Source organism: Pseudomonas sp. fls2-241-R2A-110 (assembly GCF_030209165.1).
In the GTDB taxonomy this organism is placed as follows: domain Bacteria; phylum Pseudomonadota; class Gammaproteobacteria; order Pseudomonadales; family Pseudomonadaceae; genus Aquipseudomonas.
This window is the reverse complement of sequence record NZ_JARVSN010000018.1, coordinates 228,950-284,297: the sequence shown is the minus strand read 5'-3', so window position 1 is coordinate 284,297 and position 55,348 is coordinate 228,950. Positions and strand designations below refer to the sequence as shown.

Genomic DNA, 55,348 nt, shown 5'->3' with positions numbered 1-55,348 from the left:
AGTGCCACCTCGTGGTGACAACTCAATCATAGATAGTAATGGAGGCTTATCAAGGAGATATTAGGTAAGAGGCTTCTAGTAATTGTGTCGGATCGATCCTACAGAACAATGAATTTTGTAAGTTCTATCCGGCAAAGCAAGAAACACAGCGAAACTTCCTGCAGCCCAGTAAGGCTGCCAGGGTAGGACGCTAGAGAATTTAATAGCAGATAACAGAAGGGGAGCCGATTGGCTCCCCCCTTCAAAACCGGCTTGATCAGCTGTTTGGCAGCAGACGGCAGGTAATGCTTTTGATGTAGCGGGTTTCGGCGATGGCCGGGTGAACCGGATGATCCGGGCCCTGACCGCCACGCTCCAGCATCTGGATGTTGCGATCCAGGTGACGGGCACTGGTCAGCAGGATGTTCTGCAGGTCATCTTCGGGCAGGTGCATCGAGCACGAAGCGCTGACCAGGATGCCGTCCTTGCTGAGCAGGCGCATGGCTTGCTCGTTCAGGCGACGATAAGCGCCTTCACCGTTCTTCATGTCTTTCTTGCGTTTGATGAACGCCGGAGGATCGGCGACGATCACGTCGAAACGTTCTTCGCTGGCTTTCAGCTCTTTCAGGGCTTCGAACACGTCGCCTTCGATGCAGGTCATTTTCTCGGCGAAACCGTTCAGCGCGGCGTTGCGCTCGACGCCGTCGAGGGCGAAGGCGGAGGCGTCGACGCAGAACACTTCACTGGCGCCGAAAGCCGCCGCTTGCACGCCCCAGCCGCCGATGTAGCTATACAGGTCCAGTACGCGTTTGCCTTTGGCGTAAGGGGCCAGGCGCGCGCGGTTCATGCGGTGATCGTAGAACCAGCCGGTTTTCTGGCCCTGGATGACCGGCGCTTCGAATTTCACGCCGTTTTCTTCCAGTGCTACCCACTCCGGCACCAGGCCGAACACGGTTTCGACGTAACGGTTGAGGCCTTCGGCGTCACGGGCCGCGGAGTCGTTCTTGAACAGAATGCCGCTCGGCTTGAGCACTTGAGTCAGCGCCGCGATCACGTCTTCTTTATGGGCTTCCATGGTCGCCGAAGCGATCTGCACCACCAGGATGTCGCCGAAACGGTCGACCACCAGGCCTGGCAGCAGGTCCGAGTCACCGTAGACAAGACGGTAGAACGGCTTGTCGAACAGACGGTCGCGCAGGGACAGGGCGACGTTCAGGCGGTGCACCAGCAGCGATTTGTCCAATGGCAGCTTGATGTCGCGCGACAGCAGGCGGGCGCAGATCAGGTTGTTCGGGCTCATGGCAACGATGCCCAGCGTCTTGCCGCCAGCCGCTTCGAGGATCGCCTGGTCTCCGGCCTTGAAGGCGTGCAAGGGGGTCGCCGCTACATCGATTTCGTTGCTGTAGACCCACAAGTGGCCGTTTCGCAGGCGACGGTCGGCGTTGGCTTTGAGGCGCAGGCTAGGCAGGGACATGACGTCGCTCCGGAAAAAAGAGCGGGAGTATAGCGTGTTGAGGCTTGCGGCGGGCCGGGCGGGCGATGAAACGCTGATGGCCCCATCGCGGGCAAGCCTCGCTCCCACGGGTTTGGGTTGAAATTCAATTTCTGCGATTGACACAAAACCCGTGGGAGCGGGCTTGCCCGCGATGTGGACTGAAATGAAACTTCGGGCGATGTCGCCGCCAAGGTGTCGGATCCAACTTTATAAGGGTTAGAATCGCCGCCTGACCCAGAGTGTGTACTTATGTCCCAAGAGCTGACGACCGAACAGATCCAACAGTCCCTGCAAGGCATCAGCGTGCCGGCTCAACCGCAGATCATGGTGGATTTGCAGATGGAGCAGTACATGCCCGACCCTGACCTGGAGGTGATCGCCAAGCTGATCTCCCAGGACCCGGGACTCTCTGGGGCTTTGCTGAAGATCATCAACTCGCCGTATTACGGCTTGAGCAACAAGATTGCCTCGATCCAGCGTGCGGTGAATCTGCTGGGTAGCCGCTCGGTCATCAACCTGATCAACGCGCAGTCGATCAAGGGCGAGATGAACGACGACACCATCGTCACCTTGAACCGGTTCTGGGATACGTCCCAGGACGTGGCAATGACGTGCCTGACCCTGGCCAAGCGTATTGGCGCCCAGGCGGGTGACGAGGCGTATGCGTTGGGTCTGTTCCACGACTGCGGCGTGCCGTTGATGCTGCAGCGCTTCCCCAATTACATGACCGTGGTGGAGGAGGCTTACGCCAACGCCAGTGCCGAGTGCCGAGTGGTGGACACCGAAAATCGGATGTTCAATACCAACCATGCCGTGGTCGGGTACTACACCGCCAAATCCTGGCGTCTGCCGGAACATGTGAGTGCAGCCATCGCCAATCACCATAATGCGTTGGCGATTTTCAGCGACGAGTCTTCGCGCAACGCCCAGCTCAAAAACCTCTTGGCGATCCTGAAAATGGCCGAACACATTTGTGCGTCGTACCGGGTGCTGGGTAATCAGACCGAAGACCATGAATGGAATAGCATCGCGCCTCTGGTTCTCGATTATGTCGGCCTCTCGGACTACGACTTCGACACCCTCAAACAAACGATCCGCGACATTGGCACTCACCGCTGAGTGTCGTACAGCCTGAGTCGAGAACAGCATGCCTGAACTGCCAGAAGTCGAAACCACTCGCCGCGGGATTGCGCCACACCTGGAAGGCCAACGCGTCAGCCGGGTGATCGTGCGTGACCGCCGTTTGCGCTGGCCGATTCCTGAGGACCTCGATGTGCGGCTGTCCGGCCAGCGCATCGTGCTGGTGGAACGACGCGCCAAGTACCTGTTGATCAATGCCGAGGTCGGTACGCTGATCAGCCATTTGGGCATGTCGGGAAATCTGCGGCTGGTGGAAGTCGGCATGCCGGCGGCCAAGCATGAGCATGTGGACATCGAGCTGGAGTCAGGCCTGGCCCTGCGTTACACCGACCCGAGACGGTTTGGCGCGATGCTCTGGAGCCTCGATCCGCTCAATCACGAACTGCTGATCCGCCTGGGGCCGGAGCCGTTGACCGACCTGTTTGATGGTGAGCGTCTGTTCCAGCAGTCGCGCGGACGCTCCATGGCGGTCAAGCCGTTCATCATGGATAACGCGGTGGTAGTGGGGGTCGGCAATATCTATGCGACCGAAGCGTTGTTCGCCGCCGGTATCGATCCGCGCCGCGAGGCCAAGAGCATTTCCCGGGCGCGCTATTTGAAGCTGGCAATCGAGATCAAGCGCATTCTGGCCGCCGCCATCGAGCGCGGTGGCACCACGTTGCGCGACTTTATTGGCGGCGACGGTCAGCCGGGTTATTTCCAGCAGGAATTGTTTGTCTACGGCCGTGGCGGCGCACAGTGCAAAGTCTGTGGCACAGAGCTTCGGGAAGTGAAACTGGGACAGCGCGCCAGCGTCTTTTGCCCGCGATGCCAGAGCTGATACGTCCCAGGGTCTATAGTCAGTGTTCTAACTGCCTAGCCGAAGGACCGTGCCATGAATTCGTTTCGAACCCTTGTCGTTGCGCTGCTGCTGAGCATCGGTGCACCCGCGCTGGCGGCCAGCAACGGCAGCGGTGACCCGCGCTACACCATCCAGAATCCCCCGGCGTACGCCATGATCGGTGACTTGCTGATTGCCCGACCTTTGCTGGTCGTGGCGACGGTGATCGGTGCCGGGGTGTTTGTCGTGTCGTTACCGTTCACCGCGCTGGGCGGTGGCGTCGGCGATGCCGGGCAGGCGCTGGTGGTGGATCCGGCGAAAGCGGCGTTCGTGCGGTGCCTGGGGTGTATCGGGGAGGGGTTTGAGCAGCGGGAGTGAAGGCAGTTGGATTTTTTGTGTTGCTGATGGCCTCATCGCGGGCAAGCCCGCTCCCACAGTTGATCGCGGTCTAATGTGGGAGCGGGCTTGCTCGCGATGAGGCCGGCACAGTCGCTACAAAACTATCTGATCAAGCCTTGCCAGTAAGCTTGCGATATTTCTCCATCAACTGCTCTTCAGTCTCCGGATGCGCCTCGTCCAGCGGAATGCAATCCACCGGGCAGACCTGCTGGCACTGAGGTTCGTCGTAGTGACCGACACACTGCGTGCACAGGTTCGGGTCGATCACGTAGATCTCTTCGCCTTGGGAAATGGCGGCGTTCGGGCACTCGGGTTCGCAGACGTCGCAGTTGATGCAATCGTCGGTGATGATCAGGGACATGCTAACTCCAGCCGGGGCGCAGAGCCCTGGCGCAATAAACCAATGCGCGCAATTGTGCCGCATTGGCGCCCGCAGTGCACGCGGGCGCCGCTTGAGCGGTCGTTACTTCTTGAAGCGCTCGGTGAGGGCATCCGCCACCGCAGGGTGGACGAACTTGGTGATATCACCACCCAACGCCGCGATTTCACGGACCAGCGTCGAGGATATGAACGAATAACGCTCGGACGGTGTAAGAAACAGACTTTCCACATCCGGCGCCAATTGACGGTTCATGTTGGCCAGCTGGAATTCGTATTCGAAGTCCGACACCGCGCGCAAACCACGCAGGAACACGTTGGCGTTCTTCTCTTTGGCGAAGTGCGCGAGCAGCGTCGAGAAACCGACGACTTCAACGTTCGGCAAATGTTTAGTGACCTCGCGGGCCAGCTCCACACGCTGTTCCAGGGGAAACAACGGGTTTTTCTTCGGGCTGGCAGCGACGGCGATGATCACATGATCGAACAGGCGCGCGGCGCGTTCGACCAAGTCGCCATGGCCCTTGGTAATAGGGTCGAAGGTACCTGGGTACAACACTCGGTTCATCGCGTCGTCCTGGCGGGAGTCCGTTGGGGAGTCGGATGGTATCGCAGCCTTCCCGGTCGGCCAAGTCGCCTGTTGGGTAAGAAAGCACTATAGACGATGGGAATATTCGCCCTTTTCATGGGTTTTTCAAACGTTCGGTGAGCAAAGTCGCGAGTTGCGCCGTCAGCCCGTAGACCGACAATTGCGGGTTTGCGCCAATGCTGGTGGGGAATAGCGAGCCATCGTGGATCGACAGATTGCTCAGTTGATGATGACGACCGAGGCTGTCGGTCACCGCGTTTTTCGGGTCTTCGCCCATGGCGCAACCGCCCATCACATGAGCGCTGCCCAAGCGTGTGCGGTACAGCTCCAGGCTCAAACCGTCGATCAGCGTGCGCGCGTCGGCCAGGGTCTTCACGTAGCGAGCGTCGGCGTGCATTGGCATGACGGCGCTGGCGCCCCCGGCGAACTGGATCTCGGCCATGCTGTGGAAGGCACGACGCAAACCGTCCCAGGCATACGCTGAAACCTGATAATCGAGCACCGGCGTGTTGTCACCGCGTAACTCGACGCTGCCGCCGGGGCTGTCTGGGTGGAAACCGTCGCGCAACAACGCCAGCATGGCGTGGGTATGGGGCAGGTTTTCCATGTGCCGGGCGTTTTCCTCGCCGAAACCGCCGAGCAACGTGGTCGCCAGCGCCGGGTGCAGCGGCGGCACTTCGAGTTTGTAGGACATCTTGCCGGTGGTGCCGTCCTGCCATTGGAAATGGTCGGAATAGATCGACTGCGGCGCGCCGTAGAACGGGTTGATGACGTCGTCGAACAGCCCGGCGGACATGTTCACCAGGTGCAGGAACGTGCGCTTTCCCAAGCGTTTGTGCGGATCGGGTGCGTCTGAACGCAGAAGCAGCGCCGGGCTATTGATACCGCCGCCGGCCAGTACGTAATGCCGCGCCTTGACCGTGATTGTCTTGCCCGTGGGTGCCACGCAGCGTTCATCCATCGCGACACATTTGAGTCCCGAGACCTTGCCATCCTTGATCGAGAGCGTTTCAGCACGGGCCAGATACAGCAGCTCGCCGCCGTTTTCCAGGGTCGCCGGAATGGTCGTCACCATCATGGATTGCTTGGCGTTGGTTGGGCAGCCCATGCCGCAATAGCCGAGGTTCCAGCAGCCGCGCACGTTGCGCGGGATCACATGCCAGCTGTATCCGAGCTTTTCGCAGCCTTTGCGGATCACGTCATTGTTGGCATTGGGCGGCACCCTCCACGGCGCGACGCCCAGGCGTTGTTCCATTTTTTCGAACCAGGGCGCCATCTCGGCGGCGCTGTGGCCTTTGACATCATGTTCCTTGGCCCAGTGTTCGAGGGTCGGGTCGGGGGTGCGAAAGCTCGATGTCCAATTGATCAGCGTGGTTCCGCCCACCGCGCGGCCCTGGAGGATGGTGATCGCGCCATCCTTGCTCATGCGCCCGATGCCTTCCTGATAGAGGCTGGTGTAGGCCTGGTCTTCAAGCATCTTGAAGTCGGTGCTGGTCTTGAGCGGGCCTTCTTCGATCAGCAGCACCTTGTAGCCGGCGGCGCTGAGGATTTCGGCGGTGGTCCCGCCACCGGCGCCGCTGCCGATAATCGCCACGTCCGCTTCGAGGGTCAGGTCCTGGGTCAGTTGTGAGCCGTTGTGGGTTTTCCAGCCACGGGCCATGCCTTCGCGGAACGGATCGGATACGGGCATTCTCAGGTTCTCTTATTGTTTTGGATTCGGTTGTGACGCACCTGACGCCTTCGCGGGCAAGCCCGCTCCCACAGGTTTTGAGGTGGGCCACCCTTTTGTGAACGATTCAAACCCTGTGGGAGCGTGGCTTGCCCGCGATGGAGTCAACTCGGTTTCAGACCGTAGGCGGCCCCGGATACCCGCAATGCACCCACGATTGCGCGCGGCTGTACCACGCCATCATCACCAGTTGCAGCAACGAGCTATGCCCCATGCGCAACAGGCTCAACGAACTGTTTTCCCAGCGGTCGAGGAAGTGCCGGATCTCATCGGCACTGGCGTTTTCCCAGTTGCCCCAGATCCCGGTCAGCGGCCCGCGCGTCACGGCCATCCCCAGCACATCGAACAACTGTTGGGTCAGCTTGAGCATTTCCGGCGACAAGTGATTCAGGGCGTTATCCAGGCAGTGCAGGGTGTCAGCGACTGCCGTGGGCATTTTCTCGACGGCCACCGAGCCGTTGAGCATCACCGGCACCAGCGCCCGAAGAAACAGCAGGTCGGCGCGGCGCAGGATCGTAAAACCGTCGGCCGGAATGCTGGACGAGCAGCCGCTGAGGCTCGCACCCAATCCGGCCGTGGCCAGAAAAGCGCTCGCTCCGAGGCTGAATTTAAGCAGGCCGCGCCGGGACAGCGCGGGTGTTGCAGGCAGGCTTGGGCTCATTATTGTTATTACCCGGCAGAGGTGAGCGTTAGCGGATAAACAGCTTCTGGATCAGTTTCTGAATGGCTTTGCCATACGGCGGATAAATCAGTTTCGCCGCGTTGAAGCGCTGTTTGATCAGCACGCCCTTGGCCTTGCTGAAGGTCAGGAAACCTTCGTGACCGTGGTAATGGCCCATGCCCGAGGCACCGATGCCACCGAACGGCATGTCGTCCTGAGCGACATGCAGCAGCGTGTCGTTGAGGCAAACACCCCCGGAATGGGTCTCGTGGAGCACACGCTGTTGTTCGCGTTTGTCGTAGCCGAAGTAATACAACGCCAGCGGGCGAGGGCGCTGGTTGATGTAGGCAAAGGCCTGGTCCAGATTCGCGTACGGCACGATGGGCAGCACCGGGCCGAAAATTTCGTCCTGCATCACAGTCATGTCGTCACTGACGTTAAGCAACACGCTGTGGCTCATGCGTCGGCCTTGGCCTTGATCGAACAGTGGAATCAACAACGCACCCTTGCTGGTGGCGTCACTGATATAGCCATTGAGCCGCGCCAGTTGCCGGTCGTTGATGATGGCGGTGTAGTCCGGGTTGTCGGCCAGTGTCGGATAAAACCCGCGCACCGCCTGACGATAGGCTTCGACGAACCCGCCTACGCGATCCTCCGGCACCAGCACGTAGTCCGGGGCAACACAGGTTTGCCCGGCGTTCAGGGTTTTGCCGAAAGCGATGCGCTCGGCTGCGTCCTTGAGCGGCACATCGCGCGAAACAATGGCCGGGGATTTGCCGCCGAGTTCGAGGGTCACGGGGGTCAGGTTTTCGGCCGCCGCGCGCATCACGTGTTTACCGACGCTGGTGGCGCCGGTGAACAGCAGGTGATCGAAACGCAATCTGGAGAAGGCCACGCCGACATCGGCTTCGCCCAATACCACGCAAACCAGGTCTTCGGGGAAGATCCTGGCGAATAAATCCTTGAGTAGCAAACCGGTGGCAGGGGTCGACTCACTGAGTTTGAGCATCACCCGATTGCCTGCCGACAGCGCACCCACCAACGGACCGATGGCCAGGTACAGCGGGTAGTTCCACGGCACAATCACGCCGACCACGCCAAGAGGTTGGTAGACAACTTTGGCCGACGCCGGCTGAAAAGCGATGCCGACCTTGCGCCGCGAAGGTTTCATCCAGCCTTTGAGGTGCTGACTGGCGTAATGAATGCCCTGCAGGCTGGGCATCAGTTCGGCGAGCAGGGTTTCATCGGCACTGCGGTGGCTGAAGTCCTGACTGATGGCATCGATCAGCACCTCGCGCTCATGGCTCAACATATCCCGCAGGGCCTTGAGCCATTGCTGGCGCTGGGCAGCCGGCGGCATCGGGTTGGCGGCGTAGGCTGCACGTTGCGCGTCGAACAGGGTTTGGAGAGCCTCCAGGGGCTGCTGCGAATTCTGCAGGTAGGCGATGTCAGCAGTCATGATCGGCTCCGGATTTATTGTAATCAGCACTTTTTAGAGTCTATGCTCTATAAAGTCAAATGACATCCTGGTGCATCTTTGTTTATCCACCCGCGGATAGGTCGTAAGATGCCCGTCAACGCACTCTGAATTAAAGCTCAAGCCATGGCCCCTCGGATCAAAACCAGCGAGCGCATCGTGCAGAACAGCCTGGAGCTGTTCAATCAGCAGGGTGAGCGCAGCATCAGCACCAACCACATTGCTGCCCACATGGAAATTTCCCCGGGCAACCTGTACTACCACTTCCCTAACAAGCAGGCGATCATCGCCGTGCTGTTCAGTGAGTACGAAAGCCTTGTGGACAGCTTCCTGCGCCCACCCCAGGGCCGTGCTGCCACCGTCGAGGACAAGCGTTTCTACCTTCAGGAACTGCTGGCCGCGATGTGGCGCTACCGCTTCCTGCACCGAGACCTTGAGCACCTGCTCGACAGCGATCCGGAGCTGGCTGCCCGTTATCGGCGTTTTTCCCAGCGCTGCCTGATCCACGGCACGCACATCTACGCGGGCTTCGTCGAGGCCGGCATCCTGCAAATGGACAAGGTTCAGATCGAGTCCTTGACGCTCAATGCCTGGATCATCCTGACATCCTGGGTGCGTTTCCTGTGCACCACACGGGAAAACTCCAATCACCTGAGCGAGCAGGCAATCAAGCGTGGCGTGTATCAGGTGCTGGTGCTTGAGGCCGGGTTCGTCACGGATCAGGCTCGCGATGCCGTGGATGCGCTGTACGAGGAGTTTTACGTGCCGTTGGCCCAGGCCCTGGAAGAAGTGCAGTAGGATTTGAAACCGTCTTAGTCACAGGAGCCCGTTATGCCCATTGCGCAACTGATCAGCCCGCAAGCACTGGACCTGAAAAAGGACCAGCCTGGGCTGGTGATTCTGGATTGTCGTTTTGCCCTCGAAGACCCGGACTACGGTCAGCGCAGCTATGCCGAAGGGCATATCGCCGGGGCCAGGTTCGCCGATCTGGAGCGTGATTTGAGCGGGCCGGTGGTCAAGGGCGTGACCGGACGCCATCCGTTGCCCAAGCCTGAAGAGTTGATCGAGCGCCTGCAGGCCTGGGGCATCAACGCCGACAGCGAAGTGGTTTTGTACGACGACGGCCCCGGTGCCTTTGCGGCGCGGGCGTGGTGGTTGCTGGCCTGGCTGGGCAAGCGTGAGGGCGTGTTTATCCTCGATGGTGGGCTCAAGGCCTGGCATGCGGCGGGTTTGCCGTTGAGTCTGGATGCGTGCGACACCCGGCGCGGCACTTTCACCGGGACGCCGGACAGTGCGCTGCTCCTGAGCGCCGAGCAGCTTCAACAACGTCTCGGCCAACCGGCGCTGACCCTGCTCGATGCCCGCGCGTTGCCGCGCTTCAAAGGCGAAGTCGAGCCGATCGACCCGATTGCCGGGCACATCCCCGGCGCACAATGTGCGGCGTTCACCGACAACCTGGGCAGTGACGGGCGCTTCCTGCCGGCCGATCAGCTCAAACAGCGGTTTGCCGCGAAGCTTGGCAGTCGCTCACCCAGCGATCTGGTGGCGTATTGCGGTTCGGGTGTGACGGCGTGCCACAACCTGTTTGCGCTATGCCTGGCGGGTTATCCGTTGGCCTCGTTGTATGCCGGATCGTGGAGCGAATGGATCAACGATCCCGCGCACGGCATCGCAAAAGGCGAATAAGCACACATCCCCTGTGGGAGCGAGCTTGCTCGCGATAGCGGTTTTACATTCACCATTAATGCTGATTGTTATACCGCTATCGCGAGCAAGCTCGCTCCCACAGGGTCATAGGTTGTTTTTGAGATTTCAACTTAACCGGGCACTGCGATACGCCCCCGGCCCAACCCCGTAGACCTGCTTGAACTGCCGGCTCAGATGACTCTGATCGGCAAAGCCCAATTGCATCGCCACCTCCAGCGGCAAACAACCACCCTGTAACAACCCCCTCGCCCGGGCGATGCGTTGCTGCATCAGCCAGGTGTGCGGTGGCATGCCTGTGGCGCGGCGAAATACCCGGGCGAAGTGGAACGGTGACAGGTTGACCGCCGCCGCCAGTTCTTCCAGCGAAGGCGGTGCCGCCAACTGCGCTTGCAGCAGATCCTTGGCTCGCGTCACCGCCCGGTGTTCCTTGCCCGGTTTGCCGGCAATCGGCACGGCTGCGTGACGTTGCAGCAGCGACAGCATCATCTCCCGCCAAACCGTCTGCTGTTGCAATGCTGTGGAGGGACTTTCCAGCAAGCGATGCAATTGGCAGAAGCCCTTCACCAGGTCTGGATCGCGGTACAAGGTGGCGCCAAAGGCCGGCAGGTTGTTGCTCGGCAATTCCAGTTCATCCAGCAGCGAGAGAATCTGAGTGCTGTCGGGATAAAACGCCCGGTACAGCCAGCCGTCCTCCGTGCCTTTGTGGCCGGTGTGCAGTTCGTCGGGGTTGATCAACACCAGCGTGCCGCTGCCAGCCAGATGTTCGGCGCCGCGATAGCGATAACGCTGAGCCCCGGCCATGATCATGCCGATCACATAGCCGTCATGCACATGGGGCGCGAAGCGATGCTCGATGTAGCGCGCGGACAACAGCTCGACTCCCACCAAGGGCGCTGTTTGCCAGAAGCGGATCGACTCGCCTTGATCTGTTTCCATGACCTACTCGCGGCCCGCGGCACTCAGCCACTGGGGGATGCGCCGTTCCAGATAATAACCTGGGTGCCGGAACGAGCCATCGACAAAGCCGACATGCCCGCCTTTGGCCTGCAATTCGAATTGCGTGCAATCGGACAATTCTTGCGGTTGCGGCAGGCTATGTGGAAAGACAAAGGGATCGTCAGCCGCATGGATGATCAAGGTTGGCGTGCGAATTTCGCCCAGGAAATAGCGGCTCGAAGCGCGGCGATAGTAATCCTCGGCATCGGCGAAACCATTCAGCGGTGCCGTGACCCGGCCATCGAAATCCCAAAAGGTGCGCATGTTTTCCAGCGAGCCCAGCGCCGCCAGGGCTGCCAGTCCTTCTTCGTGCCCGTCATGCTGGAACTGGCGCTGCTTGTTCTTGATGTAAGCCACCATCTCGCGCATGAAATGCGCCTGATAGATCTTCGAAAAACCCTGGCCGATCCGATCCGCGCATTGATCGAGGCGAAACGGCACCGACACCGCCACTGCGCCGAGCACGCCGCTGTCACTGCCGGTTTCGCCCAGGTGCTTGAGCAGGACGTTGCCGCCCAGGGAATATCCGACCGCATACAACGGTGCGAGAGGGCGCTTGGCACGCAGGTGTTTGATGGCTTCGGCCAGGTCTTCGCTGGCGCCGGAATGGTAGCTGCGTGGCAATAGATTGGGTTCGCCGGAGCAGCCGCGCCAGTTCAGCGCGACGCTGGCCCAGCCTTGGGCACCGAGTGCTTTCTGCACCCCGGCCACGTAAGGCGAATTCGAAGAGCCGGTCAGACCGTGCAACACCAGCACCAGCGGCGCATTGGCGGTGTGCGGGCCGTGCCAGTCCATGTCGAGAAAGTCGCCATCCTCAAGCCACAAGCGTTCGCGCTCGCGTTCGATGTGCGTGGTTTTGCGCCACAGCGGTCCCCACAAGGTTTGCAAGTGCGGATTGCCGAGGCCGAAGGCGGGGGTGAAACGTTCAGGCGGATGGGGCACGTTTATTCTCGATGCAGCGGTGCGCAACCAGTGCGCACCTTTTTCAGGCCGATCGGTTAACCGGCGATCTCTGCCATACGTTGCCACAGCGCGTAATACACCCGCCCGGATTTCTGCTCCCGGTGCAGGCGCCAGTTGCCTGGCAAGCCAAGGCTCGATGGCGCATTCTCGCTTTCAGTGTAGATCCAGGCCTCGTTGGCCAGCCACTGACGCTCCTCCAGCAATGCACAGACGCCGGGCAGCAGGTTCTGGTTGAACGGCGGGTCGAGGAACACCAGGTCGTAGGCCGTGGCGGCCTGGGTTTCCAGGTAGCGCAAGGCATCGGCGGTCTGGATCTGGCCGGTGGTGCAGCGCAACGTGCCCAGATGCTCCTTGATGCTGGCGACGGCAATGTTGCTGGCGTCCAGCGCCTGGCCCATGGCCGCGCCACGGGACAAGGCTTCGAGGAACAACGCGCCGCTGCCGGCGAACGGGTCGAACACTTTGGCCCCGGCCACGTAAGGCGCGAGCCAGTTGAACAGGGTTTCACGCACCCGGTCCGGGGTCGGGCGCAAGCCCGGTGCGTCGGGAAAACTCAGTTTCCGGCTGCCCCATTCGCCGCCAATGATGCGCAATTGGTTCACGCCGTTATGTACGTTGTGAACAGGTTTTTTTGGACGAGTGGCCATTAATGCTCCGGAACCCCGAGCGGCTGCTCGGCAGGTTTATCAGATGGGGCCGGTAACGGCTTTTGCGGCACGGTCGGGCCAGCGCTGACGACGACCATTTTGTCCGTGCTCAAGTGTTTGTTCAGTGCGGCTTTGACCTGCTCGACAGTCAGGCTCTGGGACTCGCGCATAAAGTCATCCAGATAGCTCAGCGGCAGGTTGTAGAAACCCATGGCGCCGATTTGGCCGACAATGTCGGCATTGCTGGCGGTGGACAGCGGGAAGCTGCCGGCCAGTTCACGCTTGGCGTCGTCGAGTTCTTTCTCGGTCGGTCCGGTTTTAAGGTAGTCGGCGAGCACATCCTGCACCAGCTTGAGCGTACCTTCGCTCATCTCGGCGCGGGTTTGCAGGTTGATCATGAACGGGCCGCGAACCTGCATCGGAGTGAAACCCGAATACACGCCGTACGCCAAGCCGCGCTTCTCGCGCACCTCACTCATCAATCGCGTGCCGAAACCACCGCCGCCGAGGATCTGGTTGCCCATGGACAGCGCTGCGTAGTCCGGGTCGTCACGGTCGATGCCCAGTTGCGCGAGCATCAGGTTGGTTTGCTTGGACGGAAACTCGATGTGGCCGACGCTGGCTTTGGGTTCTTGCGGTTGTGCGATTTTCGCCAGCGCCGGACCTTTTGGCAGCGCGCTGGAGACCTGGGCGGCAATGGCCTCGGCCTCGGCGCGGGACAGGTCGCCGACCAACGCAATCACCACGTTGCCAGCGGCGTAGGCTTTTTGGTGGAACGCCTTGAGTTGCGCCACGGTAATCGCTGGAATGGATTTCGCCGTGCCGTCACTGGAATGCGCGTACGGATGGTCGCCGTACAAGCGATTCATCAGTTCCAGGCTCGCCAGTTTGCCCGGGTTCTGTTTTTGGTACTCGAAGCCGGCCAGCATCTGGTTCTTGATGCGCGCGAAGGAATCGGCCGGGAAGGTCGGTTTGCCGATGACTTCGGAGAACAGCTTCAGCGCAGGCTCGCGTTTGTCTGCGGCGCTGAGGCTACGCAGCGAAGCCAGCGCCATGTCCTTGAATGCGCCGTTGCCGAAGTCGGCCCCGAGGCCTTCGAAGCCCTGAGCAATCGCGCCGACATCCTTGCCGGCCACGCCTTCGTTGAGCATGCCGTTAGTCAACACGGCCAGGCCTGGGGCGTCACCGTCCTGGCTGCTGCCGGCGGCAAAGATCAGGCGCAGGTCGAACATTGGCAATTCGCGGGCCTCGACGAACAGCACCTTGGCGCCTTCGGCGGTGTTCCAGGTTTGTACGTCGAGGGAGCGGTGGCTAGGGGCCTTGCCGTCCAGCTCGGTCAGCGATTGCAGCTTCTGGCTGGACTTGGCCTTGTCGAGGACTTCGCTGGCCTTGGGGTCTTGGCTTTTCGAGAAATAAAATGCCGTGGACCCGATCAGGGCAACGGCAATCAGGCCGATCAGGGCCAAACGTGATTTCTTACGCTCACTCATGAGTCGTCTCCGGTGGCAGGACATGGGCGACGCTGAGACGTTCGCGGGTGAAATACAGCTTGGCGGCCTTTTGAATATCTTCCGGGGTCACGCCTTCTAGGTCGGCGAGTTCGGTGTCCATCAGTTTCCAGGACAGGCCGACGGTTTCCAGTTGGCCAATGGAAGTGGCCTGGCTGGTGATCGAATCACGCTCATAAACCAGGCCCGCGATGACTTGAGCCCTTACGCGCTCCAGTTCTTCAGCAGACGGCGCGGTGGTTTTCAGCTGTTCGAGCAGTTTCCACAGGCCCGCTTCGGCCTGAGCCATGGTTTTCTTTTTCTGGGTATTGGGCGTCGCCGACAACGTGAACAGGCTGTCGCCACGGGTGTAGGCGTCGTAACTCGACGAACCGCCGGACACCAGCTCTTCGCCGCGCTCCAGTTGTGTCGGGATACGCCCGCTGTAGCCGCCGTCGAGCAGGGCCGAGATCAGGCGCAAGGCATTGACCAGGCGTTTGTCTTCGGCGGTGGCGATGCTCGGCACGTTGAAGCCCAGCATAAGGCTCGGCAGTTGGGTCTGCACGTGCAGGGTGATCTGGCGCTCGCCAGGCTCGGCCAGCTCCACCGGGATTTTCGCGGGTGGCACGTCACGTTTGGCGATCGGGCCGAAATAGCGCTGGGCCAGGGTTTTGACTTCGTCCGGGGTCACGTCACCCACCACCACCAGCGTGGCGTTGTTGGGCACATACCAGGATTGATACCAGTGGCGCAGCTCCTCGACCTTCATGCGGTCCAGATCAGCCATCCAGCCGATGGTCGGCGTGTGGTAACCGCTGGCCGGGTACGCCATGGCCTTGAAGCGTTCGTAGGCCTTTGACATCGGCTTGTCGTCAGTGCGCAGACGACGTTCTTCTTTAATCACTTCGATTTCGCGGGCGAACTCGTCAGCCGGCAGGCGCAAGTTGGCCATGCGGTCGGCTTCCAGTTCAAAGGCCACGCCCAGGCGGTCACGGGCCAATACTTGATAGTACGCAGTGAAGTCGTCACTGGTGAACGCGTTCTCTTCGGCGCCGAGGTCGCGCAGGATCAGCGACGCTTCACCGGGACCGACTTTCTCACTGCCCTTGAACATCATGTGTTCCAGGGCGTGGGACAGACCGGTCTGGCCTGGCGTCTCGTAGCTTGAGCCGACCTTGTACCAGACTTGGGAAACCACCACCGGCGCACGATGGTCTTCGCGCACAACCACCTTCAAACCGTTGTCGAGGGTGAATTCGTGAGTGGGTTGTGGGTCGGCGGCGAGGGCCGAGAGGGGCAGACAAACTGTGCTGAGCAGCAGGCCTGCAGCGCGGCGGGCTAGAGCATTCATTCGTTTTTAAACCTGTTGGGCTGCCCGCTTGGTCTTAGCGTCGGCGGGCGAGAGGGTGCTAGGATACTGGTCCGTTTTACTGGCGGCCACGCCTATCAGGCCTTTGATCGGCCGGAAGGTTGCATGGGTTACCTGCGGAAGCTTTGAATTTGTCAGCTAAAATCAGCGTTTTCGCCGACGATGCCGTTCCAGTCCTTCGTATTAGTCGACCTTTGAAGTGCCGTGGGCACTTCGACAAAATGTTGCGCGTGAACAAGCTGGGTCAATCGCAGTCTGTTCTGCATCGAATATTTATTTGCCGAGGCGCCCTTTGGCGCGTCGCTACCGTGAGATAGCCGTCCTCCATGTTTGGTTCCAACGACGACAAGAAGACCCCAGCTGCGGCTGGCGAGAAGAAAAGCCTGTTCGGATGGCTGCGCAAAAAGCCGCAGGAACCCGTCGTCGAACAGCCACAACCACTTCCTGAGCCAACTCCTGCGCCGGTTCCGGTTATAGAAGAAGAGCTCGCACCGATAGTCCTGCCGATCGCCGAGCCAGTGTTGCAGCCAGTGGTCGAGGCCAAGCCTGATCTGATCGCCGAAGTCGTGACCCAGGTGCCGCTGGCGCCCGTCGCCGTACCGTGGCTGACATTGCCGGTGGCCGAGGAGCCGGTGGCGTTGGTTGAAGACGAGTTGGCGCCGCACGTTACCCCGCCAATTCCAGCGCCGGCTGCATTTTCACCCGAGCCTGTTCAGGTTCCAGTGGTTGAGCCGGTTGTAACACCGGTCGTCGTGGCTCAGCCCGCGCCGGTTGTTCCTCCGCCCGCTCCGCAGCCCGTTGCGCCTGCATTTGTAGCTCCGACTGCTCCAGCACCTGCACCTGTGGTCGCTCCAGCAGTCGACGCGCCTGTTGCTCCGGTTGAAACACCGGCCCAAACCAAAGCCGGCTTCTTCGCTCGCCTCAAGCAAGGTCTGTCCAAGACCAGTGCCACCATTGGCGAGGGCATGGCCGCCCTGTTCCTGGGCAAGAAGATCATCGATGACGAGCTGCTCGAAGACATCGAAACCCGCCTGCTGACCGCCGACGTTGGCGTCGAAGCCACCTCGGTGATCATTCAGCGCCTGACCCAGAAAGTCGCGCGTAAAGAACTGGCCGATGCCGATGCGCTGTACAAGTCCCTGCAAGCTGAACTCGCGGCGATGCTCAAGCCTGTCGAACAGCCGCTGAAAATCACCTCGCAAAACAAGCCGTTCGTGATTCTGGTGGTTGGCGTCAACGGCGCCGGCAAGACCACCACCATCGGCAAGCTGGCGAAGAAGCTGCAGCTCGAAGGCAAGAAAGTCATGCTGGCGGCCGGCGATACCTTCCGCGCCGCAGCGGTCGAGCAATTGCAGGTCTGGGGCGAGCGCAACAAGATCCCGGTCATCGCCCAGCACACCGGCGCCGACTCGGCTTCGGTTATCTTCGACGCCGTGCAAGCCGCCAAGGCCCGAGGCATTGATGTGCTGATCGCCGACACCGCCGGTCGCCTGCACACCAAAGACAATTTGATGGAAGAGTTGAAGAAGGTCCGCCGGGTCATCAGCAAACTCGACGCCGATGCGCCGCACGAAGTGCTGTTGGTGCTCGACGCCGGGACCGGGCAGAACGCGATCAGCCAGGCCAAGCAATTCAACCAGACCGTCGAACTGACCGGCCTGGCGCTGACCAAGCTCGACGGCACCGCCAAGGGTGGGGTGATTTTCGCCCTGGCCAAGCAGTTTGGCCTGCCGATTCGCTATATCGGCGTCGGTGAAGGCATCGATGATTTGCGAACTTTTGAAGCAGAACCCTTTGTCCAGGCATTGTTTGCCGAGCGGGAGCGTTCATGATTCGTTTCGAACAGGTCGGTAAACGCTACCCGAACGGTCACGTCGGCTTGCATGAGCTGAGCTTTCGAGTCCGTCGGGGCGAATTCTTGTTTGTAACCGGCCATTCCGGTGCCGGTAAAAGCACTTTGTTGCGCCTGCTGCTGGCGATGGAGCGTCCGACCACCGGCAAATTGCTGCTGGCCGGCCAGGACCTCGCCACCATCAGCAATGCGCAGATTCCCTACCTGCGCCGGCAGATCGGCGTGGTGTTCCAGAACCACCAATTGCTGTTCGATCGCACGGTGTTCAATAACGTCGCGTTGCCATTGCAGATCCTTGGCTTGTCGAAGGCCGAGATCGTCAAACGCGTGGATTCGGCGCTTGAGCGCGTGGCGCTGTCGGATAAAACCGATCTGTACCCCGGCGACCTGTCGACCGGCCAGCAGCAGCGTGTCGGCATTGCCCGCGCCATCGTTCACCGCCCGGCCTTGCTGCTGGCGGACGAACCGACCGGTAACCTCGATCCGCGGCTGGCGGCCGAGATCATGGGCGTGTTCGAAGACATCAACCGTCTGGGCACCAGTGTGCTGATTGCCAGTCACGACCTGGCCCTGATAGCCCGTATGCGTCATCGCATGCTGACCCTGCAGCGCGGCCGATTGATCGGCGACGGGGAGGCTGGCGTATGAGTGCGACACGTAGCCCCAAGGTTTCCGAGCGCGTTGCCCCCAAGGCCGCCGATCCGCAGCCGCAGAAGAAAAAGCGCGACGATGACGACGGCCCGGACTTCGCCACGCTGTTTCGTGCCTGGGTTGAAAGCCATCGCGCCAGTCTTATGGACAGCTTGCGCCGTCTGGGCAAACAGCCGATTGGCAGCTTTTTCACCTGCATGGTGATGGCGGTTGCCCTGAGCTTGCCGATGGGCCTGTCACTTTTGTTAAGTAACGTCGAGCGCCTGGGCGGGTCCTGGCAGCGTGCGGCACAGATTTCGTTGTACCTGAAAATCGAGGCCAGCCCTGCCGAGGGCGAGTCGTTGCGAGAGCAGATCAAAGGCATGCCCGGTGTGGCGGATGCTGAATATGTCGGTCGCGACCAAGCGCTGGAAGAGTTCCAGCAACAGTCCGGTCTGGGCGAGGCGCTCAAGGAGTTGCCGGAAAACCCGTTGCCCGGCGTGGTTCTGGTGACACCTAAAGAGGTCGACAAGCCGGCCCTTGAAGCATTACGACAAAAACTTTCCGAGCTGCCGAAGGTACAACAGGCGCAACTTGATCTAGTCTGGGTCGAGCGTCTGGCGGCAATTCTCAAGCTGGGTGACCGTTTTGTCTTCGGTCTGACCGTGCTTCTGGTTTCTGCATTACTTTTGGTGATAGGCAATACCATTCGTCTTCATATTGAAAACCGCCGCACAGAGATAGAAGTGATTAAACTCGTGGGCGGCACTGACAGCTATGTACGCAGGCCCTTTCTGTATATGGGTGCGTTGTATGGCTTCGGTGCGGGGATACTTTCCTGGGGCGTATTGGCGTTTGGGCTGAACTGGCTCAACGAGGCGGTGGTCGGGCTGGCCGGTTTGTATGGCAGTAATTTTGCGCTGGCCGGCGTGCCGGTTGCCGACGGTCTGTCTCTCTTGCTTGGCGCGGTGCTGTTGGGGTATATCGGTGCATGGATTGCAGTCGCACGCCACCTGAGGGAGCTTGCGCCTAAGTAGTATCATTTTGCTCGTATTGACCTTTCAGCGTTTATGGGAACTTGTCTTTCGGTTTCCGGTCAATTTTCGCAGTGCTGAACTGCACGAGTTTGTAAGTCGGAGGTTTTTTCGTATGACCAATTCTTTGCAACCTGCATATGCTCTGGTCCCGGGTGCGAACCTGGAGGCCTACGTGCACACCGTCAACAGCATTCCATTGCTGACGCCGGAGCAGGAGCGTGAACTGGCCGAGAGTCTCTATTATGAGCAGGATTTGGGGGCGGCTCGGCAGATGGTGCTCGCCCACCTGCGTTTTGTCGTACATATCGCCCGTAGCTATTCCGGCTACGGCTTGGCTCAGGCTGACCTGATCCAGGAAGGCAACGTCGGCCTGATGAAGGCCGTGAAGCGCTTCAACCCGGAAATGGGTGTGCGCCTGGTGTCGTTCGCTGTGCACTGGATCAAGGCGGAAATTCACGAGTTCATCCTGCGCAACTGGCGCATTGTGAAAGTCGCGACCACCAAGGCCCAGCGCAAGCTGTTCTTCAACCTGCGCAGCCAGAAGAAGCGTCTGGCGTGGCTGAACAACGAGGAAGTCCACCGTGTGGCGGAAAGCCTCGGTGTAGAGCCTCGGGAAGTGCGCGAGATGGAAAGTCGCCTGACCGGCCATGACATGGCCTTCGATCCGGCTGCGGAAGCAGACGATGACAGCGCTTTCCAGTCGCCGGCTAACTATCTGGAAGACCACCGGTACGACCCGGCCCGTCAACTGGAAGATGCCGACTGGAGCGACAACTCCAATCACAACCTGCACGAAGCGCTTGAAGTGCTCGACGACCGCAGCCGTGACATTCTCTACCAGCGCTGGTTGGCTGAAGAGAAAGCCACGCTGCACGACCTGGCGCAGAAGTACAACGTGTCGGCCGAGCGCATTCGTCAGCTTGAGAAAAGCGCGATGAACAAGCTCAAGTTGTCGATCGCGGCCTGACCTGCGCACCGGCAATAAAAAACGCCCCGATCATTGATCGGGGCGTTTTTGTTGGTGCACGGATTTAAGCTTCGTCCTTGCTCGCGATAGCGGTTTATCAGTCGACATTTATAGCGACTGACCTGACGCTATCGCGAGCAGGCTCACTCCCACAGGGGATCTCCAGTGTTACTGGGCCCACGGCGCCCGGCGCGAATTGTTGAGCTCCAGCAGATAGCTTTCGCCACCCAACTGACTCATTTGCTGCCGAATCCACCCGGCCCGACGTGCAACATAGTTGGTCGGATGGCTGGCGCTCCACACTCGCGGGTTTGGCAGTACGGCGGCCAGCAAGCTTGATTGTTGACGGCTGAGACCTTTAGCGCTGACACCAAAGTGATGCCGGGCAGCCGCTTCGGCACCGAACACTCCGTCATCCCACTCGACGCTGTTCAGATACACCTCAAGAATTCGTTGCTTGGGCCAGAACACTTCGATCAGTCCGGTAAACCACGCTTCCAGGCCTTTACGCAGCCAGCTGCGGCCGGACCACAGAAACAGGTTCTTCGACACTTGCTGGCTCAAGGTGCTGGCGCCACGAATCGATCCACCGAGTTCGTTGTGGGCCAACGCAGCCTGGATCGCGCCGAAGTCAAAGCCCCAATGCTCCGGGAATTTCTGATCCTCGCCGGCCATCACCGCGACTTTCAGGTCATCGGAGATTTCATCCCAAGGCTGCCAGGTGCGTTGCAGGTCGATGGGTTCGCCGTCGAACCAGGATTCGACCTTGCGTTCGACCATCAGCGCCGTTCCCGGCGGTGGCACCACGCGAAAAATCAGGACCAGCACTATGCTGCCGCACGCGAACCACAGCAGGGCTTTGATGAATCGTTGCAAAAATAAACGCAGCATAGAGATGGCTTGGCCGAACCCGTTGAGCGGGCCATTATACAGACCCTGTTGATCGAGTCTGACTGGAGTTCTTCATGCTGCGTGGCTTTTTGATGCTGGCCGCTTTCTTCGGCTTCACCGGCGTTGCCCTTGGCGCGTTCGCCGCCCACGGCCTGAAAAACCGTCTGACCCCTGAATACCTGGCGATTTTCCATACAGGCGTCACTTATCAGCTGGTGCACACCCTGGCATTGCTGGGCGTCGCGCTCCTGGCCACGCAGATGCCGGGTCGCCTGATCACTTGGGCCGGCGCGTCCTTTGCCATCGGCATCTTGCTGTTTTCCGGCAGTCTGTACCTGCTGACCATCACCGGTGTCGGCAAGCTCGGGATCGTCACCCCCTTCGGTGGCCTGGCATTTCTGGTGGGCTGGTTCTGCCTGGGGCTTGCCGCCTGGCGGTTGAGCTGACCGGGCAGTCCATTTCATGACGAATGGCTTGGGTCGCCAAGACTGATCGGGCTAGAATGCCAGCCCCTAAAAATGATGGCGGCATTTGGTATGCGCATTCAGTTGAACGGCGAATCCCTTGAACTGCCCGACGGTGAAACCGTTGCGGCCCTGCTGACCCGTCTGGAACTGACCGGACGCCGGGTGGCGGTCGAACTCAATCTGGATATCGTCCCGCGCAGCCAGCATGCCGACACCGTTCTCAACAACGGCGACAACGTCGAAGTCGTGCACGCCATCGGCGGCGGCTAGTCGCCTGGCCCGCGAGGGCACAGAATTCTGCAAGAACCTCACCCCTACAGAGGATTTCCCATGAGCATCGTTCGTAGCGACAAGCCTTTCGTCCTGGCCGGTCGTACTTACCAGTCGCGTTTGCTGGTGGGTACCGGCAAATACCGCGACATGGAAGAAACCCGCCTGGCCATCGAGGCCTCGGGTGCCGAGATCGTCACATTCGCCGTGCGCCGTACCAACCTTGGCCAGAACCCGGGCGAACCGAACCTGCTTGAAGTCCTGTCGCCGGATCGCTACACCTTCCTGCCGAACACTGCAGGTTGCTTCGACGCTACCGAGGCCGTGCGCACCTGCCGCCTGGCCCGCGAACTGCTCGGCGGCCACAACCTCGTGAAGCTGGAAGTGCTGGCCGACCAGAAAACCCTGTTCCCCAACGTGATCGAAACCCTCAAGGCCGCCGAAGTGCTGGTCAAGGAAGGCTTCGACGTGATGGTTTACACCAGCGATGACCCGATCATTGCTCGTCAACTGGCGGAAATCGGTGTTATCGCGGTGATGCCGCTGGCCGGCCTGATTGGTACAGGCCTGGGGATCTGCAACCCGTACAACCTGCAGATCATCCTTGAAGAAGCCAAGATTCCCGTGCTGGTCGACGCCGGTGTCGGTACGGCTTCCGACGCGACCATCGCCATGGAACTGGGTTGCGAGGCGGTGCTGATGAACTCGGCCATCGCCCACGCCCAGCAGCCGATCATGATGGCCGAAGCCATGAAACACGCCATCGTCGCGGGCCGCCTGGCCTACCTCGCCGGCCGCATGCCGAAAAAACTCTATGCCAGCGCCTCTTCGCCGCTGGATGGTCTGATCAAGTAAGAGCCATTGATGACTGAATCAAACGACACGCCAATCCAGACGGAAGAAGGCGACGAGCGCCAACACCGCCGCATCAAGAGTTTCGTGATGCGCGCCGGGCGCATGACCGAAGGCCAGCAAAAAGGCCTTGAGCAGGGCACGCCGCTGTTTGTCCTGCCATTGGCCGATGCGCCGGTGGACTTCGACCAGGTGTTCGGCCGTTCGGCGCCACGCTCCCTGGAAATCGGTTTTGGCATGGGCCATTCGCTGCTGGAAATGGCCGCGGCCTCGCCGGAACAGGATTTCATTGGTGTGGAAGTCCACCGTCCGGGTGTTGGCGCGCTGCTAAATGGTGTGCTCACCCAGGGCCTGACCAATCTGCGAGTCTACGATTGCGATGCGATCGAAGTGCTCAACCATTGCATTGCCGACAACAGCCTCGATCGCCTGATGCTGTTTTTCCCGGATCCGTGGCACAAGAGCCGTCACCACAAGCGTCGTATCGTTCAGGCGTCGTTCGCTGAACTGGTGCGCAGCAAGTTGAAAGTGGGCGGCATTCTGCACATGGCCACCGACTGGGAACCGTACGCCGAGTACATGCTGGAAGTGATGAGCGTCGCGCCGGGTTATCGCAACCTGGCCGAAGACGGCAAGTGCGTCCCGCGCCCGACCGAACGCCCGATCACCAAGTTCGAACGCCGCGGCGAACGTCTTGGACATGGCGTGTGGGATTTGAAGTTCGAAAAGCAGTCTTAAGCCCTACGCAATGATCGTTCCCACGCAGAGCGTGGGAACGATCGTCAGCCCTCAGCGGCGGTCGGCGACTACGCCGATGAGCACCAGCACCACCAATAACACTGGCGCCAGGCTGTAGTTGTTGAACTGGCTCAGGCCTTTGATGATCCACGGCGTGGCGTAGATCAGCGCCACGCCGCTGCCGACCATGCACACCAGAGCCATCAGCGGGACACGCAAGGCGCCGGCGATGCTGCCCAGGCGTTGGTCGATCCAGCCTTTGATGTCGGCGCCGAACAGCACCAGCAAGCAGCCCACCAGTGCCAGAGCAATCTCCGACAGGTTGCTGCGACTCCAGCGGGACGCGGTGGCGAGCAGGTCGAGTATCAAATCCATTCGTTTTCCCTTAAGGCTGAAATCAGCTCAGAAATGTCTGCAGCAAGTCATTGAGAAAGAGTTGTCCGCGCATCGTGGCCGCCAGACGTGACGGTTCGACCTGCAACAAGCCACTTTGTTCGGCTTCGCGGCGGCCTTCGGCGAGGCTATCGAGGCTCAGCCCGGTGCGCTGCGGATACAACCGCGACTCGACGCCCTCGGTCAGGCGCAAGGCGTTCATCAGGAATTCGAACGGTAGCTCATCGTTGGTAAGCGCTTTCTCGCCAGCCTTGAAGCTTTTGGCCGGGTTGAGGTAATCCTTCGGCAATCGCGTCTTCCAGGTGCGCACAATGCGGCCGTCCGGATGGCTGAGTTTGCCGTGGGCGCCGGCGCCGATGCCGATGAAGTCGCCGAAGCTCCAGTAATTGAGGTTGTGCCGCGCCGCACGACCGGGCTGGGCGTAGGCCGAGACTTCGTATTGCGCGTAACCGTGTTCAGCGAGCAGGGCCTGGCCGGCTTCCTGAATGTCCCACAGCGTGTCGTCTTCCGGCAGCGTCGGCGGCTGGTTCCAGAACACCGTGTTCGGCTCCAGCGTCAGCTGATACCAGGATAGATGCGTCGGCTTCAGGGCGATGGCCTGGCGCAGGTCGCTCAGTGCATCCTCCAGCGATTGATCGGGCAAGCCGTGCATCAAGTCCAGGTTGAAGTTATCGAATCCGGCCTGACGCGCCATGCCGGCGGCACGCACCGCTTCGTCGCCATTATGGATACGGCCCAGGGCTTTGAGTTTCTCTTCCTGGAAGCTCTGGATACCGATCGACAGGCGATTGATGCCCAGCGCACGGTAGGCGACGAACTTCTCTTGCTCAAACGTTCCCGGGTTCGCTTCCAGAGTGATTTCGATGTCGCTGGCAAATGGAACGCGCTGCTCGACGCCCCTGAGCAAACGACCCAAGGCATCGGCGCTGAACAGGCTCGGCGTGCCGCCACCAAAGAAAATCGAGCTCAGTTCGCGGCCGTAAACGGCGTGAAGGTCCTGATCGAGGTCGGCCAACAACGCATCGACATACTCTTCTTCTGGCAGCACGGGGCTCGCGGTGTGGGAGTTGAAGTCGCAATAAGGGCATTTGCGCACACACCACGGGATGTGGATGTACAACGCCAGGGGCGGCAGCACGGGGAGCGCGGCCCGAGGTGATTGGGCGGCACCGCCGAAGATCAGCGGCGACGCGGAGGAATCGTGGGTCATTTCAAGCCCAGACGCTGGCGCAGCAGATCCATTGCACGGGCGCGGTGGCTGATGAGGTTCTTGTCGCTCGGGCTCAATTCGGCGCTGGAGCAATCGCGCTCCGGCACCCAGAACAGCGGATCGTAACCAAAACCGTGTTCGCCACTGGCCTGGGTCAGGATGCGCCCGTGCCACAAGCCTTCGCAGAGGATCGGTAACGGGTCATCGGCGTGACGCACCAGCGCCAGGACGCAGACGAACTGCGCGCCGCGCTCGGCTTGCGGCACGTCTTTCAACGCGTCGAGCAATTTGGCGTTGTTCGCCGCATCGCCTTTTCCATCGGCATAACGAGCGGAATAGATGCCCGGCGCACCGCCAAGGAAATCCACCGCCAGCCCTGAATCGTCGGCCAATGCCGGCAACCCGGAAATGCGCGCGGCGTTGCGAGCCTTGAGGATGGCGTTCTCGACAAACGACAGGCCGGTTTCTTCAGGCTCGACGCTGCTGAACTCGCCGATCGAGCGCAGTTGCACCGATTCGCCGAGCATGGCCTGGAGTTCCTTGAGTTTGCCGGCGTTGTGGCTGGCCAATACGAGTTGCGTGAAGTTGATCATTCGCCGGGGAAGAGCTCTTGGTTGAAATTGATGGTGTTGATTTTGTCACCGTTCTGCACCTTGATCTCGAAGGTGCGGATTTCCTGCTGATCGACCGGGTATTGCGCGATGTAGTAGATCGCGCCCTGTTCGGTAATCTGTTTGAATTTCAGCGGCACGCTCTGGCTGGTCAGGTCTTTCACCGAGCCACTCACCTGCGCCATCTGCGGCTTGCCGTCCTTGATCACCGACACGTTGATCACGCCCTGGTTCTTGCTGCGGATCAGCTCGGCAGCCTTGGCGATGTCCGGTGTCAGATAAGTCGAGTTGAAGGTGTTGTAGTGCACTGTTACATCGCCAAATGTTTCCTGGCGTTCGCTTTTGATGACGTCGGCAGCCATGGCGGTGACGCTCAGGCAGGCAGTAAGTACAAACAGCGCTAGACGACCCATGATCGTTCTCCTCGAAGTGTCGTGACTCAGACCGCGACCTTGTGGTCTTGCAGCCCGGGGCTGCTGACGCGGTAAATACCGATTTCACCTAATAGATTAGGCCATAGCTTACTGGCCCACCCGTGGCGGTGTAGTTGATCCACGGCAAGCCGATCAATGACCTTGGCTTCACGTTCGCGGCATAACGCTTCAAAGTCTTCGAAGGTGCAAAAGTGGATGTTCGGCGTGTTGTACCAGGTGTACGGCAGGAACTCGGACACCGGCATCCGGCCCTTGCTCGCCAGGTACCAGCGGCAGCGCCAGTGACCGAAGTTGGGGAAGGTGATGATGCACTGGCGCCCGACGCGCAGCATTTCGTCGAGGATCTTGTCCGGGTAGTGCACGGCTTGCAGCGCCTGGGTCATGACCACGATGTCAAAGCTGTTGCTGGCGAAGTTGCCCAGGCCCTTGTCCAGGTCCTGCTCGATCACGTTGATGCCCTTGGCCACGCACTCGGCAATGTTGTCCGGGTCGTTTTCCAGGCCGTAGCCGGTGACTTGCTTGTGGTCGCGCAACCAGGTCAGCAGCTCGCCGTCACCGCAACCGAGGTCGAGCACGCGGCTGCCGGCGGGGATCCATTCCTGGATGATTTCCAGATCGGCTCTCATGTCTTCCTCAAAGCGAAATACGGTTCATGTAATTGCGGAAGGCCTGCAAGTAGCGCGGGATCGGAATCAGGAAGGCATCGTGGCCTTGCGGAGCGTCGATCTCGAGGTAGCAGACGTCTTTCTTGGCCGCCATCAGCGCGTCCACCAGTTCCCGCGAGCGGGCAGGGGAGAAGCGCCAGTCGGTGGTGAAGGACATCACGCAGAACTTGGCCTGGGCGTTGGCGAAGGTTTTCGCCAGGTCATCGTCGAAATTTGCCGCCGGGTCGAAATAGTCCAGGGCCTTGGTCATCAACAAGTAGGTGTTGGCATCGAAACGCCCGGAAAACTCTTCGCCCTGATAGCGCAGGTAGCTTTCGACCTGGAACTCGACGCTGTGGAAATCGTAGTTGAGCTTCTCGCTTTTGAGCCCACGGCCGAATTTCTCGCCCATCGAGTCATCCGACAGATACGTGATGTGTCCAACCATTCGCGCAAGCATCAAGCCGCGCTTGGGAATCACGCCCGCTTCCTGGAACGAACCGCCGTGAAAGTCGGGGTCGGTGAGGATCGCCTGGCGTGCGACTTCGTTGAAGGCGATATTCTGCGCCGACAACTTGGGCGCCGAGGCAATGGCCAGGCAATGACGAATGCGATCAGGGTAAGTGATGCTCCATTGCATCGCCTGCATGCCGCCGAGACTGCCGCCAATCACCGCGGCCCATTGTCGGATGCCGATGCGATCGGCCAGGCGCGCCTGGCTGTGCACCCAGTCTTCCACGGTCAGCACCGGAAAATCGGCGCCGAAGGGCTTGCCGGTTTCTGGATTGATGCTGCTCGGGCCAGTGGAACCGTTGCAACCGCCGAGGTTGTTCAGGCTGACCACGAAGAATTTGTTGGTGTCGATCGGCTTGCCGGGGCCGATGCAGCTGTCCCACCAGCCGGGTTTGCGGTCGTCGGGGCCGTGGAAGCCAGCCGCGTGATGGTGGCCCGACAAGGCGTGGCAAATCAGCACGGCGTTGCTCGCCGTGGCGTTCAGCGTGCCGTAGGTCTCGTAAATCAGGTCGTAGGCTGGAAGCGAACGGCCACAGGCCAAGGCCAGGGGCTCGCTGAAGTGCGCCACTTGCGGCGTCACCAGACCAACAGAATCGGCGGGAAAGGCAGTTGGCATCGACCCTGCTCTCGTTGAAATGAGGCGTAAGTCTAAAGACCGCTGCCCCGAGCAGCAAGCGACTACCCGTGATCGTTCCCACGCTCCGCGTGGGAATGCAGCCCGGGACGCTCCGCGTCCCCTGCCGAAGCGGACGCAGAGCGTCCATTGAGGCATTCCCACGCAGAGCGTGGGAACGATCAGGGGCGGGTCAAGCCAGGCAAATCCGGCAGATTCTTCGGCGAACAGATTCGTACGCGCTTCTGCCGGTTCAACTCGCCGCTGATCAAGCTGACCTGGCTCTTGGAGACCCCGAACGCCTTGGCCAGGAACGCCATCAAATACGCATTGGCCTTGCCTTCAACAGGCGGCGCGGTCAGGCGAATTTTCAGGCGATCGCCGTGCAGCCCGCAGAATTCATCGCTGCGGGCCGCCGGTTGCAGGTGACATTCCAGAATCAGATCATCACCGTCCCAACGGAAATAGCTCATCAGATCAGGCCAAGCAGCCCCTGCGGCATGAAGGCAAAGTACGCCAGGCGTGGGATCAGCCAGCTTTGCAGCAACTGGATCGCGATAAACGCAAAGATCGGCGAAATATCGAGGCCACCCAGGTTCGGAATGATCCGACGGAACGGGGCGAGCACCGGTTCAGTAATCTGCGCGACCAGCTCAGCACCGGGATTGTGGCTGCCAGGGGCGACCCAGGACAGGATCACGCTGATGATCATGGCGTAGAAAATAATGTTCAGGAACAGCGAGAACAGCGCGATCAGTGCCCAAGGTATCAGCAGCACCCAGTCGACCAGGAAGCCCTTGAGGAACAGGATGACCGCGATCAACAGCATTTGAATGATCAGCGCCAGTACCAGCGACGACATGTCCAGCCCGAACATGCTCGGGATGACCCGGCGCAGAGGCTTGAGCAACGGTTGAGTGGCTTTGACGATGAACTGGCAGAGCGGGTTGTAGAAGTTCGCCCGAACCAGTTGCAGGATGAAGCGCATCAGCACGATCAGCAGGTACAGGCTGCCTAAGGTTTTAATGATGAAAACGGCAGCGTCATTGAGTCCGAGCATCTTTGATTCCTTTATAAGAGCTGATTAGCGACCGAGTTGCTCAGCCATCTCGGCCGAGCGATGTGCGGCGGCGCCGAGTGCTTTTTCGACCAGCGCTTCGAAGCCGTCGGCCTGGAATGACTTGATTGCAGCTTCCGTGGTGCCCGCCGGCGACGTCACGCGACGGCGCAGTTCGGCAGCATCGACATCGCTGGCGACGGCCATGTGAGCGGCGCCCAGTGCGGTTTGAAGGGTCAGTTGGGCGGCGATGTCCGCTGGCAGGCCGAGTTTCACGCCGGCAGCGGTCATGGCTTCGATCAGCAGGAAGAAGTACGCAGGGCCCGAGCCGGAAACTGCGGTGACGGCGTCCAGTTGCTGCTCTTCGTCCAGCCACAGGGCAACGCCCACGGCTGACAGCAGCTCTTGAGCCTGCTGGCGTTGTTGCGCGTTGACTTGGGCGGTGGCAAACAAGCCGCTCACGCCTTGGCGCAGCAACGCCGGGGTGTTGGGCATGCAACGCACGATCGGCTGGGCGCCGAGCCAGGTGTTCATGCTCGCGCAGGTAATGCCCGCGGCAATCGAGACCACCAGTTGATTCGGCTTGAGGTGTGGACGAATCGCTTCGCACACAGCCTTCATGGCCTGGGGTTTGACCGCCAGCACGATCACGTCCGCGCCTTGAATGGCGTCGGCGTTGTCGGCGAATACTTCGATGCCGTGTTCGGCACTGACTTTGGCGCGGGTTTCGGCGCCCGGATCGCTGGCGCGGATCTGCGCGGCGTCCAGACCCTTGGCGCGCAGGCCGCCGATCAGGCTGGCGGCCATGTTGCCGGCACCGATAAAGGCAATACGTGTCTTGCTCATGTCAGTTCCTTCATAGAGAGGTGTGTCAGCCATGGTTCATGGTTGACCGTAGTCGCGGGCGCCAAACAGGGCCGTACCGATACGGACCCAGGTGGCGCCCATGGTGATGGCCGACTCAAGGTCGTGGCTCATACCCATGGAAAGTGTGTCGAGCGGCAGGTTAAGGCTGGCTTGCGTGCTTTTGATCAAGTCGCGCACGGCAGCAAACGCGGCATCCTGGGCGGCGCGATCGTCGGTCGGCTCGGGGATCGCCATCAATCCGCGCAGCGTGATGCGCGGCAGTTCGCTGATGGCCTTGGCCAGGGCGGGCAGATCGGCCGGCGTGCAACCGGATTTGCTGGCTTCACCGCTGACGTTGACCTGGATGCAGATGTTCAGTGGCGGCAAATCGGCAGGACGTTGTTCGGACAGGCGTTGTGCGATTTTCAAACGATCCACGGAGTGCACCCAGGCGAAGTGCTCGGCGATAGCACGAGTCTTGTTCGATTGAATGGGGCCGATGAAGTGCCAGATCAAGGGCAGGTCGGCCAGTTCGAGCTGTTTGCCCAAGGCTTCCTGCAGGTAGTTCTCGCCAAAGTCGCGCAGGCCGGCGGCATACGCCTCGCGCAGGGCCTCGGCGGGCTTGGTCTTGCTTACGGCCAGCAACTGGACGCTGTGCTCGTCGCGGTGGGCGGCGAGGGCGGCGGCACGGATGCGTGAACTAACCAGGGCTATGTTGTCTGCTATCGTGGACATTCGATCCTGCCTGAAAAGTGCCTGCACTCGATCATGCGGCGTTAAAACTCGACTCAGAATGCTCATTGACTGACGTCAACTCCGCTTCTTCGCCGACTTTTGCCTTGCCTGATCATCGCTTGGCGACTTTTCAGACTAGGATCAAGGCGCCAGCGGGTCTGAGGTTGGCGGCATTCTACTGGAATTGAGGAGCGCTATGGATATCACTGAGCTGCTGGCCTTCAGCGCTAAACAGGGCGCGTCCGACTTGCACCTGTCTGCCGGCCTGCCACCGATGATTCGCGTCGACGGCGATGTGCGGCGCATCAACTTGCCGGCCCTGGACCACAAACAGGTGCACGAGCTGATCTACGACATCATGAACGACACCCAGCGGGTGGACTTCGAGAAACACCTGGAAACCGATTTTTCCTTTGAAGTGCCCGGCGTCGCGCGCTTTCGGGTTAACGCCTTCAACCAGAATCGTGGTGCCGGCGCCGTGTTCCGGACCATTCCGTCTAAGGTCCTGAGCATGGACGAGCTGGGCATGGGCGAGGTGTTTCGCAAAATTACCGAGGCGCCTCGCGGGCTGGTGTTGGTCACGGGCCCGACCGGCTCCGGCAAATCCACCACCCTGGCGGCGATGATCGATTACCTGAACAACCATCGGCATCACCATATCCTCACCATCGAGGACCCGATCGAGTTCGTCCATGAATCGCGCAAATGCCTGATCAACCAGCGCGAAGTCCATCGCGACACCCGCAGCTTCGCCACGGCGCTGCGCTCGGCGCTGCGGGAAGACCCGGACGTGATTCTGGTGGGTGAGATGCGTGACCTGGAAACCATTCGCCTGGCGCTGACTGCAGCCGAGACCGGTCACCTGGTGTTCGGCACGCTGCACACCACATCGGCGGCGAAAACCATCGACCGGGTCGTGGATGTATTTCCGGGCGATGAGAAGTCGATGGTGCGTTCGATGCTGTCCGAGTCGTTGCTGGCGGTGGTGTCGCAGACACTGATCAAGAAAATCGGCGGCGGGCGGGTTGCGGCGCACGAAATCATGCTCGGTACTTCGGCGATTCGGAACCTGATCCGCGAAGACAAGGTGGCGCAGATGTACTCGTCGATTCAGACCGGCGGGTCGCTAGGGATGCAGACGCTGGATATGTGCCTGAAGGATCTGGTGACCAAAGGCGTGATCAGCCGCGAGCATGCGCGGGAGAAGGCGCGGTCGCCGGATAATTTTTAGGATAAGAGATTGATCGTTCCCACGCTCTGCGTGGGAATGCCTCAACGGACGCTCCGCATTCGGCTCTGAAAGGGACGCAGAGCGTCCCGGGCTGCATTCCCACGCAGAGCGTGGGAACGATCATCCCGGGACAGGCCCGGGATTTCAATTCAGCGCTGAACGACGCGCATCTGATTCGGTTCTTTAGGCAGAACCCGCTTGGCAACCACGTAGTGGCTTTCCCAGTACGGCTTCTTCAAGGTGTCGATAGTGACCGACTTGCCACGACGGGGTGCGTGGATGAAGCGGTCGTTGCCCAGATAAATGGCGACGTGATTGACCCGACGGCTCTTGATGTTGAAGAAGATCAGGTCGCCCGGCTTCAAATCGTTACGATTTACCTTCTCGCCATGACCACTGGCCATCGCGTTGGATGTGCGCGGCAGGTCGAACGTGGCGTCGTTGAACGCGTATTTCACCAGGCCACTGCAATCGAACCCTTTACTTGGGGTACTGCCGCCCCAACGATAAGGTGTACCGAGGACATTCACGGCGCGGCTCAACACATTGCTGCTTGTCTTGGTCGCCATCGGCGGAACAAGTTTGCTGTTGGCTTTGCTCAACTGCGGGGACAATTTCGCATTGTGTTTGTTTTTGCTCGAAGGAGCAGAAACGTGGGATTTTGGGGTGTAACCATTAACGTTTGGAAGACGTTGCTCACGATTGGTGGCGTGGGCGGCCAGTGGCATCAAAAGGCAAATGGTTAGCCATGTCTTGAAAAATGGACGCATTAGGCAGGGCTCATATGGGGAAGCGCGCAACTTTATAACAGCTTTTTTGTCCCTTCCGAGGCCGTTGGTCGATTCAACCTAGGGGGGAACGGAACCAAATAAGCGGCAAATGGACGCAATTGTCTGACAGAAGTCAGGTGCTACAAGGCTTTGACGGGAAACAGAGTAGCATTTGCCATACGTCGGCAACCTGTAAAAAAGTCACAAAGAATTCAAGAATATTTATCTATCGCGTGATTCGAGGTCCTTCATGAACACCTATCAACAGGCTGGCCCGCATCAAGATACGCACAGCAAGGTGATCGGTTACCTGCTGTGGATTTTCGGATTCACCGGGGCTCATCGGTTCTACTACGGCAAGCCGGTCACGGGGACAATCTGGTTCTTCACGTTCGGTTTGCTGGGTATCGGCTGGCTGATTGACGTATTTCTGATCCCTGCCATGGACCGCGAAGCGGACCTGCGGTTCACTGCCGGGCCCATTGAATACAACGTGGCGTGGATTCTGCTGACGTTTCTGGGGGTATTCGGTGTACACCGGATGTATCAGGGGAAGTGGATCAGCGGTCTGCTGTACCTGGTGACGGGCGGGTTGTTCTTCGTCGGGGTGCTGTATGACTTCTGGACCTTGAATGACCAGGTATCTGTGCGCAACGCGCAGAACAGAGGCACCTTCCAGTAAGGATCGTTCCCACGTCGAGGCGTCGAACCGTCTGCGTGGGAATGCCTCAATGGACGCTCCGCGTCCGCCCCGGAAGGGACGCAGAGCGTCCCGGGCTGCATTCCCACGCAGAGCGTGGGAACGATCAGATTGCACTTACGCCTGGTGGCTAATCCGCCCATCCACCAAGGTGTAACGCACCACACCTGGCAGGCTATGGCCAATGAACGGGCAGTTCTCGCCCTTGGACAGCCAGGTTTCACCGGCAATGGTCGACGCCGCAGGGTCGAACAGCACGATGTCCGCAGGCCCACCTACCGCCAACTTGCCCGCAGGCAGGCGCAACGCCTCGGCAGGCCCTGTGCTCAAGCGTGCGAGCAGCGTCGGCAAGTCCAGCAACCCATCTTCCACCAGCGTCATCGCCAGCGGCAGCAACAGTTCAACGCTGCTGATGCCCGGCTCGGTCGCGCCGAACGGTGCCAGTTTGGCATCCCGTTCGTGCGGCTGGTGATGGCTGGAGATCGCGGAAACCACCCCGGACTTCACGGCTGCACGCAGGCCGTCGCGGTCGGCGCGGGTGCGCAGCGGCGGCTGGACGTGATAGAGGCTGCTGAAGTCGATCAGCGCTTCGTCGGTCAGAATCAGCTGATACAGCGCCACATCGGCGGTCACCGGCAGGCCGCGAGCCTGAGCCTGAGCAATCAGCGCCACACCGCGAGCGCTGGTGAGCTGGCTGAAGTGCGCGCGCACGCCGCTTTGCTCGACCAGCAGCAGGTCCCGGGCCAGGGCCACGGTTTCCGCCGTTTCCGGAATGCCCGGCAAACCGAGGAAGCTGGCGGTCGGGCCTTCGTGAGCCAAACCACCTTCGGCCAGGTCATGGTCCTGCGAGTTGAAAATAATCGTGAGGTCGAACGTCGCTGCGTATTCCAGCGCCCGGCACAGCGTGCGGGTGTTGCGGAAGCTCTCCAGACCGTTGCCGAACGCCACGCAGCCGGCATCGCGCAAGGCGACCAGTTCGGCCAGCTGTTCGCCGTCCAGGCCTTTGCTCAGCGCGCCGACCGGGAAGACTTTGGTGTTGCCGGCCTCGCGAGCGCGGTCGAGGATCAACTCGGCCACCGCCGAGGTGTCCAGCACCGGCTTGGTTTTCGGCGGACAGCACAGGCTGGTCACGCCACCGGCAGCGGCAGCGCGGGTTTCACTGACAATCGAGCCTTTGCGGCTGTAGCCCGGCTCACGCAGGGCGACGTTCAGGTCAACCAGGCCCGGGGCTGCCACCAGACCCTTGGCATCAATGGTGTCGACGGGGACAAAACCGGCCGGAGCGGCGCCCAGGGCGACGATCTTGCAGGCTTCAACATGGATATCAGTCACTTGATCCAGGCCGCTGGCAGGATCGATAACACGGGCGCCGAGAATGCTGAGCTTCACTGGGCGTTCTCCTGCTCGAATTGACGCTGGGCGGTTTGCCCGCTCATGGCCATGGACAGCACGGCCATACGAATGGCGATGCCGTAGGTCACCTGGTTGAGGATCACCGAATGCGGACCGTCGGCCACCGCCGACTCAATTTCCACCCCACGGTTGATCGGTCCCGGGTGCATGACGATACAGTCTGGCTTGGCCCCGGCCAGGCGTGCGGTGGTGAGGCCGAACAAGCGGTAGAACTCACCTTCGCTCGGCAGCAGGCCGCCGGTCATGCGCTCACGTTGCAGGCGCAACATGATCACCACGTCGACATCTTTCAGGCCTTCGGTCATGTCGGTGTAAACCTTCACGCCGTATTGCTCGATGCCAATCGGCAGCAGGGTTTTCGGCGCGATCACGCGGATGTCCGGGCAACCCAGGGTTTTCAGCGCGAGCATGTTCGAGCGCGCGACGCGTGAGTGCAGGATGTCGCCGACGATGGCCACCGAGAGGTTTTCGAAGCCGCCCTTGTGCCGACGGATGGTCAGCATGTCGAGCATGCCCTGGGTCGGATGCGCGTGACGGCCATCGCCGCCGTTGATGATCGCCACTTGCGGGCAGACATGCTCGGCTATGAAGTGCGCCGCGCCGGAGTCACCGTGACGTACGACGAACATGTCGGCGGCCATCGCTTCGAGGTTGCGCAAGGTGTCGAGCAGGGTTTCGCCCTTGCTCGCCGACGACGTCGACACGTTCAGGGTGATCACGTCGGCCGACAGCCGTTGGGCCGCCAGCTCGAAGGTGGTGCGGGTGCGGGTGGAGTTTTCGAAGAACACGTTGCACACGGTCTTGCCGCGCAGCAACGGGACCTTCTTCACCGCCCGGGCGCCAACTTCGAGGAATGAGTCGGCGGTGTCGAGGATTTCCGTCAGCAGCTCGCGGCGCAAACCGTCGAGCGAGAGGAAGTGGCGCAGCTGGCCCTGATCATTGAGCTGCAGCGGGCGCTTGGTATGTAGAGGCGTCATCGCGAGGGGGACTCTCAATAGGGCGAATTAAAGGGCGAGGTCTTGCAGTTCGAGCTTGAGTTCGGGGCCGGACAGCTTCACGCGCTCGTGGGCCGGCAGGGACAGGGTCGCACCGACCACGTTCGGGCGGATCGGTAGTTCGCCGGCGTCCAGGTCCAGCAGGCACACCAGCGTCACGCTGGCCGGGCGGCCGTAGTCGAACAGTTCATTCATCGCGGCGCGGATGGTGCGGCCACTCATCAACACGTCGTCAATCAGCACCAGGTGCTGGCCTTCGATCTCGAACGGCAATGCCGAAGGGCGCACTTGCGGGTGCAGGCCGTTCTGGCTGAAGTCGTCACGATAGAAGGACACGTCCAGGGTGCCGAGCGGCGCATCGCTGCCCAGCTCATCGAGCAACGCCTGGGCGACCCAGACGCCACCGGTGCGAATACCGATGTAACGCGGTGCGCTGATGCCACGGTGTTCCAGGTATGCCTTGAGACGGATCGCCATCTGGCTGATCAGTTCGGCGGGATTGGGCAGGCTCATGGTTGCTCCTTCTTGGGCCCGAGCCGGATGTTGCTTGAGTGATGGCTCGGGTTGTCGCTATAGAGAGTCGCTTGCGGCGGCTCTTCAGAATTAGATGCAGTCAGGACTCGAACAGCGCGCTGTTTTCGTCGAGCCAGCCTTGCAGCAGCAGGGCTGCGGCGATGGCATCGACCGGGTTATCGCGGTAACTGCCCTTTTGCCCGCCGCGATCACGGCGCTCGCCCTTGGCTTCGAACGTGGTCAGGCGCTCATCGTGGGTATAGAAGGGCAGGTTGTAGCGGCCGTTCAAGCGGCGGGCAAATTTCTCGGCGCGCAGGCACATGTCGCTGGGCGTGCCGTCCATGTTCAGCGGCAGGCCGACCACCACGGCATCGGGTTTCCATTCCTTGATCAGCGCTTCGACCTGATTCCAGTCGGGAATGCCGTTTTGCGCCTTCAAGGTGCACAGTTCGCGGGCCTGGCCGGTAATCACCTGGCCGACCGCCACGCCGATCTGTTTGGTGCCGTAGTCGAAACCCAGAATCAGGCGCAGGGCCATCAGGCGTGCCCCGCCTGACTGGTGAGCAGGCTGAGGTTGACGCCGAGGCGCTTGGCCGCTGCTTCCAGGCGAAGTTCGCTGCTGGTGTTGAACAGGATGGCGGCATCGAACGGGCAGGTCAGCCAGGCGTTCTGTGCCAGCTCGGCCTCCAGTTGCCCGGCTTCCCAGCCGGCATAACCGAGGGCAATCAGGCTTTTCGGTGGGCCGACGCCATCGGCAATGGCGAACAGCACGTCCTGGGAGGTCGACAAGGAAAGATCGCCCTCCAGATCAACGGTCGCCTGAAACGTCTTGCCCGAGGGGTGCAGGACAAAACCGCGATCGGTCTGCACAGGGCCGCCGATGAAGATCGGCACATGCTGGCAGAGCGTCGGCGGTTCGATATCGGGGCGCAGTTGCTCGAGGATATCGGCCAGATTCAAGTCTTGCGGACGGTTGACCACCAGCCCCATGGCGCCATTGGCCGTGTGCTCGACGATGTAGGTCAAGGTGTGCGCAAAATTCGGGTCGGCCATGTGAGGCATGGCGATCAGGAAGTGATGCTTGAGGTAGCTGGGGCTGACGTTCTTCATGTGCGCTAGTGTGGCGTTGGAGGGGCAAACTGACAAGCTGGGGATGCACAGGAAATGCCGCAATTTGGTAGTCGACGCAGATCAAATGTGGGAGCGAGCTTGCTCGCGATGACGGATTTACATTCAGCATTGATGTCGAATATAGACCGCTATCGCGAGCAAGCTCGCTCCCACAGGGGTTATGTGGTGGTCAGTTACTGGATAGCCTGTCCCCAGGGGCAAACTTCCACGTGCGGATGATTTCCAGCCGGTCGATATCCGACAAATCCCCGGTAAACGGTGAAAACGGTGCCGCCAGTCGCACAATTCGCTGGGCCGCCTGATCCAGCAGCGGTTGCCCGGAGGATTCGAGCACCAACACTTCATACAGCGAGCCGTCGCGGTTGATCGAGACCATCAGTCGCAAATTGCCGTAGATCTGCTTGCGCCGCGCTTCGTCGGGGTAGTTCAGGTTGCCGATACGCTCGACCTTCTTGCGCCATTCGTCTTTGTACCAGGCGCCCTTGTCGCGCATGGTCGAGGCCGCGCTCAGGCGGTGAATGCGCGGGCGCTTGGCGTATAGCTGCTGTTCGTTGGCCAGTTCCGCTTCCAGGCTGGCGATGTCACTGGACAGTTGTTCACTGTCGAACGTCGGCGCGGCCACGGCGGGTTTGGTCTGGGGTTTGACCTCTTCTGTCTTGGCGGCGGCTTTTTTCGGCTTCGGCGCGATGGTCGTCACAGCTGCCTTGGGCGGCGCTTCCTGCACTTCGGGCTTGGCGGCTGGCGGCGGGGTGACTTTTTGCACCTTGTTGTCCTGGAAAGGCGCGATCTCGGTGGTCTTGGGGATGGCCTTTTTATCCAGGGTGCCGCTGCCTTCCTGATTTTCCTGGGCAAGGAAATCGGCTTTCGCAGGCTTCTTTTCGCTTTTGAAGGTGGCGAGGGTGATTTCCAGGGTTTTGCTGATCTGCTTGGGTTCGACCATCGTAAAGCCGACGCCCAGCAGCAAGGCCAAGTGAATCAGCGCCGCGAGAAACAGGGTAAATCCGAGGCGATCGGCCGGGCGCACGCCACGATGGGCGAGTTCAACGGGAAGATCGGACGGGAGTGTCATGACAAGAAAACCAACATCGCGTTTTTCACAAGCCGCGCATGATAACGCAATGTTGGTTGCACCTTGGCTGTTCTATATCAACGAGCCTTGAGCTTCTGATCGATGGCATCCATCAGCAGGCCACCGATGTCGGTGCCGAAGGCATTATCAATCTCGCGAATGCAGGTTGGGCTGGTGACGTTGATCTCCGTCAGGTGCTCGCCGATCACGTCCAGGCCGACGAACAGCAGGCCTTTTTCACGCAGGGTCGGGCCGACTTGCGCGGCGATCCAGCGATCCTTGTCGGTCAACGGACGCGCTTCGCCACGGCCACCGGCCGCGAGGTTGCCACGGGTTTCACCCGCCGCCGGAATCCGTGCCAGGCAATAATCCACCGGCTCGCCGTCGATCATCAGGATGCGTTTGTCGCCATTGACGATTTCCGGCAGGTAACCCTGGATCATGATCTGCTGCTTGCCATGCAAGGTCAGGGTTTCAAGGATCACCGACAGGTTCGGGTGACCGGCGGTGTGACGGAAGATCGACGAACCGCCCATGCCGTCCAGCGGTTTGAGAATGACGTCGCCGTGGTGATCGGCGAACTCGCGCAGTACGTCCGGGCGACGGCTGACGATGGTCGGCGGCGTGCATTGCGGGAACAACGTGGCAAACAGCTTTTCATTGCAGTCGCGCAGGCTCTGCGGCTTGTTGACCACCAGCACGCCCGCGCGCTCGGCTTGCTCGAGCAGGTAAGTGGAGTAGACGAACTCCATGTCGAATGGCGGATCCTTGCGCATCAGGATCACGTCCAGATCGCTCAACAGGGCGTCGGTCTCGGCGTCCAGTTCGAACCATTTTTGCGGATCGGCGAACACTTTCAGCGGACGCATCCGCGCCCGGGCTTCGCCCTCGGCCTGGTACAAATCGGCCTGTTCCATATAGAACAGTTCCCAGCCACGCTTCTGCGCGGCCAGCAGCATGGCCAGCGAACTATCCTTTTTATAGGAAATGCTGGCGATAGGGTCCATGACAATCCCGACGCGAACGCTCATGGGTTTTTCCTCGAAATAGGGTGGTCCGAATGGACACGAAAAAGTGGCGTCAGATTGGCGCCCACCGTGTTCCCGGTCAAGGAAAAACCACCGCGCAGGTCACCCGATAGATTGCATTTGGAGACTGTGCTAAAAAGGCTGCCATGTCATGCTGGCCCTTGAGTATCAAGGGTTTCGAGCCACCGAAGATCCGTAATCGGACAAATTGATTCGCAAAGGCGACGGTAGAGCATTTATGGAACAGCATTCCAGCGCCTTGAAGGTCATGGTGATCGACGATTCGAAAACGATTCGCCGCACCGCCGAAACGCTGTTGAAGAATGTGGGTTGTGAAGTCATCACGGCCATCGACGGTTTTGATGCCCTGGCCAAGATTGCCGACAACCACCCTGGCATTATCTTTGTCGACATCATGATGCCGCGCCTGGATGGCTATCAGACCTGCGCTTTAATCAAGAACAACAGTGCGTTCAAGTCCACGCCAGTGATTATGCTGTCGTCCAAGGACGGGCTGTTTGACAAGGCCAAGGGGCGCATTGTCGGCTCCGACCAGTTTTTGACCAAGCCTTTCAGCAAGGAAGAACTGCTGAACGCGATCCAGGCCCATGTTCCGGGCTTTGCCGCCGTTTTGCCGCAGTAGGACACTCACAGTGACGCTCGGCCAGTGGGTCCGGCGTCGACAAGAATGGGGAAGACCATGGCACGTATTCTGATCGTCGATGACTCGCCGACCGAAATGTACAAACTGACCGGCATGCTGGAAAAGCACGGTCATGAAGTGTTGAAAGCCGAAAACGGCGCCGACGGCGTGGCCCTGGCTCGTCAGGAAAAACCGGACGCGGTCCTGATGGACATCGTCATGCCCGGCCTCAATGGCTTCCAGGCGACCCGTCAGCTGACCAAAGACCCGGAAACCGGGCACATTCCGGTGATCATCATCACCACCAAGGATCAGGAAACCGACAAGGTCTGGGGCACGCGCCAGGGCGCCAGGGACTACCTGACCAAACCGGTCGACGAAGACACCCTGATCAAAACCCTGAACGCCGTGCTACCTGATTGATTGCCCCGTCATGACCGAGTCGCTGACGGCGTTCGAACGGCTGCTGCAGATTGATCAGCGCTGTCGCCTGCTGGCGGCGGATTTGCCGTCGCAGCCGACCCGACAGGACCGTTGGAGCGGTATCGGGTTTCGTCTGGGCGAGGCCTGGTATGTCGCGCCGATGGGCGAAGTCAGCGAGGTCCTGCATGAACCGCGCTTCACTCAGCTTCCAGGGGTGAAACCCTGGGTCAGGGGCGTGGCCAACTTGCGCGGGCGATTGCTGCCGATCATGGACTTGTGTGGTTTCTTTGCGGGTAATGAAACCAGCCATGAACTGTCAGCGGTGCGCAAACAACGTCGCGTGTTGGTGGTGGAGCATAACGAGGTGTTTGCCGGGTTGCTGGTCGATGAAGTCTTCGGCTTGCAGCACTTTGACCAGGACAGCCTGAAGCCGGCAGCGACCTTGAGTGGCTCGATAGCTCCGTTCATCAAAGGCCGTTTTCAGCGTGAACAGGATTGGCAGGTGTTCAGCCCGTTTGCGTTGGCGCAATCGCAGAGCTTTATGCATGTGGCGGTGTAACTGAATCGCCCTCTATTTAATGTGGGAGCGAGCCTGCTCGCGATTCAGGCACCGCTGACATCAGATCTACCGCGTTATCGTTCAATCGCGAGCAGGCTCGCTCCCACCGGGGATCTTCGGTGGGTTCTAAAGGTTGGTTAACAGGCGAGGACCGATGATCAAAACAACAACAGGCAAGCCGGAAGCATCGCGCAGCCGCTCGCAGATCATCGTGCTGTTCATCGCGCTGATCATCTTCATCATGCTGCTGTTCGCCAACTTCGCTTACCTCAATACGCAAGCCTCGTACGACAAGCAGTACATCGGCCACGCCGGCGAGCTGCGCGTGTTGTCCCAGCGCATTGCCAAGAACGCCACCGAAGCCGCCGCCGGCAAGGCAGCGGCGTTCAAGTTGCTAAGCGATGCGCGCAACGATTTTGCCCAGCGCTGGGGTTACCTGAAGAAGGGCGACCCGGCAACCGGTCTGCCGCCAGCACCGTCCACCGTGCGCCCGGAAATGCGCGCCGTGCAGCAGGACTGGGAGCGTCTGCTGAAAAACACCGATGCGATCCTCTCCAGCGAGCAGACCGTGCTGTCGCTGCATCAGGTCGCCGCGACGCTGGCCGAAACCGTGCCGCAGTTGCAGGTCGAGTACGAAAAAGTCGTCGAAATCCTCCTGCAGCGGGGGGCTCCGGCCGCTCAGGTGGCCATGGCCCAGCGTCAGTCGTTGCTGGCCGAACGTATTCTGGGCGCGGTCAACACCGTGTTGTCCGGCGATGAAAACTCACAGCAAGCCGCTGATGCGTTCGGTCGTGACGCCGCGCGATTCGGTCAGGTGCTCAACGGCATGCTCCAGGGCGATGCGGCATTGCGGGTCAGCCAGGTCGAAGACCGCGATGCGCGTGCTCGCTTGACCGAGATTTCCGAGTTGTTCGAGTTTGTCTCCGGCTCGGTGGATGAAATCCTCGAAACCTCGCCGGAGCTGTTCAAGGTTCGTGAATCGGCGACCAATATCTTCACCCTGTCGCAAACCCTGCTCGACGAAGCCTCGCACCTGGCCACCGGGTTTGAGAACCTTGCCGGCGGGCGCGACACCGATACCCTCGGCGGCTACGTGCTGGGCTTGTTGGCGCTGATGTCGATCATCCTCATCGGCCTGGTGATGGTGCGCGAAACCAATCGCCAGCTGCGTGAAACCGCCGAAAAAAACGAACGCAACCAGACCGCGATCATGCGCCTGCTCGACGAGATCGAGGATCTGGCCGATGGCGACTTGACCGTGACCGCCTCGGTGACCGAAGACTTCACCGGAACCATCGCCGATTCGATCAACTATTCCGTCGATCAACTGCGTGATCTGGTCGCGACCATCAACCTCACCGCCGGCCAAGTGGCCGCTGCCGTGCAGGAGACCCAGGCCACCGCCATGCACCTGGCCCAGGCCTCGGAGCATCAGGCGCAACAGATCAGCGAAGCGTCCACCGCGATCAATGACATGGCCCAGTCCATTGATCAAGTGTCGGCCAACGCCGCCGAATCCTCGGCGGTAGCCGAGCGCTCGGTGGAAATCGCCAACAAGGGTAACGAGGTGGTGCACAACACCATCCACGGTATGGACAACATTCGCGAACAGATCCAGGACACCGCCAAGCGCATCAAGCGTCTTGGCGAGTCTTCTCAGGAAATTGGCGATATTGTCAGCTTGATTGACGACATTGCCGACCAGACCAACATCCTCGCGCTCAACGCGGCCATTCAGGCTTCCATGGCCGGTGACGCCGGGCGCGGTTTTGCGGTGGTGGCCGACGAAGTGCAGCGCCTGGCCGAGCGCTCGTCCGCCGCGACCCGGCAGATCGAAACCCTGGTGCGGGCGATTCAGGCTGACACCAACGAAGCGGTCATTTCGATGGAGCAAACCACCACCGAAGTGGTGCGTGGCGCGCGTCTGGCGCACGATGCCGGAGTGGCCCTGGAAGAAATCGAAGGGGTGTCCAAGACCCTGGCGGCGCTGATCCAGAGCATTTCCAATGCCGCGCAGCAGCAGACGTCTTCGGCCGGTCAGATTTCCCTGACGATGAACGTGATCCAGCAGATCACCACGCAGACCTCGTCGGGTTCTACCGCCACCGCCGAAAGCATCGGTAATCTGGCGAAAATGGCCAGCCAGCTGCGGCGTTCAGTGTCCGGTTTCACCTTGCCGGCCGCCACGGTGCAGGCTGCGGACAAAGTGTGACGCGCCGCTGGGCGAATGCTTTTTCTTGAGTAGAGCAGTGATTTGGAGTGGTTATGGGTGATCGGCACGACTATGTGGCCCTTGAATGGGTCAAAGGCGAGATTGCCGAAACGCTGAAAGTGGCTCATCAGGCTATCGAAAACCTGCTGGATGACCCGCAGGCGACGCACATGCTGAGCGATTGCCTGGCGTGCATCCACCAGGTTCACGGCAGTTTGCAGATGGTCGAGTTCTACGGCGCGGCCTTGCTCGCCGAAGAGATGGAGCAACTGACAAGCGCCTTGCTGAACAACCGCGTCAGCCATCGCGACGAGGCGATTCATCTGTTGATGCAAGCACTCGGACAATTGCCGATCTACCTCGACCGGGTACAAGGCGCGCGCCGCGATTTGCCCTTGGTCGTGTTGCCGTTGATCAATGACCTGCGCAGCGCCCGGGGTGAAAACCTGTTATCGGAAACCAGTCTGTTCAGCCCGCAGTTGCCGGACCTGCCGCCGCTCGACGAAGAATCGCTGGCACTGCTGGAGCCGGCGGATCTGCCGAATGTGCTGCGCAAGTTGCGACAAATGTTGCAGATGGCCCTGGTTGGATTGCTGCGTGAGCAGGATGGCGAGACCAACCTCGATTACCTGGCCAAGGTTTTTTCACGCCTGGAAGGGCTGTGCGCCGATGCGCCGCTGAGCCCGTTGTGGCATGTTGCCTCGGCGCTGGTCGAAGGCATGCACGCAGGCGTGATCGCCAACAGTCCGGCCTTGCGCAGCCTGTTCAAGGACGCCGACAAAGAACTCAAGCGCCTGCTTGAACAAGGCATGAGCGCAATCAATCAGCCGGCACCGCCGGAGCTGCTTAAAAGTTTGCTGTTCTACATTGCCAAAGCCGAACACCCCACCGGGCAGATGCTGACCATGAAAGATCGCTACGGACTGGACGACGCGCTGCCTGACAGTGCAATGGTCGACGAAGAACGCGCACGCCTGGCCGGCCCCGACCGCGATGCCATGCGCTCGGTCCTGGCCGCGCTTTGTGAAGAACTGGTGCGGGTCAAGGAACGCCTTGACCTGTTCGTGCGCAGCGACCGCCAGCACACCTCGGACCTTGGCAACCTGCTGGCGCCGCTGCGGCAAATTGCCGACACCCTGGCGGTGCTGGGTTTCGGCCAGCCGCGCAAAGTGATCATCGATCAACTGGCGGTTGTGCTGAGCCTCGCTCAGGGCCAGCGCGAACCCAACGACGCGATCCTGATGGACGTTGCTGGCGCCTTGCTCTATGTCGAAGCAACGCTGGCCGGCATGGTCGGCACCGTCGAACCGGAGAGCCGCGAAGACAGTCACCTGCCAACCATCGACCTGACGCAGATCCATCAGATCGTGATCAAGGAAGCCCGCATCTGCCTGCAACAGGCCAAGGACATGATCGTCGACTACATCGACGCCGACTGGGACCGCCAGCAGTTGCAGGCATTGCCGGCGTTGCTGACCCAAGTGCGCGGCGCGCTGTCGATGATTCCGCTGAGCCGTGCGGCGAGCCTGATCGAAACCTGCAATCACTTCATCCGCGAGCATCTGCTGCTGGAACCGGGCCAGCCCGGTTGGCAGGAACTGGACAGCCTCGCTGACGTTATCACCAGCATCGAGTATTACCTTGAGCGGCTGAGCGACGACCCCGAAGCGCCGGGCGAACAACTGCTCGACGTGGCGGAAAAAAGCCTGGCCTCACTCGGGTTTTTCCCCAGCGAACAGCACGTGCCGATGCTCGAAGACGTGCTCAGCCCGACTGAAGCCCAGGTCATGCAGGACTTGCAGGCGCTGGATGATCCCGACACCGTCAAGTCGCTCGCCGATGTCCTGGCCAGCCCGGTATCGTCGGTCAATCCGCCCGCGCTGAACATTCCCGGCAGCCTGTTGCCGCCGCCCGCCGGTGAGGAACCGGTGGACGATGAACTGCGCGAAGTGTTCCTCGAGGAAACCGATGAAGTGCTGGAAGTCCTCCGGGATTATTTGCCGCGTTGGCTGGCCAATCCCGACGATCAGGCCGCCTTGAGTGAATTGCGCCGGGCATTCCACACCTTGAAAGGCAGTGGCCGGATGGTGCGTGCACTGGTGCTGGGCGAGCTGGCCTGGGCGATGGAAAACCTGCTCAACCGCGTGCTGGAGCACAGCGTTGCGCCTGGCCCTGCTGTCCAGCAACTGCTTGGCGATGCATTGAAGCTGCTGCCGAAACTGGTGGCCGAATTCGCCGCCAACGCCCAGCGCCAAAGCAACGAAGTCGACCATCTGGCTGCTCGCGCCCACGCCCTCGCCAAGGGCGAGACGCCTGCCAGCGATGAAGATACCCAGGACGTCGCGGCCCTCGATCCGCTGTTGCTCGAGATCTTCCGCAAGGAAGCCGAAACCCATCTCGCCAGCCTCAACCGCTTCCTCGATCAGGCCGCCGAGCATGTGCCGTTGCAGGCCAGCGACGAGTTGCAGCGGGCGCTGCACACCTTGAAGGGCAGCGCCTCGATGGCCGGCGTGTTGCCGGTCGCCGAACTGGCCACACCCTTGGATCAACTGGCCCGTGAATACAAAGCCCACCTGATCGCCCTCGATCTGGATGAAGTCGAGTTGCTGTTGGAAGCCGAAGGGTTGTTCCGCCTCGGGCTGCGGCAACTCAAGGATGATCCGCTGGCCGAGATTGCGGGCGCTCCTTCGTTGATCGAACGCACAAAATCGTTGCTCGCCGAACGCCTGGAAGCGCTCTTGAAGGCGCCGAGCACGGCACAACGCACCAAGCGTGATCCGCAGCTGATCAATAACTTCCTGGCCCAGGGCATGGACATCCTGCTGGACGCCGAGAGCCTGTTGCAACGCTGGCAACAACACCCCGGCGAGCGTCAGGAACTCAGCGCGTTGCTCGACGAATTGACCACCTTGGGCGAAGGCGCACACTTGGCCGATCTGCATCCGGTAGATGAACTCTGCGAAGCCTTGCTCGACCTGTACGGTGCTGTGGAGGAGAGCAGCCTGGCGGTCAGCGAGCGGTTTTTCCACGAGGCGCAAAGTGCCCATGAAGCGCTGATCAACATGCTAGACGAACTGGCTGCCGGCCAGGAAGTCAGTCCGCAACCGGAACGCATCCGGGCCTTGCGCGGCTTGCTCGATGAAAGCCTTGATCCGTCGTCCATGGGCCTGATCCGCAGCGATGGCAGCCGTACGCTGAGCATTCGCGAACTCGGCAGCGCCACCGCCGAACTGCAACAGACGGCGACTCAGGTCGAGCTGGACGATGAGATTGTTTCGATCTTCCTCGAAGAAGCGGTGGATATCCTCGAGAGTGCTGGCCAGGCCTTGCAGCGCTGGCTGGGCGATCCGGACAACGCCGCGCCGTTGTCATCCTTGCAGCGGGATTTGCACACCCTCAAGGGCGGCGCGAGGATGGCTGAGGTCGAGCCGGTCGGCGATCTGGCCCATGAACTGGAAAGTCTTTACGAAGGCTTGGTGGACCGCCGTTACAGTCACAGTGAAACCCTTGCGCAGCTGCTGCAACAGAGCCATGACCGGCTCGCGGTGCTGCTTGATCAACTGCAGAACCAGCACACGCTGAGTGCCCCGGACGATCTGATCGAGGCGATTCGCACGTTCCGACAAGGCAACGTCATCGGCGCTGACGCAGCGCATCCCGCGCCGGCCAACGACTCGCCGGGCCATGACCCCGAGCTGCTGGAGATCTTCCTCGAGGAAGGTTTCGACATCATCGAAAACTCGGGCGCGGCACTCGTGCGCTGGCAAGCCGAACCGACCAACCGCCAGGAGGTGGAAACCCTGCTGCGCGACCTGCACACGCTCAAGGGCGGCGCGCGGATGGTGGAAATTGCCCCCATCGGCGACCTGGCCCATGAACTGGAGTTTCTATACGAAGGCCTCTCCGCCGGTGTATTGCAACCGACCCCGGCGCTGTTTGCGCTTCTGCAAAGCAGTCACGACCGACTGGCGCAAATGCTCGATGCCACTCGCGCCGGGCAACCCCTGCCACCGGCCGATCGGTTGATCGATGCGATCAAGAATTTCAGTCATCCCGCTGGCCTCGATACGCCGGTGGTGGCGCCCGCCATGCCCAAGGCCGAGATTGCCTCGCCACTGAGCGAGGCCGGCGCGGACATGGTCAAGGTCTCGGCGGAACTGCTCGACGACCTGGTCAACCTGGCCGGTGAAACATCGATCTTCCGTGGCCGTGTCGAACAGCAGGTCAACGATGCGCGCGTGGCCCTGAACGAGATGGAAACCACCATCGAGCGCATGCGCGATCAACTGCGCCGGCTCGATACCGAAACCCAGGGACGGATTCTCAGCCGTCAGCAAGTCGACGCCGAACGCCTGGGCTATGAAGAATTCGACCCGCTGGAAATGGACCGTCACTCGCAGTTGCAGCAACTGTCGAGGGCGTTGTTCGAGTCCGCTTCCGACCTGCTCGACCTCAAGGAAACCCTCGACCGACGCAATCAGGACGCGGAAAACCTGCTGCAACAGCAGGGCCGCATCAACACCGAATTGCAGGAAGGCCTGATGCGCACGCGCATGGTGCCGTTCGAACGCATGCTGCCGCGCTTGAAACGCATCGTGCGCCAGGTGTCCAGTGAACTGGGCAAAGACGTTGAGTTTGTGGTCGGCAACGCCGAAGGCGAGATGGACCGCAACGTGCTTGAGCGCATGGCGGCGCCGCTGGAGCACATGCTGCGTAACGCCGTGGACCACGGCCTGGAATCGACCGAGGCGCGGATTGCGGCCGGCAAACCGGCTCAGGGCCGCATTACCCTCGACCTGTCCCGAGAAGGCGGCGACATCATTTTCGACATCCGTGACGACGGCGCCGGTGTACCGCTGGAAGCCGTGCGGCGCAAGGCGATCAAACGCGGGTTGCTGGCGCCGGACGCTGATCTCAGCGACCACGACGTGCTGCAATTCATCCTGCAACCGGGGTTCTCCACCGCCGAGAAAATCACCCAGATCTCCGGGCGTGGCGTGGGCATGGACGTGGTGCACGAAGAAGTCCGGCAGCTCGGCGGCACCATGAGCATTGATTCGGTGCCTGGGCAGGGTGTGCACTTTCGCATTCGTCTGCCGTTCACCGTTTCAGTCAACCGGGCGCTGATGGTGCAGTGCCTGGACGATCTGTACGCGATTCCACTCAACACCATCGATGGCATAGTTCGCGTGTTGCCCAACGAACTCGAAGGCCATTACCGGCTCGATCCGCCGACCTACCAATACGCCGGGCAGACGTATGAGCTGTGCTACCTGGGCGAACTGCTGAAAACCAGTACACGCCCGAAATTGCTGGGCCAGAGCCTGCCGCTGCCGGTATTGCTGGTGCAATGCAACGAACGGCACATCGCCGTGCATGTCGACGCCATGGCCGGAACCCGCGAAATCGTGGTGAAGAGCCTCGGCCCGCAGTTTGCCGCGGTGCAGGGTTTGTCCGGGGCAACGATTCTGGGGGACGGGCGGGTGGTGCTGATTCTCGACTTGCTGGCGCCGATCCGCGCCATGCAGGCGCGCGCGCCACAACGGCCGATGTCGGAAGATGTCGAGGTCGAACCGCATAAACCGCTGCTGGTGCTGGTGGTCGACGATTCGGTCACCGTGCGCAAGGTCACCAGCCGTCTGCTCGAACGTCACGGCATGAACGTGCTGACCGCCAAGGACGGTGTCGACGCCATGCTGCTGCTCCAGGAGCACATGCCCGACGTGATGCTGCTGGACATCGAAATGCCGCGCATGGACGGCTTTGAAGTGGCGGCTCAGGTGCGCGCTGATGAACGCTTGCAACACCTGCCGATCATCATGATCACCTCGCGCACCGGACAGAAACACCGCGACCGCGCCATGGCCATCGGCGTCAACGACTACCTCGGCAAGCCGTACCAGGAATCGGTGCTGCTCGAAAGCATTGCCTTATGGAGCAAAACCCATGCATGAGCATCGCACCAGCAACCTCACCGGTCTGCTGTTGCCTCTGGCCGACCGCAACCTGATCCTGCCCAACGTCGCGGTGGCGGAGCTGATCGACTATCAGCCGGGGGCGTTCGATCTGGATTCACCACCGTGGTATCTGGGGTTGGTGGCGTGGCGGGACCGGCAGATTCCGTTGCTCAGTTTCGAGTCGGCGTGCGGCCAGAAAATCGTCATCGGCGAACGGGCCCGAATCGTCATTCTCAATGCCCTCGGCGGTCGACCAGAGCTGAAATTCATCGCGCTGCTGGTGCAAGGGATTCCGCGCTCTTACAAGCTCGACAGCCAGTTGAGCTATGTGGATGTTCCGTTGTGTCCACTGGAACAGGCGGCGGTGCAGGTGGGGGAGCAAGTGGCCAAGGTGCCGGATTTGCTGGCGCTGGAGGAGTTGCTTGTTAAAGCAGGGTTAGCCCACTGATCGTTCCCACGTCGAGGCGTCGAACCGTCTGCGTGGGAATGCAGCCCGGGACGCTCCGCGTCCCATCCAGAGCCGAACGCAGAGCGTCCGTTGAGGCATTCCCACGCAGAGCGTGGGAACGATCATGAACAAGCGTTTCTGCGCTAAGCGCCGGCCTGAACCTTCAGCTGCGATTCCTCATGGTGATCCAGTGCCCGCTCCACCAACAATTGCACACCATCGGCCATTCGACTGAGCGCCAGGGCTACCGACCGGCGTGATCCTTCCACATCGTCCGCCAGATCGGCTGCAATGGCGCTGATGGACAGCAAATCTTCGGAGGCATTGGCCAGCAAGGCTTCGGTGTCGATATCGGGGGAAACGGTGAATAAGTGGTGTTTGCGGCGTTTGGCCGGTTTTTCGTGAGCAGGGGGGAAGTAGTGGGCGAAGGCGCGGTCGTCGGCTTCCTTGAGTTTTTCGGTTTCGAGGGATGCGTCGGAACCGGTGTCGGTTTCCGGGGGATTGGGAGTGGCTTTGAACATTGTGAATCTCCAGTAATGAGTTTCAGCTGCTCCATCGGTTCCACGCGAAGGGGTGGCAGCTGTACGCAGGTTGGAACCCGAGGTGGAGAAAACCCGGCAGACCCGAAGGTCTCCCGCGCACAGCCGCCATAACTGAGTGCACACATTAAAGGTGCGCAAGCATACGTCATGAGGGGCGCTTTTGCGCCTTCAACACCGCGGGGTTCCACGCCCGGTCGCTGAATTGGCAGCGACCCACAAACGATAAAGCTCAACACAAAACCCCACCAGTCAGCGGCTTCCGGCATTGCTGTAGGTGGCGACGTCACACCGTGTAGCCTCTCACCCTTCCGGCGGACAAACTTTTAAACACAAACCTCCAATCGACCGGCAAAGATTGATCGTTCCCACGCTCTGCTTGGGAATGCCTCTACGGACGCTCTGCGTTCGGCTCTGGATGGGACGCAGAGCGTCCCGGGCTGCATTCCCACGCAGAGCGTGGGAACGATCATGACAAAACCTCAATCCACTGGCGAAAGTTGAAGATTCCCAAAAAGGGACCTATCGTTCCCTTTTTGGGACTCATCGGTTACCACTGTGAAAAACCTTTCCCTCAGCGAAGCCCTGTTCACGACCACTCAGCAGAAAGTGCTGGGCTTGTTGTTCGGTAAACCCGATCGAAGTTTTTACGCCAACGAAATCGCCCGCTGGGCTCAAGTGGGTAAGGGCAGCCTCATGCGCGAGCTGGATCGGTTGCAACAGGCAGGCGTATTGACCCTGAGCCGCCAGGGCAACCAGACCCACTATCAGGCCAATCCGCAATGCCCGATCTATGCCGAGCTGTTGGGCATCGCCCGCAAAACTTTTGGCATCGCCGATCCTCTGCGCCAAGCGCTTCAACCCTTTGCAGAACAGATCTCGTGGGCATTTGTGTATGGCTCTATCGCCAAGGATCAGGCAAACGCATCCAGTGACATTGATCTCATGCTGATCGGCGAAGGCCTGCACTACAGTGAAGTGATGGAGCGGCTTATGCCTCTGGAGGAGCAACTAGGCCGCGTCCTCAACCCGACGCTCTACACCCCCGATGACTGGGCCGCAAAACTGGCGGCTGAAAACAGCTTCGTCGTGCGGGTAGCGCAGCAGGACAAGATCAACCTGATGGGGGAAAACCCTTTGGAGTCCAAGGATGGGCAGCAACGAGAATCTGGAGAACCTGTTACGTAGCGGTGGACTGAAAGCTGAGCCACCGGATCGCAGCAGCAGATGGCTCGGCTGTAATTACTCCTCCTTGGAAACTGCGGCGATTGTTAGGGCCTCATCGCGGGCAAGCCCGCTCCCACAGGTATTGTGGTTGCCTCAGGTAGTGGGCTCAGCACGGACACTGTGGGAGCGGGCTTGCCCGCGATGGCGTCCGTCCGAGCAACCATTACTCCAAGCGTAACGATCCGTCTCTGTGCTTGATTGATGCCGTCCACCCAACGCTCCTAAGGTGACACCCACGACAGCGAACCCGTGGAGTGGTCATGACAACAACAATATCCCCCGACTCGCGATGGACGCGGCGGCGCAGCGAAAAGCAGCGGCGTCTGGCGCTTGTGCGAGATCTGGCCGACGGTGTGGTGCTGCCCACCGACAAAATAGTCGCCGCGTTGGAGGCGTTGATCCTGCCCGGCGACCGTGTGGTGTTGGAGGGCAATAACCAGAAACAGGCGGATTTTCTGTCCCGCTCCCTGGTCAAGGCCGATCCGGCCAAGCTGCATGACCTGCACATGATCATGCCCAGCGTCGGTCGCTCAGAGCACCTTGACCTGTTCGAACGCGGCATTGCCCGCAAGCTCGACTTCTCCTTCGCTGGCACCCAGAGCCTGCGCATCAGCCAGTTGCTGGAAGACGGCCTGCTGGAAATCGGCGCGATCCACACGTACATCGAACTCTATGCGCGGCTGGTGGTGGACCTGATCCCCAACGTCGTGCTCTCGGCCGGTTTCATGGCCGACCGCGCCGGCAACATCTACACCGGCCCCAGCACCGAAGACACCCCGGCATTGATTGAACCGGCGGCCTTCAGCGATGGCATCGTCATCGTTCAGGTCAACCAATTGGTGGACGATGTCAGCGACCTGCCTCGTGTCGACATCCCCGCGTCCTGGGTCGATTTCGTGGTGGTGGCCGACAAGCCGTTCTACATCGAGCCGCTGTTCACCCGCGACCCACGCCACATCAAGCCTGTGCACGTGTTGATGGCGATGATGGCGATCCGCGGCATCTACGAAAAACACAACGTCCAGTCGTTGAACCATGGCATCGGCTTCAACACCGCCGCCATCGAATTGATCCTGCCGACCTACGGCGAATCCCTGGGTCTCAAAGGCAAGATCTGCCGTAACTGGACCCTCAATCCGCACCCGACCCTGATCCCGGCCATCGAAAGCGGCTGGGTAGAAAGTGTGCATTGCTTCGGCACCGAACTGGGGATGGAAAACTACATTGCGGCGCGGCCGGATGTGTTCTTCACCGGGCGCGACGGCTCGTTGCGGTCCAACCGGATGTTCAGTCAGCTGGCCGGGCAATACGCGGTGGACCTGTTCATCGGCGCGACCCTGCAAGTCGATGGCGATGGCCATTCCTCGACCGTGACACGCGGGCGACTGGCCGGTTTCGGCGGGGCGCCGAACATGGGCCACGACCCGCGAGGTCGCCGCCACGGCACCCCGGCCTGGCTCGACATGCGCCACACCGACGTGGCGGAGCCGATGCTCGAACGCGGTAAAAAGCTCGTGGTGCAAATGGTCGAGACCTTCCAGGAAGGCGGCAAACCGACCTTCGTCGAAACCCTCGATGCCATCGACGTGGCGAAAAAAAGCGGCATGCCGCTGGCGCCGATCATGGTCTACGGCGACGACGTCACTCACCTGCTGACCGAAGAAGGCATCGCCTACCTGTACAAGGCGCGCTCGCTGGAAGAGCGCCAAGCGATGATCGCCGCGGTCGCCGGCGTGACGGTCATCGGCCTGCGCCATAACCCCAAAGACACCGCGCGCATGCGCCGCGAAGGCCTGATCGCCTTGCCCGAAGACCTCGGCATCCGTCGCACCGATGCCACCCGCGAGCTGCTCGCCGCCAAGAGCGTGGCCGATCTGGTCGAGTGGTCCGGTGGCCTCTACAACCCGCCCGCCAAGTTCAGGAGTTGGTAATGCACGCATTCAACCTGCAACCGAAAACCCTCACCCTGGCTGAACGGCTGGCGGACATGGCCGTGGACGCGCTGATCGACGAAGCAGACCTGTCACCGAAACCGGCGCTGGTCGACCGTCGCGGCAATGGCGCGCATACCGATTTGCACCTGGGGCTGATGCACGCCTCGGCACTGTCCTTGTGGCCGGCGTTCAAGGAAATGGCCGAAGCGGCCATCGCGTTTGGCGAGGTCGGTCTGCCACTGCGCGAAGCGATTGGGCAGATTGGTCGTGAAGGGGAGCAAGAGATGCTCACGATCACGAATGGCGTGAACACCCATCGCGGGGCGATCTGGGCGTTGGGTCTTTTGGTCACTGGCGCTGCGTTGGAACCTCAATCCAGTGGCGCCGGCGCGGTCACTTTGCGCGCTGCACGCCTGGCCTTGCTCGACGATCGTTACGCGCCACGTCCTTTGAGCCACGGCGCCCAGGTCGCCCAACGTTACGGTGCACGCGGCGCCCGTGAAGAAGCACAACTGGGTTTCCCGGCGGTGATTCAACGCGCGCTGCCACAACTCAAACGCAGCCGTGCAGCCGGTCACGGCGAACAGAACGCCCGGCTCGATGCCTTGCTGGCGATCATGACCCAACTGGCCGACACCTGCGTGCTCTACCGCGCGGGCGAACAGGGCCTGCACACCATGCAACTCGGTGCTCAAGCCGTGCTCGACGCAGGCGGCAGTGCCAGCCTCGCCGGTCGCCGCCGTCTGCATGAGCTGGACCAACAATTAATCGCATTGAATGCCTCGCCCGGCGGCGCTGCCGACTTGCTCGCAGCCTGTCTGTTCATCGACCGTATCGAGTCCTGCGACGGCGTTATCCAGGGAGCTTTTTGATGGAAACCTTATCCTTTGAATTTCCTGCCGGTCAGCCATCACGTGGCCGCACGCTGGTGGGCTGTGTCGGCTCGGGCGATCTGGAAGTGATGATCGAACCGGGTCAGGCCGGCACACTGACGATCAAGGTGCAGACCTCGGTCAATGGCGCCGAACAACGCTGGAAGCAGCTGTTTGCGCGGATGTTCGACGGTCAGACACCGCCGGCGATGGCCATCGATATCCACGATTTCGGTGCGACCCCGGGCGTGGTGCGTTTGCGTCTGGAACAAGGCTTCGAGGAGATCAGCCATGACTGACCATGCAGAACTCCTCCACAAACACAGCTTCGTCGAACTCGGTGCCCGACAACGGGCCAGAGCCTTGCTCGACGCCGGCACTTACCGCGAGTTGCTCGACCCTTTTCAACGGGTCATGTCGCCGTGGCTGTCGCGTCAGGGCGTGGTGCCGCAGGCCGATGACGGCGTGGTGATCGCCAAGGGCAGCATTGATGGTTTGCCGGTGGTCATCGCCGCCATTGAAGGCGCGTTCCAGGGCGGCAGCCTCGGCGAAGTCGGCGGGGCGAAGATGGCCGGCGCCTTGGAACTGGCCGCCGAAGACAACCGCAACGGCATCCCGACCCGCGCCGTGTTGCTGCTGGAAACCGGTGGTGTGCGCTTGCAGGAAGCCAATCTCGGGCTGGCGGCGATTGCCGATATTCATGCGGCGATTGTCGATCTGCGCCAGTACCAACCGGTGGTGGGCGTGGTGGCCGGCAGCGTTGGTTGCTTTGGCGGGATGTCGATTGCTGCCGGCCTGTGCAGCTATTTGCTGGTGACCCAGGAAGCGCGTCTGGGCCTGAACGGTCCGCAAGTGATCGAACAGGAAGCCGGGCTTGAAGAGTACGACTCACGGGATCGTCCTTTCATCTGGAGCCTGACCGGTGGCGAGCAACGTTTCGCCAGCGGTTTGGTGGATGGTTTTGTCGCCGACGACGTGGCGCAGGTGCAACAACAGGTCAGCCAATTGCTCAAGCGCGGTTTGCCAGCGCAGCAACGCAGCCGTCAGGCCGAGTTGTACCTGCAACGCCTGGCCCGTCTGGACGCCGCACC

Annotated in this window: 57 protein-coding genes (1 of these 57 only partly in view); 26 read left to right on the top strand and 31 right to left on the bottom strand. The window is 60.7% G+C overall.

Annotated features, from left to right (window positions below):
• Positions 1-256 precede the first annotated feature (256 nt).
• Positions 257-1,453, bottom strand: a complete 1,197-nt coding sequence (locus tag QRN31_RS15370; protein ID WP_222588866.1) for a class I SAM-dependent rRNA methyltransferase — start codon at positions 1,451-1,453, stop codon at positions 257-259.
• 324 nt (positions 1,454-1,777) lie between these two features.
• On the opposite strand from QRN31_RS15370, the gene QRN31_RS15365 reads away from it, so the two are divergent.
• From QRN31_RS15365 to QRN31_RS15355, 3 genes are read left to right on the top strand one after another with little or no spacing between them, the layout of a single operon-like run.
• The gene (locus QRN31_RS15365; protein WP_285433001.1) at positions 1,778-2,593 is read left to right on the top strand and encodes an HDOD domain-containing protein; all 816 of its coding nucleotides are present in this window, start codon (positions 1,778-1,780) and stop codon (positions 2,591-2,593) included.
• A 28-nt stretch (positions 2,594-2,621) separates the two neighbouring features.
• Positions 2,622-3,434 carry a bifunctional DNA-formamidopyrimidine glycosylase/DNA-(apurinic or apyrimidinic site) lyase gene (gene mutM / locus QRN31_RS15360; RefSeq protein ID WP_090178527.1) on the top strand — a complete coding sequence of 271 codons (813 nt, stop codon included), beginning with the start codon at positions 2,622-2,624 and terminating at the stop codon, positions 3,432-3,434.
• 54 nt (positions 3,435-3,488) lie between these two features.
• Positions 3,489-3,812, top strand: a complete 324-nt coding sequence (locus tag QRN31_RS15355) for a multidrug transporter (RefSeq protein WP_090178530.1) — start codon at positions 3,489-3,491, stop codon at positions 3,810-3,812.
• A 130-nt stretch (positions 3,813-3,942) separates the two neighbouring features.
• Here the strand turns inward: QRN31_RS15355 and QRN31_RS15350 are convergent, their stop codons facing one another.
• From QRN31_RS15350 to QRN31_RS15330, 5 genes are all read right to left on the bottom strand, one after another.
• Positions 3,943-4,194: a YfhL family 4Fe-4S dicluster ferredoxin gene (locus QRN31_RS15350; protein ID WP_008150569.1), complete on the bottom strand. Its 252-nt coding sequence runs from the start codon at positions 4,192-4,194 to the stop codon at positions 3,943-3,945.
• A 102-nt stretch (positions 4,195-4,296) separates the two neighbouring features.
• Positions 4,297-4,776, bottom strand: coding sequence for a pantetheine-phosphate adenylyltransferase (gene coaD / locus QRN31_RS15345; protein ID WP_007945531.1), 480 nt, complete (start codon positions 4,774-4,776; stop codon positions 4,297-4,299).
• Positions 4,777-4,891: 115 nt separating this feature from the next.
• Positions 4,892-6,487 carry a GMC family oxidoreductase gene (locus QRN31_RS15340; protein WP_285432857.1) on the bottom strand — a complete coding sequence of 532 codons (1,596 nt, stop codon included), beginning with the start codon at positions 6,485-6,487 and terminating at the stop codon, positions 4,892-4,894.
• 154 nt (positions 6,488-6,641) lie between these two features.
• Entirely contained in the window at positions 6,642-7,187 is a 546-nt protein-coding gene (locus QRN31_RS15335; protein ID WP_285432856.1) for a twin-arginine translocation pathway signal protein, read from the bottom strand.
• 28 nt (positions 7,188-7,215) lie between these two features.
• Positions 7,216-8,646 carry a coniferyl aldehyde dehydrogenase gene (locus QRN31_RS15330; RefSeq protein WP_285432854.1) on the bottom strand — a complete coding sequence of 477 codons (1,431 nt, stop codon included), beginning with the start codon at positions 8,644-8,646 and terminating at the stop codon, positions 7,216-7,218.
• A 144-nt stretch (positions 8,647-8,790) separates the two neighbouring features.
• On the opposite strand from QRN31_RS15330, the gene QRN31_RS15325 reads away from it, so the two are divergent.
• Complete coding sequence (locus QRN31_RS15325; protein ID WP_285432853.1) at positions 8,791-9,462, top strand: TetR/AcrR family transcriptional regulator; 672 nt, start codon at positions 8,791-8,793, stop codon at positions 9,460-9,462.
• Between the two features lie 33 nt (positions 9,463-9,495).
• On the top strand, positions 9,496-10,350 hold the full coding sequence (locus tag QRN31_RS15320; RefSeq protein ID WP_285432851.1) for a sulfurtransferase: 855 nt from the start codon (positions 9,496-9,498) through the stop codon (positions 10,348-10,350).
• 126 nt (positions 10,351-10,476) lie between these two features.
• Here the strand turns inward: QRN31_RS15320 and QRN31_RS15315 are convergent, their stop codons facing one another.
• Genes QRN31_RS15315 through QRN31_RS15295 form a run of 5 tightly spaced genes read right to left on the bottom strand, consistent with a single transcriptional unit; the run spans position 10,477 to position 15,815 of the window.
• A complete protein-coding gene (locus tag QRN31_RS15315; RefSeq protein ID WP_285432850.1) occupies positions 10,477-11,307 on the bottom strand; it encodes an AraC family transcriptional regulator in 831 nt (276 codons plus the stop codon).
• A 3-nt stretch (positions 11,308-11,310) separates the two neighbouring features.
• Positions 11,311-12,309: a hydrolase gene (locus QRN31_RS15310; protein WP_285432849.1), complete on the bottom strand. Its 999-nt coding sequence runs from the start codon at positions 12,307-12,309 to the stop codon at positions 11,311-11,313.
• Between the two features lie 56 nt (positions 12,310-12,365).
• Positions 12,366-12,977, bottom strand: coding sequence for a 16S rRNA (guanine(966)-N(2))-methyltransferase RsmD (rsmD, locus tag QRN31_RS15305; protein WP_222588857.1), 612 nt, complete (start codon positions 12,975-12,977; stop codon positions 12,366-12,368).
• Positions 12,977-14,467 carry a M16 family metallopeptidase gene (locus QRN31_RS15300; RefSeq protein WP_285432848.1) on the bottom strand — a complete coding sequence of 497 codons (1,491 nt, stop codon included), beginning with the start codon at positions 14,465-14,467 and terminating at the stop codon, positions 12,977-12,979. The genes rsmD and QRN31_RS15300 overlap by 1 nt, the downstream gene beginning before the upstream one ends.
• A complete protein-coding gene (locus QRN31_RS15295) occupies positions 14,460-15,815 on the bottom strand; it encodes a M16 family metallopeptidase (RefSeq protein WP_285432847.1) in 1,356 nt (451 codons plus the stop codon). Before QRN31_RS15295 ends, QRN31_RS15300 begins: the two co-directional genes overlap by 8 nt.
• A 344-nt stretch (positions 15,816-16,159) precedes the next feature.
• Between QRN31_RS15295 and ftsY the strand changes: the two genes are divergently transcribed.
• The 4 genes from ftsY to rpoH all read left to right on the top strand — a co-directional run bounded on the left by ftsY (position 16,160) and on the right by rpoH (position 20,319).
• Positions 16,160-17,665 carry a signal recognition particle-docking protein FtsY gene (gene ftsY / locus QRN31_RS15290; protein ID WP_285432846.1) on the top strand — a complete coding sequence of 502 codons (1,506 nt, stop codon included), beginning with the start codon at positions 16,160-16,162 and terminating at the stop codon, positions 17,663-17,665.
• Positions 17,662-18,333: a cell division ATP-binding protein FtsE gene (ftsE, locus tag QRN31_RS15285; RefSeq protein ID WP_010466809.1), complete on the top strand. Its 672-nt coding sequence runs from the start codon at positions 17,662-17,664 to the stop codon at positions 18,331-18,333. The genes ftsY and ftsE overlap by 4 nt, the downstream gene beginning before the upstream one ends.
• A complete protein-coding gene (gene ftsX, locus QRN31_RS15280; RefSeq protein WP_259153754.1) occupies positions 18,330-19,352 on the top strand; it encodes a permease-like cell division protein FtsX in 1,023 nt (340 codons plus the stop codon). Before ftsE ends, ftsX begins: the two co-directional genes overlap by 4 nt.
• 112 nt (positions 19,353-19,464) lie before the next feature.
• On the top strand, positions 19,465-20,319 hold the full coding sequence (gene rpoH, locus QRN31_RS15275; protein ID WP_007897890.1) for an RNA polymerase sigma factor RpoH: 855 nt from the start codon (positions 19,465-19,467) through the stop codon (positions 20,317-20,319).
• A gap of 168 nt (positions 20,320-20,487) precedes the next feature.
• Here the strand turns inward: rpoH and mtgA are convergent, their stop codons facing one another.
• Entirely contained in the window at positions 20,488-21,210 is a 723-nt protein-coding gene (gene mtgA / locus QRN31_RS15270) for a monofunctional biosynthetic peptidoglycan transglycosylase (RefSeq protein ID WP_285432842.1), read from the bottom strand.
• Positions 21,211-21,284: 74 nt separating this feature from the next.
• Between mtgA and QRN31_RS15265 the strand changes: the two genes are divergently transcribed.
• The 4 genes from QRN31_RS15265 to trmB all read left to right on the top strand — a co-directional run bounded on the left by QRN31_RS15265 (position 21,285) and on the right by trmB (position 23,537).
• Entirely contained in the window at positions 21,285-21,656 is a 372-nt protein-coding gene (locus tag QRN31_RS15265; RefSeq protein WP_285432841.1) for a DUF423 domain-containing protein, read from the top strand.
• A 90-nt stretch (positions 21,657-21,746) separates the two neighbouring features.
• Positions 21,747-21,947: a sulfur carrier protein ThiS gene (gene thiS / locus QRN31_RS15260; protein WP_285432839.1), complete on the top strand. Its 201-nt coding sequence runs from the start codon at positions 21,747-21,749 to the stop codon at positions 21,945-21,947.
• A gap of 60 nt (positions 21,948-22,007) precedes the next feature.
• Complete coding sequence (locus QRN31_RS15255; protein WP_008068101.1) at positions 22,008-22,802, top strand: thiazole synthase; 795 nt, start codon at positions 22,008-22,010, stop codon at positions 22,800-22,802.
• A 9-nt stretch (positions 22,803-22,811) separates the two neighbouring features.
• On the top strand, positions 22,812-23,537 hold the full coding sequence (gene trmB, locus QRN31_RS15250; protein WP_285432836.1) for a tRNA (guanosine(46)-N7)-methyltransferase TrmB: 726 nt from the start codon (positions 22,812-22,814) through the stop codon (positions 23,535-23,537).
• 51 nt (positions 23,538-23,588) lie between these two features.
• On the opposite strand, the gene QRN31_RS15245 is transcribed toward trmB, so the two are convergent.
• The 10 genes from QRN31_RS15245 to QRN31_RS15200 all read right to left on the bottom strand — a co-directional run bounded on the left by QRN31_RS15245 (position 23,589) and on the right by QRN31_RS15200 (position 30,593).
• Positions 23,589-23,912 carry a DUF3392 domain-containing protein gene (locus QRN31_RS15245; RefSeq protein WP_285432834.1) on the bottom strand — a complete coding sequence of 108 codons (324 nt, stop codon included), beginning with the start codon at positions 23,910-23,912 and terminating at the stop codon, positions 23,589-23,591.
• Between the two features lie 22 nt (positions 23,913-23,934).
• A complete protein-coding gene (hemW, locus tag QRN31_RS15240; protein WP_285432833.1) occupies positions 23,935-25,140 on the bottom strand; it encodes a radical SAM family heme chaperone HemW in 1,206 nt (401 codons plus the stop codon).
• Entirely contained in the window at positions 25,137-25,733 is a 597-nt protein-coding gene (gene rdgB, locus QRN31_RS15235) for an RdgB/HAM1 family non-canonical purine NTP pyrophosphatase (RefSeq protein WP_090178590.1), read from the bottom strand. The genes hemW and rdgB overlap by 4 nt, the downstream gene beginning before the upstream one ends.
• On the bottom strand, positions 25,730-26,164 hold the full coding sequence (locus QRN31_RS15230) for a DUF4426 domain-containing protein (RefSeq protein WP_285432831.1): 435 nt from the start codon (positions 26,162-26,164) through the stop codon (positions 25,730-25,732). The genes rdgB and QRN31_RS15230 overlap by 4 nt, the downstream gene beginning before the upstream one ends.
• A 26-nt stretch (positions 26,165-26,190) precedes the next feature.
• A complete protein-coding gene (gene metW, locus QRN31_RS15225; RefSeq protein WP_285432829.1) occupies positions 26,191-26,811 on the bottom strand; it encodes a methionine biosynthesis protein MetW in 621 nt (206 codons plus the stop codon).
• A 7-nt stretch (positions 26,812-26,818) separates the two neighbouring features.
• Complete coding sequence (gene metX / locus QRN31_RS15220) at positions 26,819-27,958, bottom strand: homoserine O-succinyltransferase MetX (protein ID WP_285432828.1); 1,140 nt, start codon at positions 27,956-27,958, stop codon at positions 26,819-26,821.
• Between the two features lie 179 nt (positions 27,959-28,137).
• A complete protein-coding gene (locus tag QRN31_RS15215) occupies positions 28,138-28,428 on the bottom strand; it encodes a DUF167 domain-containing protein (RefSeq protein WP_285432826.1) in 291 nt (96 codons plus the stop codon).
• Positions 28,428-29,015 carry a YggT family protein gene (locus QRN31_RS15210; protein ID WP_208671040.1) on the bottom strand — a complete coding sequence of 196 codons (588 nt, stop codon included), beginning with the start codon at positions 29,013-29,015 and terminating at the stop codon, positions 28,428-28,430. Before QRN31_RS15210 ends, QRN31_RS15215 begins: the two co-directional genes overlap by 1 nt.
• 24 nt (positions 29,016-29,039) lie before the next feature.
• Complete coding sequence (gene proC / locus QRN31_RS15205) at positions 29,040-29,858, bottom strand: pyrroline-5-carboxylate reductase (RefSeq protein WP_285432825.1); 819 nt, start codon at positions 29,856-29,858, stop codon at positions 29,040-29,042.
• A 36-nt stretch (positions 29,859-29,894) separates the two neighbouring features.
• Entirely contained in the window at positions 29,895-30,593 is a 699-nt protein-coding gene (locus tag QRN31_RS15200) for a YggS family pyridoxal phosphate-dependent enzyme (protein ID WP_285432823.1), read from the bottom strand.
• 196 nt (positions 30,594-30,789) lie between these two features.
• Between QRN31_RS15200 and QRN31_RS15195 the strand changes: the two genes are divergently transcribed.
• Entirely contained in the window at positions 30,790-31,824 is a 1,035-nt protein-coding gene (locus QRN31_RS15195; RefSeq protein ID WP_222588842.1) for a type IV pilus twitching motility protein PilT, read from the top strand.
• Positions 31,825-31,973: 149 nt separating this feature from the next.
• On the opposite strand, the gene QRN31_RS15190 is transcribed toward QRN31_RS15195, so the two are convergent.
• The gene (locus tag QRN31_RS15190) at positions 31,974-32,594 is read right to left on the bottom strand and encodes a C40 family peptidase (protein ID WP_285432821.1); all 621 of its coding nucleotides are present in this window, start codon (positions 32,592-32,594) and stop codon (positions 31,974-31,976) included.
• Positions 32,595-32,844: 250 nt separating this feature from the next.
• Between QRN31_RS15190 and QRN31_RS15185 the strand changes: the two genes are divergently transcribed.
• A complete protein-coding gene (locus tag QRN31_RS15185; protein ID WP_090178619.1) occupies positions 32,845-33,276 on the top strand; it encodes an NINE protein in 432 nt (143 codons plus the stop codon).
• A gap of 135 nt (positions 33,277-33,411) precedes the next feature.
• On the opposite strand, the gene QRN31_RS15180 is transcribed toward QRN31_RS15185, so the two are convergent.
• From QRN31_RS15180 to gshB, 7 genes are all read right to left on the bottom strand, one after another.
• Positions 33,412-34,683 (bottom strand): dihydroorotase, encoded by a 1,272-nt coding sequence (locus tag QRN31_RS15180; RefSeq protein WP_285432819.1) that lies wholly within the window; start codon positions 34,681-34,683, stop codon positions 33,412-33,414.
• Positions 34,680-35,684 carry an aspartate carbamoyltransferase catalytic subunit gene (locus QRN31_RS15175; protein ID WP_285432817.1) on the bottom strand — a complete coding sequence of 335 codons (1,005 nt, stop codon included), beginning with the start codon at positions 35,682-35,684 and terminating at the stop codon, positions 34,680-34,682. The genes QRN31_RS15180 and QRN31_RS15175 overlap by 4 nt, the downstream gene beginning before the upstream one ends.
• Positions 35,685-35,711: 27 nt before the next feature.
• Positions 35,712-36,215 (bottom strand): bifunctional pyr operon transcriptional regulator/uracil phosphoribosyltransferase PyrR, encoded by a 504-nt coding sequence (gene pyrR, locus QRN31_RS15170; protein WP_285432816.1) that lies wholly within the window; start codon positions 36,213-36,215, stop codon positions 35,712-35,714.
• A 100-nt stretch (positions 36,216-36,315) separates the two neighbouring features.
• Positions 36,316-36,753 (bottom strand): Holliday junction resolvase RuvX, encoded by a 438-nt coding sequence (gene ruvX / locus QRN31_RS15165; RefSeq protein WP_090178626.1) that lies wholly within the window; start codon positions 36,751-36,753, stop codon positions 36,316-36,318.
• A complete protein-coding gene (locus QRN31_RS15160) occupies positions 36,753-37,325 on the bottom strand; it encodes a YqgE/AlgH family protein (protein WP_090178629.1) in 573 nt (190 codons plus the stop codon). The genes ruvX and QRN31_RS15160 overlap by 1 nt, the downstream gene beginning before the upstream one ends.
• A 190-nt stretch (positions 37,326-37,515) precedes the next feature.
• Entirely contained in the window at positions 37,516-38,415 is a 900-nt protein-coding gene (locus tag QRN31_RS15155) for an energy transducer TonB (protein ID WP_285432811.1), read from the bottom strand.
• 77 nt (positions 38,416-38,492) lie between these two features.
• On the bottom strand, positions 38,493-39,446 hold the full coding sequence (gene gshB / locus QRN31_RS15150) for a glutathione synthase (RefSeq protein ID WP_285432809.1): 954 nt from the start codon (positions 39,444-39,446) through the stop codon (positions 38,493-38,495).
• 235 nt (positions 39,447-39,681) lie between these two features.
• Here gshB and pilG point away from each other — a divergent pair, with 235 nt between their 5' ends.
• From pilG to QRN31_RS15120, 6 genes are all read left to right on the top strand, one after another.
• A complete protein-coding gene (pilG, locus tag QRN31_RS15145; RefSeq protein WP_008152601.1) occupies positions 39,682-40,086 on the top strand; it encodes a twitching motility response regulator PilG in 405 nt (134 codons plus the stop codon).
• 57 nt (positions 40,087-40,143) lie between these two features.
• Positions 40,144-40,509: a twitching motility response regulator PilH gene (gene pilH / locus QRN31_RS15140; protein ID WP_090178641.1), complete on the top strand. Its 366-nt coding sequence runs from the start codon at positions 40,144-40,146 to the stop codon at positions 40,507-40,509.
• Between the two features lie 10 nt (positions 40,510-40,519).
• Positions 40,520-41,068 (top strand): chemotaxis protein CheW, encoded by a 549-nt coding sequence (locus tag QRN31_RS15135; RefSeq protein ID WP_285432806.1) that lies wholly within the window; start codon positions 40,520-40,522, stop codon positions 41,066-41,068.
• Between the two features lie 154 nt (positions 41,069-41,222).
• Entirely contained in the window at positions 41,223-43,280 is a 2,058-nt protein-coding gene (locus QRN31_RS15130) for a methyl-accepting chemotaxis protein (RefSeq protein ID WP_285432804.1), read from the top strand.
• A gap of 53 nt (positions 43,281-43,333) precedes the next feature.
• On the top strand, positions 43,334-49,234 hold the full coding sequence (locus QRN31_RS15125) for an Hpt domain-containing protein (protein WP_285432802.1): 5,901 nt from the start codon (positions 43,334-43,336) through the stop codon (positions 49,232-49,234).
• Entirely contained in the window at positions 49,227-49,685 is a 459-nt protein-coding gene (locus QRN31_RS15120) for a chemotaxis protein CheW (protein ID WP_285432800.1), read from the top strand. Before QRN31_RS15125 ends, QRN31_RS15120 begins: the two co-directional genes overlap by 8 nt.
• Positions 49,686-49,828: 143 nt before the next feature.
• Here the strand turns inward: QRN31_RS15120 and QRN31_RS15115 are convergent, their stop codons facing one another.
• On the bottom strand, positions 49,829-50,206 hold the full coding sequence (locus tag QRN31_RS15115) for a DUF6124 family protein (protein WP_285432799.1): 378 nt from the start codon (positions 50,204-50,206) through the stop codon (positions 49,829-49,831).
• Positions 50,207-50,782: 576 nt separating this feature from the next.
• On the opposite strand from QRN31_RS15115, the gene QRN31_RS15110 reads away from it, so the two are divergent.
• The 5 genes from QRN31_RS15110 to QRN31_RS15090 all read left to right on the top strand — a co-directional run.
• Entirely contained in the window at positions 50,783-51,412 is a 630-nt protein-coding gene (locus tag QRN31_RS15110; RefSeq protein WP_285432798.1) for a transcriptional regulator, read from the top strand.
• A 299-nt stretch (positions 51,413-51,711) separates the two neighbouring features.
• Positions 51,712-53,382 (top strand): malonate decarboxylase subunit alpha, encoded by a 1,671-nt coding sequence (gene mdcA / locus QRN31_RS15105; protein WP_090178660.1) that lies wholly within the window; start codon positions 51,712-51,714, stop codon positions 53,380-53,382.
• Positions 53,382-54,257, top strand: a complete 876-nt coding sequence (locus tag QRN31_RS15100; protein WP_285432796.1) for a triphosphoribosyl-dephospho-CoA synthase — start codon at positions 53,382-53,384, stop codon at positions 54,255-54,257. The genes mdcA and QRN31_RS15100 overlap by 1 nt, the downstream gene beginning before the upstream one ends.
• Positions 54,257-54,556 carry a malonate decarboxylase subunit delta gene (locus QRN31_RS15095; protein WP_285432794.1) on the top strand — a complete coding sequence of 100 codons (300 nt, stop codon included), beginning with the start codon at positions 54,257-54,259 and terminating at the stop codon, positions 54,554-54,556. The genes QRN31_RS15100 and QRN31_RS15095 overlap by 1 nt, the downstream gene beginning before the upstream one ends.
• Positions 54,549-55,348, top strand: partial view of a biotin-independent malonate decarboxylase subunit beta gene (locus QRN31_RS15090; RefSeq protein ID WP_285432792.1) — the 5' portion only. Its footprint extends 52 nt past the window's final position; only the first 800 of its 852 coding nucleotides appear in the window; the start codon lies at positions 54,549-54,551; the stop codon falls past the right edge of the window. Before QRN31_RS15095 ends, QRN31_RS15090 begins: the two co-directional genes overlap by 8 nt.

Bases quoted from the DNA above. Each gene is read 5' to 3' on its own strand.
- QRN31_RS15370 (WP_222588866.1), bottom strand. From the start codon at position 1,453: ATGTCCCTGCCTAGCCTGCGCCTCAAAGCCAACGCCGACCGTCGCCTG.
- mutM (WP_090178527.1), top strand. From the start codon at position 2,622: ATGCCTGAACTGCCAGAAGTCGAAACCACTCGCCGCGGGATTGCGCCA.
- QRN31_RS15355 (WP_090178530.1), top strand. From the start codon at position 3,489: ATGAATTCGTTTCGAACCCTTGTCGTTGCGCTGCTGCTGAGCATCGGT.
- QRN31_RS15350 (WP_008150569.1), bottom strand. From the start codon at position 4,194: ATGTCCCTGATCATCACCGACGATTGCATCAACTGCGACGTCTGCGAA.
- coaD (WP_007945531.1), bottom strand. From the start codon at position 4,776: ATGAACCGAGTGTTGTACCCAGGTACCTTCGACCCTATTACCAAGGGC.
- QRN31_RS15340 (WP_285432857.1), bottom strand. From the start codon at position 6,487: ATGCCCGTATCCGATCCGTTCCGCGAAGGCATGGCCCGTGGCTGGAAA.
- QRN31_RS15335 (WP_285432856.1), bottom strand. From the start codon at position 7,187: ATGAGCCCAAGCCTGCCTGCAACACCCGCGCTGTCCCGGCGCGGCCTG.
- QRN31_RS15330 (WP_285432854.1), bottom strand. From the start codon at position 8,646: ATGACTGCTGACATCGCCTACCTGCAGAATTCGCAGCAGCCCCTGGAG.
- QRN31_RS15325 (WP_285432853.1), top strand. From the start codon at position 8,791: ATGGCCCCTCGGATCAAAACCAGCGAGCGCATCGTGCAGAACAGCCTG.
- QRN31_RS15320 (WP_285432851.1), top strand. From the start codon at position 9,496: ATGCCCATTGCGCAACTGATCAGCCCGCAAGCACTGGACCTGAAAAAG.
- QRN31_RS15315 (WP_285432850.1), bottom strand. From the start codon at position 11,307: ATGGAAACAGATCAAGGCGAGTCGATCCGCTTCTGGCAAACAGCGCCC.
- rsmD (WP_222588857.1), bottom strand. From the start codon at position 12,977: ATGGCCACTCGTCCAAAAAAACCTGTTCACAACGTACATAACGGCGTG.
- QRN31_RS15300 (WP_285432848.1), bottom strand. From the start codon at position 14,467: ATGAGTGAGCGTAAGAAATCACGTTTGGCCCTGATCGGCCTGATTGCC.
- QRN31_RS15295 (WP_285432847.1), bottom strand. From the start codon at position 15,815: ATGAATGCTCTAGCCCGCCGCGCTGCAGGCCTGCTGCTCAGCACAGTT.
- ftsY (WP_285432846.1), top strand. From the start codon at position 16,160: ATGTTTGGTTCCAACGACGACAAGAAGACCCCAGCTGCGGCTGGCGAG.
- ftsE (WP_010466809.1), top strand. From the start codon at position 17,662: ATGATTCGTTTCGAACAGGTCGGTAAACGCTACCCGAACGGTCACGTC.
- ftsX (WP_259153754.1), top strand. From the start codon at position 18,330: ATGAGTGCGACACGTAGCCCCAAGGTTTCCGAGCGCGTTGCCCCCAAG.
- rpoH (WP_007897890.1), top strand. From the start codon at position 19,465: ATGACCAATTCTTTGCAACCTGCATATGCTCTGGTCCCGGGTGCGAAC.
- mtgA (WP_285432842.1), bottom strand. From the start codon at position 21,210: ATGCTGCGTTTATTTTTGCAACGATTCATCAAAGCCCTGCTGTGGTTC.
- QRN31_RS15265 (WP_285432841.1), top strand. From the start codon at position 21,285: ATGCTGCGTGGCTTTTTGATGCTGGCCGCTTTCTTCGGCTTCACCGGC.
- thiS (WP_285432839.1), top strand. From the start codon at position 21,747: ATGCGCATTCAGTTGAACGGCGAATCCCTTGAACTGCCCGACGGTGAA.
- QRN31_RS15255 (WP_008068101.1), top strand. From the start codon at position 22,008: ATGAGCATCGTTCGTAGCGACAAGCCTTTCGTCCTGGCCGGTCGTACT.
- trmB (WP_285432836.1), top strand. From the start codon at position 22,812: ATGACTGAATCAAACGACACGCCAATCCAGACGGAAGAAGGCGACGAG.
- QRN31_RS15245 (WP_285432834.1), bottom strand. From the start codon at position 23,912: ATGGATTTGATACTCGACCTGCTCGCCACCGCGTCCCGCTGGAGTCGC.
- hemW (WP_285432833.1), bottom strand. From the start codon at position 25,140: ATGACCCACGATTCCTCCGCGTCGCCGCTGATCTTCGGCGGTGCCGCC.
- rdgB (WP_090178590.1), bottom strand. From the start codon at position 25,733: ATGATCAACTTCACGCAACTCGTATTGGCCAGCCACAACGCCGGCAAA.
- QRN31_RS15230 (WP_285432831.1), bottom strand. From the start codon at position 26,164: ATGGGTCGTCTAGCGCTGTTTGTACTTACTGCCTGCCTGAGCGTCACC.
- metW (WP_285432829.1), bottom strand. From the start codon at position 26,811: ATGAGAGCCGATCTGGAAATCATCCAGGAATGGATCCCCGCCGGCAGC.
- metX (WP_285432828.1), bottom strand. From the start codon at position 27,958: ATGCCAACTGCCTTTCCCGCCGATTCTGTTGGTCTGGTGACGCCGCAA.
- QRN31_RS15215 (WP_285432826.1), bottom strand. From the start codon at position 28,428: ATGAGCTATTTCCGTTGGGACGGTGATGATCTGATTCTGGAATGTCAC.
- QRN31_RS15210 (WP_208671040.1), bottom strand. From the start codon at position 29,015: ATGCTCGGACTCAATGACGCTGCCGTTTTCATCATTAAAACCTTAGGC.
- proC (WP_285432825.1), bottom strand. From the start codon at position 29,858: ATGAGCAAGACACGTATTGCCTTTATCGGTGCCGGCAACATGGCCGCC.
- QRN31_RS15200 (WP_285432823.1), bottom strand. From the start codon at position 30,593: ATGTCCACGATAGCAGACAACATAGCCCTGGTTAGTTCACGCATCCGT.
- QRN31_RS15195 (WP_222588842.1), top strand. From the start codon at position 30,790: ATGGATATCACTGAGCTGCTGGCCTTCAGCGCTAAACAGGGCGCGTCC.
- QRN31_RS15190 (WP_285432821.1), bottom strand. From the start codon at position 32,594: ATGCGTCCATTTTTCAAGACATGGCTAACCATTTGCCTTTTGATGCCA.
- QRN31_RS15185 (WP_090178619.1), top strand. From the start codon at position 32,845: ATGAACACCTATCAACAGGCTGGCCCGCATCAAGATACGCACAGCAAG.
- QRN31_RS15175 (WP_285432817.1), bottom strand. From the start codon at position 35,684: ATGACGCCTCTACATACCAAGCGCCCGCTGCAGCTCAATGATCAGGGC.
- pyrR (WP_285432816.1), bottom strand. From the start codon at position 36,215: ATGAGCCTGCCCAATCCCGCCGAACTGATCAGCCAGATGGCGATCCGT.
- ruvX (WP_090178626.1), bottom strand. From the start codon at position 36,753: ATGGCCCTGCGCCTGATTCTGGGTTTCGACTACGGCACCAAACAGATC.
- QRN31_RS15160 (WP_090178629.1), bottom strand. From the start codon at position 37,325: ATGAAGAACGTCAGCCCCAGCTACCTCAAGCATCACTTCCTGATCGCC.
- QRN31_RS15155 (WP_285432811.1), bottom strand. From the start codon at position 38,415: ATGACACTCCCGTCCGATCTTCCCGTTGAACTCGCCCATCGTGGCGTG.
- gshB (WP_285432809.1), bottom strand. From the start codon at position 39,446: ATGAGCGTTCGCGTCGGGATTGTCATGGACCCTATCGCCAGCATTTCC.
- pilG (WP_008152601.1), top strand. From the start codon at position 39,682: ATGGAACAGCATTCCAGCGCCTTGAAGGTCATGGTGATCGACGATTCG.
- pilH (WP_090178641.1), top strand. From the start codon at position 40,144: ATGGCACGTATTCTGATCGTCGATGACTCGCCGACCGAAATGTACAAA.
- QRN31_RS15135 (WP_285432806.1), top strand. From the start codon at position 40,520: ATGACCGAGTCGCTGACGGCGTTCGAACGGCTGCTGCAGATTGATCAG.
- QRN31_RS15130 (WP_285432804.1), top strand. From the start codon at position 41,223: ATGATCAAAACAACAACAGGCAAGCCGGAAGCATCGCGCAGCCGCTCG.
- QRN31_RS15125 (WP_285432802.1), top strand. From the start codon at position 43,334: ATGGGTGATCGGCACGACTATGTGGCCCTTGAATGGGTCAAAGGCGAG.
- QRN31_RS15120 (WP_285432800.1), top strand. From the start codon at position 49,227: ATGCATGAGCATCGCACCAGCAACCTCACCGGTCTGCTGTTGCCTCTG.
- QRN31_RS15115 (WP_285432799.1), bottom strand. From the start codon at position 50,206: ATGTTCAAAGCCACTCCCAATCCCCCGGAAACCGACACCGGTTCCGAC.
- mdcA (WP_090178660.1), top strand. From the start codon at position 51,712: ATGACAACAACAATATCCCCCGACTCGCGATGGACGCGGCGGCGCAGC.
- QRN31_RS15100 (WP_285432796.1), top strand. From the start codon at position 53,382: ATGCACGCATTCAACCTGCAACCGAAAACCCTCACCCTGGCTGAACGG.
- QRN31_RS15095 (WP_285432794.1), top strand. From the start codon at position 54,257: ATGGAAACCTTATCCTTTGAATTTCCTGCCGGTCAGCCATCACGTGGC.